Below are 57,671 nucleotides of genomic sequence, written 5' to 3' on the forward strand. Positions count from 1 at the left end.
GGGCCATAATGGAAGCAACGCTTCGTCCGTGAGCAATCGCCCGTTCTATCGAGCTTCGCGTTAATTGCCATACGGACATATAATCGTCACTCTTCCGCTCTGCCACAAGCTCCAGTTCCCATCGGATTCGGTAAGGACAGCCCGGAGGAACAAGCAGATCGCCGTTAGGTTCAAGCATAATGGGCTCAGGCCTTTCTGGCGGACGTTGCTTCTGATAAAGTAATTGCGGCATTATCGTCCACCGGAGCATTTTGTTCTCTCCTGCCCATGCGAGCTCCATCCATCCAAAGCCGCGCAGCAGCTTCAAACAGGCATTGCGGCTCTGGTCCCACTCCATGCCTTGCAAGTCAAGCTGGCAAAGCTGGTCCGAAAGAGCCGCATCCGAATACCAGATCCCCGGCTCAAGCCGGGTCAAAAGCGCCATGACATGCCACATGGCAGGCTTTTTATACAGAAGCTCATTCAGACACCACTGGAATAAAAAAGCCTCCCGAAAAAGCTCCTCCTTCGAGAACCATGCGGCAAGCGTCTGCGTTTCCCACCTTAGCAGCTTCTTTTCATTCACCAATACACCTAATTGTCCGCTAAGCTTCAGCATGAAAGATACGGCAGGATTATAAGGATCCGTCTCTTCCTGCTGCCAGCCGGCCTGAAGAAGATCCGAATCCGTAACGGACGCAGCCTGCATCAGCTTTGCGGTTGTTTTCTTCGGCAGGACTCCTTTCGCCGTCAGCCCTGAACCGTTGCGTGCAAGCTCCGCCCAAACGGCCAGCAGCTGCCTGCCTAGTGGCTGAAGAGCCATATCCTCCTGCCGCTGCTCCCATACGCTCACCCGATCAGCTTCCGGCAGCTGACCAATCGGAAACAAATAGGGATGCCACAGCATAAAACAATCGCTTGGCATCGCGTACAGCCGCTCCCCCCAGCCCTGACGAAGCGCAAACACCAAGCCCGCATTTTGCAATTGGATCAGGCCGTAACGGAACTCGGCACCCGAGAATCTTTGCCGCAATGAAAAAAACCGCTCCTCCGAGACGGGACCGGCACCAAAGCAATTATAAAATGCCCGCAGGACCGCGGCGCTTGCTTCGTCCATTTGGTCCACCGCTTCTTGAATGGATAACCTGTCCAGTACGGCCTCCTCCCATTTCAATCCACGGCCTGCCGCACCGGTCCAGAGGGGAGACATCATGAATTGCCGCTTCACGCGGCTCGTCAGTTTCTCCGACCATTCTTGTACAAACATGAGGAATTACTCCCTTTGCTAATGTTTTTCAAGCTCGTATTGGTAGCCTTGCTCAAGCAGGAACATTTGACGCCTTGCGGCATATTCCGTTTCGCTGGTATCATCGGTCACGATCGTATAAAACCAGGCTTCGTTCCGGCCTTCCTTCGGACGCAAAATCCGGCCAATCCGCTGCGCTTCCTCCTGCCTTGAGCCATAGCTTCCCGAAATTTGAATAGCCACGGCCGCATCCGGCAGGTCAACCGCAAAATTCGCCACCTTTGATACCGCCAGAACGGGCACATCCCCCGACTTAAACTGTTCGTATAGACTCCGGCGTTCATTCTGCGGCAATTCTCCGGTGATGACAGGCACGTCTAACGAGTCGGCAATGGAATGAAGCTGGTCAAGGTATTGACCGATAATAAGCGTAGGCGTCCCTACATGCCGTTCCAATAGCTCGCGCACAATTGGAACCTTGCCCGGGTTCTCCGCCGCAAGGCGCAGCTTCGAACGCTTCTCGGCGGAATGGTACAGCTCGGATATGCCTTGATCCATCGGCACGCGGATTTCCGTGCATTTTACGGATGCGATATGCCCCTCCGCTTCGACTGTCTTCCATTGCAGCTCGAACTGTTTAGGCCCAATCAGAGAAAAAACATCCTCTTCGCATCCATCCTCCCGAACCAGCGTTGCGGTTAATCCAAGCCTTCTGGTGGCCTGGATTTCGGCTGTCATTCGGAAAACCGGCGCAGGCAGCAAATGCACCTCGTCGTATATAATAAGCCCCCAGTCGCGCTCGGAAAACAGCTTCATGTGACGGAAGGAATCTTTTTTCGACTTCCGGTGGGTTAGAATTTGATACGTCGCAATCGTTACCGGACGGACCTCCTTCGAGGCGCCCGTATATTCGCCGACCTCCGAAGGCTGAAGGGTTGTCTTGTCCAGCAGCTCTTCTTTCCATTGCTGTACGCTGGTTGCGTTGGAGGTAAGAATAAGCGCAGCGCTGTTCAGTCTGGCCAAGGCTGCAATGCCAACGATCGTTTTACCCGCTCCGCATGGCAGAACGATAACGCCGCTGCCTCCTTGAATCGTTCCTTCCTTATAAAAAACATCAACCGCCTGCCGCTGATAATCCCTTAATCCGAAAGGTTTGCCATCCAGCGTTACAGGTCTAAGCGACACGGATAAAGCCTCGCCCGCATGATAGCCAGCCAAATCGATGACAGGGTATCCGAGCCGGATTAATTCCTGCTTAAGCTGGCCCCTGTATTCCGGATTAACCTCCCAAGAGCCGTCGCTTCCGCGCTCCTTCAGACATTCCAGAATGGCCGGGTGCCCCGCGAGCTCTGCCAGCAGCGATTCGTCCCCGTATAACAGGAGAAGGCGCTCGTTTAATTCCAGGCGAAGCTTGCCGTACCGCTCCATTAGTGTGCGGATATTCGTCTCCAATACTCCAGGCATCCCGTATCTGGCATATTTTCTTAGGGATTCGATGACCGTTGCCGCATCCATGCCGGTAGAAGCAGCGTTCCACAAGGATAAAGAGGACATTTTATACGTATGCCAATTTCCGGGACGTTTCACGAGCTCGGCGAACAAGATCAGCTTCCTGCGGGCTTCCTCCGATAAAGGATGCTCGTAATCGAGCAGCACCGTCATATCCGACTGAATAATTAAAGGTCCATCCTGTCGTTCCAACATATGATCCCCCCGTCGTTCATAGCGGTAAGCATTCACCTCCCAGTATGCAAAAATATCCATCTTTTTATACGAAAAACGGGACCCTTTCAAGGCATCCGCCCCGAAAGAATCCCGTTATTTCATCTAATGCACGTGCTCCGATATTTCATTGAGCGCAGCGCCCGCCTCATGAATAAAGGCATCCCGCACAGCCAGATCACCAATTGCGACAACGCCAATCAACCGACCGTTTTCTACGACGGGAAGACGGCGTATTTTATGCTTGGCCATCAGCTCTGCCGCTTCATCCATGGTTGTGTCCGGTTCAATGGTCAGCACATCGGTTGTCATGACTTTCTCGACGGCCGTCGAGCCGGAATGCTTATCCGCATAGCCGCGGACGACAAGATCGCGGTCCGTTACGGCGCCAATCAGCTTTGACCCCTCTACAATTGGAATAAATCCGATATCATGCTTTTTCATTAAAACGGCAAGCTCATATACGTTATCCTGTAAAGTTGCTGTAATGCACGGCGAAGACATAACCTCTTTGATCGTTTTATTCAAGACGGACTAACCTCCTAATCGAATTCTGCCATATTAGGATGACCAGCCGAAAGCCTTGTCATTCTGCCGCAAAATCTTCCGCCATTTGTATAAGCAGCTGGGCTGAATGGAGCATCGCACGTTCATCGATATCAAACCGCGGATGGTGATGGGCGTATACGACTCCCGTCTCCTCGTTTCCCGCTCCAACAAACATAAAGCATCCCGGAACCTTCTCCAAATAATACGAGAAGTCTTCCGCGACCATCATCGCTTCCGAGCGGAGGGTATTCTCGGCGCCAAACAGCTCGCCGGATACCCGGAAGAATCTTCCGGCCTCCTGCTCGTCATTGACGACGGGGGGATAGCCGATACGCATATGGTAGTCGTATTTCGCTCCGTACATGCTGCAGGTATGGTTAACAAGCTGCTCAAGTCTTTCATGCGTAAGCTTTCGGGATTCCTCGTCAAATGTACGGACCGTCCCTTTCATCGCGCAGCGCTCCGCAATGACGTTATTGGTCGTTCCGGCTTGGAAGGAGCCGATCGTAACGACCGCTGGCTTCAACGGATCAACGTTGCGGCCAACAATGGATTGAACCGCCTGCACAAGAGCGGAGCCGATAACGATTGTATCTACTGTCTTGTGCGGCATGCCGCCATGTCCGCCTAGTCCGATAATTTCCAAAGTGAATTCATCTGCCGCAGCCATAAAAGGTCCCGGCTTGGTTGCAGTCTGACCGAACGGAATCGGCGACCACAAGTGCACCCCGTATATGGCGTCTACGCCGTCCAAGGCCCCGTCTTCAATCATGCGGATCGCGCCGCCCGGCGTCTGCTCCTCGGCTGGCTGGAAAATCAGCCGGCGCTCGCCTGCCAGCTCTGTCTTATGCTGCTGGTAGTAACTCGCTACCGCAAGCAATGCCGACGTATGCCCGTCATGCCCGCAGGCATGCATCACGCCGGGAACCTTGGACCGGTATTCGCACTCCTTCTCGTCCTGGATCGGAAGTGCGTCGATATCCGCGCGAAGCGCGATAACCGGACCCGGCATTTCCCCTTTTATCGTAACCAGCAGACCATGTCCGCCAACGCCTTCGCGCACCTCGCAGCCGAACGATTTTAATTGCTCCGCAATCCAGCGGGATGTATGCACCTCTTGAAAAGACAGCTCCGGATTCTGGTGGAGATGTCTGCGCCACCGGACCATTTCCGGGTAAAGACGCTGCAGCTGCTCTTTTATATAGCTGCTAGTCTTCATTTGACACACCTCCTAAAAGTTTTGTTTATAAACTGAATGCAAAGCGATGTGAAACAAAACTTGCTTCGTAAGCATCACCTAAAGTTTTGTTGAACCATGACCTTGCAGACAAAACTTATTTCCATCTATTCTAACAGAACGGCGCGATGCGGCATAGAGAAAGCATAGTCATAGCGGAGAGTAAGTCTTGCGCTGACTGGGGAAACATACTATCATGGGAAAAGATGTACAAATAAGTTTTGCGCGTTTAGCAAAACTCGGCTTTGCCAGCATAAACCATACATTCCACAAGCAACTATAGGAGGAAATAACGATGATTATTGAAAACTCGGGTCTTAACGGCCTTCAAAGCGATCTGGCTCATCTGGACGAGTCTGCCGAGCAGCTTGGCTTTGTACGTTGGCAGTGGGAGTACTATCGCGCTACATACGATCTGAAGCTGGAAGATCAAGCAACAAATTCGGAATACTTCCTGCGCGTCAACACCCGCGCCGTTGAAGGCAAGCTGGAAAATCCCAATGCCGTGCTTGCAATTGAACACGTATATATCGGAAAAGCTACATTCCCTCATGGCCTTGAATACGAATCGCCGGTTCCGCAGCCGATCATGGCGATTGCGAATCAACGCCTCGAGAAGCTGAAACAGCTGCTTGCCTAATCTATGAAGAAGACACAGCAGAATGGCAGTCGTGGCAGACCGGACTTTCTGCTCCTTATTTTAACGCTGCTGCTGGTTGGATTCGGACTGGTCATGGTGTTCAGCGCAAGCTCGAACATTACGCTGACTTCGGCTAAATTCCACAATGATGCGTTGTATTTTACTAAGCGGCAGCTCATTTGGGCGGTTCTCGGGATTTTTGCTATGCTTTTCCTGATGAATCTCCCTTACCAGATCTTTAAACGGGGATTTATCTTCCTATTCATACCGGTCATAATCATGCTGATGATTGTACCAACCATTGGCTCGCTTAACGGCGCGAGCAGCTGGTTCCGAATCGGAACCATGGGGATCCAGCCGACGGAGATGGCCAAGCTTGCCATGATTCTCTATATAGGCGCTCTTATTACCAAGAAGGGCGAGAAGTTCCGGGATTTCAAGAAAGGCCTGCTTCCGGTATTGATCATCGTAGGCTTTATTTGCTTCCTAATCATGATGCAGCCGGATTTGGGATCCTGTCTCGTTCTTGCCTCTTGCGCGGGGATTATGATTATTGCAGGCGGGGCTAACCTGAAGCAGGTTGCCGTGTCAGGCGGCGTAATCGGTATCATCGCCGTTCTTTTCGCCGCAATCGGCATGGCTACAAATCCAGATGGTTGGGCTTACAGGATCGCTCGGTTTACAGCCTATTCCGATCCGCTGGCGGATCAACAGGGCTCGGGCTTCCAGCTGGTATCCTCCCTGCAGGCGCTTGGACACGGAGGTTTAACGGGAGCTGGGTTCGGGGAAAGCGTGCAAAAGCTGCATTACTTGGACTATCCTTATAATGACTTTATCTTTTCCGTCATTGCCGAGGAGCTGGGATTTATCGGCGCAAGCCTGTTCCTCTTGTTTTACTTGCTCTTTCTCTGGCGGGCGCTTATCGTTGCTCTTCGCTGCCCCGATCACTACGGGACTATTGTCGGAGTCGGGATTGTTGGCTTGTTCGGAATCCAGGCCTTCGTTAATGTGGGCGGCGTAACCGGCGCAATTCCGCTGACCGGCGTCACGCTTCCCTTCGTCAGCTACGGGGGCTCCTCCCTGCTAGTCTGTCTGATGTGTATCGGGGTGCTTCTCAGCATCTCGCGGGAGGCCAACAAGCAGGACAAGCCGGAACGAGCGAAACGTCATCATCACTGAACCAAAAAAGGCTGAACCCGTCAAAGTAACGGTTCAGCCTTTTTTATGTAAGCTCCGCATTTTATTTCAGACGTTGCTGCGGTTCTTCCGACGTTTCCTCTTCTTTAAAGGCGACGCCTTCTACTTTTACATTGACTTCAACAACGTTAAGACCGGTCATATTCTCAACCGATTCCCTTACGTTAAGCTGCAGCTGTCTGCAGACCTCCTGAATCGGAATGCCGTAATGAACGATAATGCGAAGATCGATTGCCGCTTCAAGCTGGCCTACTTCGACGGATACACCTTTTTGCACGTTTTTACCGCTAAGGCGCTTCGCCAGTCCTTCGGAGATCCCGCCTGACATTCCGGCAATGCCTGGAGTCTCAAGCGCAGCGAGTCCTGCAATCGTTGCCACTACATCGTCTGAAATACGGATAATGCCTGTTTGAAGGTCCTCGTTCATGTTATTCCACTCCTCAATTTGCCATATACCATCATTGTACTGGATGGCTCAATTTGAAGCAAGGAAGGAAGTCGTTCTATGTTAGGCCCTATGTAATATTTTTTTGGAAAAGTTTACATGGTTGCCTTTTTTCGTTATGATTAATAATGTTTTTTAGACTTACATAATTGAAGAGGTGGATTTGGTGAGACAGAAACTGTTTTTCGGCGGATTAATTGTTATGTTCCTCTTGAGCGCAATCGGACATTTCGCCCATTGGGACATGACGCTTCAATTTATCATTTCCGCTATCGCCGTCGTTTTTGTAGCGGGCTTTCTCGGCAAAGCGACGGAAAGTGTAGCCCATTACGCCGGACAAAGGCTTGGCGGGTTTCTTAATGCCACGTTTGGTAACGCGGCTGAGCTGATCATTGCGATCTTCCTCGTCAAAGAAGGCTTGTTTGATACGGTTAAAGCGAGTATCACCGGTTCCATTATTGGCAACCTGCTTCTCGTCCTTGGACTTAGCCTTCTTGCGGGCGGCATTAAATTCAAACAGCAGTTTTTCAATAACCAATTGGCCGAGCATAACGCAACGCTGATGATTATGGCTGTTATCGGTTTGTTTGTACCCGCTGTCTTCGTTGGCGCAGAGCACTTCACGATTAATAAGGACCATTTCCTCAGCATTACGGTTGCCTGCATTCTGATCGTATCTTACCTGCTGTGGCTTGTGTTTTCGATGATTACCCATAAAGATGTTCTCGCTGATAACGTCATGAATGCCGATCACGGCGAGGAGCCGATGTGGTCGAAAGGCGTTTCCGTTATCATGCTGATTGTAGCGACGATTATGGTGGCGTTCGTCAGCGAATGGCTCGTACATACTCTCGACAGCTTTACTGAAAAATTTGGCCTGTCCCAGCTGTTTGTCGGTGCGTTCGTTATTGCGATCATCGGTAATGCAGCCGAGCATAGCGCAGCGGTTATGCTGGCGCTCAAGAACAAAATCGGCGCAGCAGTCGAAATCGCCATCGGCAGCAGCTTACAGATCGCTCTGTTTGTCGCTCCGGTGCTGATTCTGGTTAGTGTATTTATGGGGAATACGATGGACATTATCTTCACCCCAATCGAATTAACGGCCATCGGCGTATCCGTCTTTATCGCGAAATCCGTATCCCGAGACGGCACAACCAACTGGTATGAAGGATTCCTGCTGCTTATGGTTTATGTCATACTAGGCGTTGCTTTCTATCTTGTTTGAGAAAACAAAAAAAGAGTAGGCTCCAAACGGAGTCTACTCTTTATTATTTAACGCTTCATACAACTGGGCCAAGTTGCGTTCCAAGCGGCTTAACATTTCTTTTCCGCTCTGCTCGGCAATCAATCCCGCGCGCACAGCAAAGTCAATCTCCCGCGAGAATCCATACATTTGCGTGTCCAAAACTTCCTCGTACAGCGGACATTGACGGGTCGTCAAGTTCTCCATCTGAACTTCGATAAGTTTTTCTATTTTACTCGCATCTTCCGTTAGGAGACGAAGCGCTTTCTCATGCAATTGAACCGTGACTTCCGGTGAAGACATCGTTTTCCCCCCTGTGCGTGTACCCGCCGTCGTCTATATCTTTTATATTAGACGAAAAAGAGCCAATACACAAGGACAAAACAAAAAAGCGCTTCTTCTTTTCAGAAGAAGAAACGCTTTGTTTGTGACCAATACGGTCCTATTCGCTAATTACAGATACATTCAAGTTATGTTTTGCGAAAATTTCTGCCATTTTTGCTTTCGCTTCTTCCGCATCAGGACCATGAACATGAAGCTCGTAAGCGTGGCCGCCTACCAACGTCGTAAACAGTCCAAGAATGCTCTTTACATCGATATATTTGTTGTCGGCTTGCAGAACGATTGAAGAGCGGAATTGGCTAGCCGCTTGAGAAATTTCTACGATGGCTGCATTGTTGGACATGGGGAATCCCTCCAGTTAATTAGTAAAGCTTTCCTTGACATCATGATAACCCGAAATATAGCATCCATCAAGAGAAAAGTTCAAAAACGCTTCATTTTCATTTATTTCAAATTTTCGGAATTTAATCCTTCCAGCTCAGGCAGCACGAAAACGCCGTCTTTGCGGATTAGTACATCATCGAAATAAATTTCTCCGCCGCCATATTCCGGACGTTGAATCAATACTAAATCCCAATGAATGGAAGAACGGTTGCCGTTATCGGTTTCCTCGTACGCCTGACCCGGCGTAAAGTGAAGGCTTCCCGCAATCTTCTCGTCGAATAAAATATCATTCATCGGATGCAAAATATACGGATTAAAGCCGATTGCGAATTCGCCGATATAACGCGCCCCTTCATCGCTGTCCAAAATCTCATTCAATTTCTTCGTATCGTTGCTGGTAGCGTTAACGATCTTGCCATTCTCGAACGTAAACGAGATATTCTGGAACGTCGTTCCGGAATATACGCTTGGCGAATTATACGTAATGACGCCATTAACCGAATCGCGGACAGGCGCGGAGAATACTTCGCCGTCAGGAATATTGCGCTGGCCGGAGCATTTTTTCGCACCGATGCCTTTAATAGAGAACGTTAAGTCCGTACCCGGCGATACGATCCGCACTTTGTCCGTACGTGCCATCAAGGCCTGGAGCGGATCTTGGGCGCGGTCCATTTTCGCATAATCCAGGTTGCATACGTCGAAATAAAAATCCTCGAACGCTTCCGTGCTCATGTTAGCCAGCTGCGCCATCGATGGAGTCGGGTAACGGAGCACGACCCATTTCGTCCGCTTAACGCGCTCCTCCATATGTACGGGATGGGTATATAATTGCTCATATAAACGCATTTTTTCCTTTGGCACATCGGACAGCTCGTTTACGTTCGAGCCTGAACGCACGCCGATATAGCCTTGCATTTGCTCCATGCGCTCAAGGTCGTGCTTCGCCCAAAGCTCGATTTGCTCCTTGGTTGCATGCGTCAGCATCGTCCGCAGGACCGAGCGGTCGCTCAGCTCCACAAACGGTCTCCCGCCGCGCTTCGTTACTTCTTCAATCAGGCATTTGCCCAGCTCCAGCTCAAGGCCGATCAAATCGATCAGGACATTATCGCCGGGTTGTACATCAATCGAGTAGCCGGCAAGGTTGGCCGCCAGCTTCTGTAATCTTGCATCACGCATCTTTCTCAAACCTCCATTACTTATGAGCGCTGTTTTAGGAAAAACAGCCTTCGAACATATTAGCATGTTGCATGCTTATTGAACAGTTCCTGTTCCGTTATAAGAACTAAAGGTAACGCTTGTATCGCGCTTTTCCTGCTTGTCTTGTCCGGAAAGCGAATAATTAAGGACGGAATGCTCCTCCAGCTTCGTCGGAACGAGACTGTTTCTGTCGATGAGCACCTCATATTGGGCCTTGACCTGCAGCGATTTCAGCATTTTGTCCATCTGTTTTCGGGATGCGTTAAATTCCTTCAGCCAGGCTTGCTTGTATGGCCCTTCTTCCAACGGTTCTTTGGCTGCCAGCGCGTTCATCTCGTCCTGAAGCTGCTCTATCCAGAGCTTGTTGGCGTCCTGATCGTTCAGCTCAATATGCAGGGCAACCTGGTTCGCCGTAGTTGCCGCGTCGATGAAGTTTACTTTTTTATGAGCGTTTTTCACTTTGTTCAGCACCTCAATCGGGCTCCATTCCAGATCTTGTCCGTCATCGCCTTGCGCATGCAGTTTGGTATGCTCCTCGATATGTCCTTGAAAGGTCCGGGGCGCGTAAGCCCAGCCTTCCGCCGAGTAGATGGTCGTCTGGCCGGAGAACGCGTATTGATCCTTGCCGGCAAGACCGGAGATCGACATGTTAAGCCATTCCTCAGGCGGACGGCTGGAGGTCGAGCATCCGGTTACGGCCAGGGCAAGCACCGCAAGCAGCGTGCTAATAAGTGTAGTATGTTTTAAGGTCTTCATTTAACACAACACCTTTCGTTAAATCGTTACACATACCCTTATCGTCCCCTGAACGGACAGCGACTTATTCGGTCCATACCCAAAAAGAAAAGGACACCCCCGGTGGTGTCCTTCGTAACAATCAATTGGCTTGTCCGATATAAATCCGGTTTCTGCCGTTGTTTTTTGCTTCATACAGCGCCATATCGGCTCGATAGAACAACGATTCCACGCTGATTTTCTCATTCTCAAACGTCCATTCGGAAACACCGCAGGATACCGTCACGACGGGCTGGGTCTCAGCCTCCACATGGGTCCGGATCCGTTCGGCAATCCGGTAAGCCTGTTCCGAACGGATACCCGGCAAATAGACGGCTAACTCCTCCCCGCCCCATCTCGCCGCAATATCCCCCTGCCTGATCGAGCTGCGGATAATGCTGCTGACCTGCACCAAAATCTGATCGCCAACCTGATGGCCAAACGTATCGTTGATTTGCTTGAAATGATCGATGTCAACAAGGATCAGCGCTCCAAGCGGATCCTTCCGTTGACGGCTTTGAATTTGCTCGTTCAGATAATGGCGGGCGTGCAGGCCCGTCAAATTATCCGTTATCACCATTCTCCGAACTTCGGCATGCAGCGATGCATTGGTAATGGCCAGCCCGATATGCGTAGACATAACCTGCAGCAGCTTGTAATTGTCATAGGAAAAGAAATTCGCGCTTTTATGGGCAACCATAATGACGCCAACGACTTCCGAATCGACAAGGATTGGCGTAGCGATAAGCGAGCGTGCACCCGTATTGTCCATCAGCTTGGAATTGACAACCCGCGTATGCCAATAATCCGAAATGATAAGCGGTTCCTTCGTCCGGTGCACGATGCCGCAGAACCCGTATTCGGGCGAGAAATGCTCGCTCGACATGGCGGGAATATTGCTTGCCATCACGACAAATTGATTCTTCTCTTTGTTAAGCTGAAGCACGCAGCAATAATCGGCATCAAATACGCTGAGCAGCTCCGACGAAGCAAATTTGAAAATTTCTTTCAGCTTGAGCGACTGGTTCAATCTTTTTGTAAGCTCATTAATCAGTCTTAGTTCATTAATAAGAAGATTCGACTGCTCGTACAGCTTCGCGTTCTCAAACGCCGTGCCCGCTGTATCGGCCAGCAAAACGAAAGCCGGCAGATCCGCATCATCCCAGCCGCTAGCGTCAACCGTTAAGCATAATACGCCGTAAGCAGCCTGCTTGCCCGTCATGGGTACCGCAAGTCGTTTCGTCCCATCCCTGTCTTGTTCGGTCACAAGCTTCCCTTCGAGAAAAGACTTCGCTACCAGATCATGCGCCGCATTCTTGAATACAAGCGGTTTGACGCGTGAATCGCCATTGACATGATCCTGCGATAAATACAATTGCGCAACCGAATTCGGATATAATTGCTCCAGACTGCTCAGCATTTCGGACAAGACCGAAGTGACGTCGAACTGGTCATACAGCCTTTTGGCCGCCAAAAACAAGGCATCCCGCCTGCTTGCTTCCTTGTCCGTCCGTTTTTGCTGCAGAAGCAGATCTTTGATGTACAGCTGCTCAAACCTCCGGTAAAAGCATGTCCGGAAGTGAAGCGCGCTTAGCTGCGCTACCGCCTTGGCCTGAGATCCGTTCGGAAAATCTGTTACATAAACCAGGACGCAAAAAGGACGACGATCCGATCGAGTAAGTACGGGAACGGCCGCAGCCTCCAGCGTCTGCTCATCTTCCGTCGCAGCTTCTGACGTCATGGTAACGGCGGCAGCAGCCTGCCGCGCGGCGGCAAGGATCTCCGCCTGATGATTTATCTCCATAGTTCCTGCGGAACCAATTACGTTGCCGTTTAAATCAAATAATACAAACTGTCCATCTACTTGCAGCTCTTGTTCTTCGGAATCCTTGCGCCAGCATGCGAAGCTCTCCTGCAGCAATGGCAGCAAGTACGGTTCATCCGCTGCTTGTATATCTTCATTCTCAAACCAAATTGTCCGCATATCCTCTTCAATCCGATGAGCTGGCGCGGCAGCTTCATCTATCGCCTGTGGATTATTATATAGATCCGCCATCGGCAACACCCAGCCCTTCCCTCTATATAAAGGAGACGAGTCTATCAAACTATTATTTCAATTTATAATATACTTTATTTTTGAGAATATTGCACTACTCAAAATTCCAACTTTTAGGTCTTTCGAACCGCATCCAGTGCCGTTAATGGCAAGCGCTGGTGCCTTGACAAAGGCAAGCATTTTCATATATTATCTATAAATGAATGCATGGGCGTACGGTTTTGTGTCACCCTCAGAAATACGTTCGCTGATATACCAGCGGCTGAACTGTTTATCAGGCTTCGAAGAATTCGGGCATAGAGCGTATTCGGCGAAACACAACCCCATCCTCAAAAATACAATTTTGAAGGAGTTACACAACTCATGTCCCGTTATACAGGTCCTAAATTTAAATTAAGCCGCCGTCTCGGTATTTCCCTGAGCGGTACTGGCAAAGAATTGAAACGTCCATTCCCTCCAGGCCAACACGGTCCTAACCAACGCAAAAAGCTTAGCGGTTATGGCGTTCAATTGCAAGAAAAACAAAAACTGCGTCACATGTACGGCTTGAACGAGAAGCAATTCCGCAACTTGTTCGACAAAGCGGCTAAACTGAAAGGTATCTCCGGTGAAAACTTCATGGTCCTTCTCGAAAGCCGCCTGGACAACCTCGTGTTCCGTCTTGGTTTCGCTAACTCCCGTGCAGGCGCACGTCAGTTGGTATCCCATGGTCACGTAACGGTTAACGGTAAAAAAGTCGACATCGCTTCCTACACCGTATCGACTGGCGACGTAATCGGTCTGCGCGAGCGCAGCCGTGGTCTGAAATCGATCAAAGAAGCGATCGAAGGCCGTCATCACCTGCCGAATTACCTGGAATTCAACGATACAGCTGTTGAAGGCAAATACGTTCGTCTTCCAGAACGCGCTGAGCTTTCCCAAGAGATCGACGAGAAACAAATCGTCGAGTTCTACAGCCGTTAATAGCTTGACGCGGAAACCCCGGGAGCTTACGCTCTCCGGGGTTTTTACTGTTTGTTTGATAGGCGAAACCTATAAAGAGAATAGATATTATATATTTCATTTATATGGCTAAAGAAGGTAAAACTAATGTATAACCGAACGGAGGCGATGAAACATGATCAAGCAAGGCACGCAGTCATGGAATCCCGGAACATACGATACGCAGCTCGGATTTGTATCAAAGCTTGGCAAAGGCATTCTGGATTGGCTGGATCCGCAGCCGGGGGAACATATTCTGGATCTGGGCTGCGGGACAGGTGATCTGGCGGTTGAGATCGCCGGTACCGGCTCGAAGGTAACCGGGATGGATCAGTCGGAAGCCATGATTGTATCGGCAAGAAGCAAATATCCCGATATAACCTTCATCGTTGGCGACGGTGAACAGTTCAGCTTTGAAGCTCCGTTTGATGCTATCTTCTCGAATGCAGCCTTGCACTGGATGAAAAATGCCAGAGGGGTAATCGAATCCGTGCGGGATTCCTTAAAAAGCGGAGGAAGATTTGTTGCCGAATTTGGCGGCAAGGGCAATGTAGATGGTTTTGTCCGGGCCTTTTACGAGGTGATGCCGCGGTACGGCATAGAGCCGGCTGAACGGAATCCTTGGTATTTCCCTTCCATTGGCGAATACACAAGCCTGCTCGAGCAATATGGATTCGAAGTAAGAATCGCCGAGCATTTCGATCGACCTACTCCTTTGCCTGAAGGAGATACTGGGGTTATGCATTGGCTGGACGGATTCGGGGATGCTTTCTTCAAAGGGCTGGAGGACGCGGCTAGACAGTCCGCCAAGCAAGAAGTATACGAGGCAGCCAAACAGAAGCTGCCGACCGCCAGCGGCGTCTATCTGGCCGATTACAGACGTATTCGTATCTCGGCCGTGAAATTATGACGTAACTTTTTCTATTGCCGGAAAAGAAATCCCGGAGAGGATCCTTGCGTCCTCTCCGGGATTTTTATGTTTCGTTTATTCTTTTCCCTGGGCAGGCTCCGCAGGCTGCGGGACTTGCACGGGTGCTTCGGCAGCAGCTGCCGTCTGGGACAACGTGCCCGATACCCGGGACGTTAAGCTTTTCATCAGCGAATTGACATCGATTCCGGATACGCTTTTCAGCATCTCCGGCGCTGTCGCCATCAAGCTGGTCACGTAATTGCTTACGCGGGCCGCTCCCTCGCCTTGTCCGGTATCCACAACCGTCAGCTTGTCGATGCTTTTAATCGGTTCTGCCACTTTTCCGGCCAGCTCAGGCAGCATTTTCACAATGATATCGAGAACCGCAGCTTCGCCAAAGCTTTCGAATGCTTGAGCAAGCTTTTCCTTCGCTTCCGCCTCGGCAAGACCGCGCAGACGGATAACCTCGGCTTCCGCCGTCCCTTTCGCGCGCTCTGCGTCGGCGATCGCAAGACCGTCCAGACGCTTTTGCTCGGCAAGCGCCTTCGCTTCCGATTCTATGCGGTATTGCACCGCGTCCGCTTCGCGGAGCTTTTTCGTTTTGTCCGCTTCGGCCGCTTGTTCCACCGCATAACGGTCGGCTTCGGCTTTTTTCTTCACTTCCGCATCGTACTGCTTCTCGCGGCGCAGAATTTCTTTCGCTTCCAGATCGATCTCGCGTTCCTTCCGGACGAGCTCAACCTTCATCTGCTCTTCTACTACGCTTTGCTTCGCGCGCGCTTCCTGAATCGAATAAGCCTGATCCGCTTCCGCCTTCGCCATATCCTGCTCGCGTTTGAAGGAAGCAACCTTCAGCTCCTTCTCTTTAGCGGCTTCGGCGATATTGGTATCGCGCAGAAGCTCGGCCTTTTGCCCTTCTTCCTCGGCAAGCGCCTTCTTGATTCGGGAATCTCTTACCGCTTCCGCCTCCGCAATGTCCGCATCGCGTTTTACGGCGGCAATACGCGGTTTGCCCAGAGCATCCAGGTATCCGTGCTTATCCCGTAAATCCTTGATGGTGAAGGAAACGATCTGAAGACCCATCTTTTTCAAATCCTTGGCTGCGACGCCCTGCACCTCTTGCGCGAATTTGTCGCGGTTCCGGTAAACCTCTTCTACTGTCATCGTACCGAGAATAGCCCTGAGATGACCCTCCAGCACCTCTTGCGCTTCGCTCTTCAGCGCTTCGGTTGGTTTGCCCATGAACTGCTCGGCTGCCGTGGCCACATCCTCGACGATACCTCCGATTTTGATAATCGCCACGCCATCAGCCATAACGGGTACGCCTTGTTCCGTATATACTTCCGGAGTAGAGACGTCCAGCTTGTGGGAGAGCAGCGACAGAAACTCTGCCTTCTGAAAAATCGGAAGGATAAAAGCGCCCCCGCCGCGGACGATTTTGATTTTGCGGCCGGATTCATCCGTGCTTACATTCCGGCTTCCCAAGAACGAACCCGTTACGATCATCGCTTCGTCCGGGCTTACGGTACGGTAGCGCGCCCAAAAGGCAATACCGAGAATAACGAATACGGCAACTACAATAGATGGAATAACAAAATACTCTGGCATGAACTTTCTCCTCTCAGTCTAGCACTTTTTAGTAAGGGTCAAGCTTGGAGACATACAACGTGTTTTCTTTTACTTCGACGATAACAACCCGTGAACCGCCTGGTATAGCGTCACCGTCGAAGCTTGCGGCAATCTGGTTGGTATGTCCCGCACCCGCCTTGACCAGAACTTCGCCATAGCCCTTGGAAGGGATCGCTGTAATCACCTCGGCGATTTTGCCGCTCAGATCCTTCTCCGAAAACGCAATCGAATTCTCGCTTTCGCTCATCGGTTTAACGTACAGGAAATAACCGCTGCCGCCGATAACCACGCCGCCGGCAAGAGCAAGAATGAATACGGCCGCAAGACCTAGCGCCGTGTAATGCGCGAGCAGCAGCCCCGCACCGCCGAATGCGGTAATTCCGCCAACCAAGGTTGTCGGATTAAGCCACGGATGGCCGTCCAGCGACAAGAAATCAAGAATGCCGCCCAGCGCGTGACCGATCAAATCCCCAAGCAGTGCGCTAATAATGGCATATAAAGCTCCGCCGATGAGACAACCCCAAAATACCGCCTCCAACTTCCTCCTCCTCTCACAGCAACCATATGCTGTTAATTCATACGCGAATACCCCCGCTTTTGTTTCGGAAAAATGGGGGATTTCTAATCGCAAGCTTTATTTTTTTAATGATTCCAAGCATTGGCGGCGCAATTATTCCCATTAACCATACAACTTTTCCTGACCTGCTACGTCTATATAGACGGCTAGGGGATGTCGCGCCTCGTCCCCGCAGAAAGTGCGCTGCCGAAACCAAACATTTGGGCAAGATAACAATGCATGAAAATGCGCGACGTTCAGAACGGGGTTGCCGGTGCAAAGAAGCCAATGATTGGCACCATTCGAGCTAACTCCACGCCTATTAACCATTTTGGGAGTCGCTACCACAGAGCTAAAGGGAAGTCAATCATGCTAGTGCTCCAAATAAACGTTCTGTGTTATAATAGGTTCTGGTCATTTAGAGGGGGAATTTGTACATATGCAAGAAGAAGATCGCAAATCGCCGCCCCGCAGGAGCGGATGGCGTACTTTCGGAATCATATCATTGATGACTGTCAAATGGCTCATTTATTTCGGCATTTTTATCGGTTTATTAACCGGCGGGGCCGTGACCGGCTATGTCGCCTCGCTAGTCAAGGACGAGGTTGTGCGTCCTCGCACATTAATTGAGGAAAAAGTAAACGAAAATTCGATTACAGGATATGTGTATTTCAACGACGATACGCTGGTTGGCCAGCTTCGGACCGAAGAGGACCGTACGCCGATCGAATACGACGATCTGCCTCAGCAGGTTATCGACGCCGTGCTTGCCATTGAAGACAATAATTTCATGCATCACAAAGGCGTCGACATCAGCGGCCTTGGACGGGCCGTCAAACAGAAGCTCTTAAATGAAGATACGCAAACCGGCGGCAGCACTCTGACGCAGCAGCTGGCGCGACGCGTATTCCTCAGCTTGGACAAGACGGACAGCCGCAAAGTCAAAGAGATGTTTCTTGCACTTCGGATGGAACGTTACTTGACCAAAGGCGAGATTCTCGCCGCTTACTTGAACAAAGTGCCATTTGGCAACGGATCCAGCGGTTATAATCTATACGGCATTAAGTCGGCGGCCCGGGGTCTGTTCAATATCACCGACCTTAACCAATTAAATATTGCGCAGGCGGCTTATCTGGCCGGACTGCCGCAGCGCCCTTCCGCTTATACCGCGTTCACCAGCAAAGGGCAATTCGATGAGGAAGGCTTCCAGCTAGCGGTGGAGCGCCAAGGCACTGTTTTGTCGCAAATGCTGAAGTTCGGACGGATTACGAAGCAGCAATATGATGAAGCGAAAGCTTTCGATATCCGCTCCTCCCTTGCGCCGCCATCGGAGAAGGCTTATACCACTTATCCATACCTGATGCTGGAGGCGGAACGCCAGGCAGCTGAAATCCTGGTACTTCAGGAAAACCCGAAGCTTACGCAGGCAGACTTGAAGAAGAAGGAAAACTCCGCGCTTGTAGAAGATGCCCGTCAGCGCCTGCTCAACGGCGGTTATCATGTCTATACGACGATTGATAAAGACATCTACAAGATCATGCACGATATCGCGGCGAACCCTAAGAACTTCTCGGCATTCAGCAAGGAGAAGGGTCTCGAGCAGACTGCGGCTGTCATGATCGACCACAAGACCGGCGCGATTCTAAGCATGCTGGAAGGCCGCGACTTCTATGAGGAGCAAATGAACTTTGCCACCCAGATGACGCGTCAGCCAGGCTCCGCGATGAAAACAATCGCTGCCTACCTGCCAGCCATCGATAAAGGACTCATACAGCCTGCGAGTATCGTCGATGATGCTCCCGTCGTGCTGAAGGATGGACAAAAAGGCTTCCACATCCCGAAAAACTCGACGAACCGATACCTTGGGCTGGTAACGGCGCGCGAAGCGTTAAACCGCTCGCTCAATCTGCCGGCTATCAAGATTTTCCTTGACGATGTTACGATCAAAGGCGCTTGGAGCTTCGCACGCGAGCTTGGCATTACAACCTTGCAGCCGCAGGACGACAATGCGCAGACCGGCGTAATCGGTGGCCTTAGCATCGGGGTTTCGGTTGAAGAGCTCACGAATGCCTATGGCGCTATACCGAACAAAGGCGTCTTTAACGATGCTTACATGATCTCGAAAATCACCGATTCGCAAGGAAAACCGGTTTACGAGCATAAAGCTGCTCCAAAACAGGTATTCTCGCCGCAAACGGCATTCCTCGTTACCGACATGCTGAAGACGGTCGTATCGAGCGGTCAAGGTACGGCACACTCCTTGACAAGTGATTTCAAGCAATACGGTAAAATTCCGATCGCGGGCAAAACCGGTACGACGCAAAGCTACGGCGACGTATGGTTTATGGGCTTCACCCCGGATGTAACCCTGGGCGTATGGGCGGGTTATGAAGAACAGATTCATACGTTGTCCGACCCCGGCAAGAAGCGGGCACGCTCCATCTGGGCGCTTATGATGAACGAAATTACGAAAGCCAAGCCCGAGCTCTTCCCGACGAAGGAATTCGAACGTCCTTCCGGTCTTGTAAAAGCTACGGTATCCAGCGCAAGCGGCAAGCTTCCAAGCCAGTTGACGAAGGAAGCGGGCATGCTTGTTACAGACTGGTTCAATCAGAAGTATTTGCCGAAGGAAACCGACGACGCTTTAGTGAAAATGGCGTATATTCCTTTCAACGGCGTTAACTATGTACCTAATCCTGCCACACCGCAGGATATGGTCCGCGAACGAATCGTGATCAAACGGAAGAAACCGCTTGACGAATTAATGGAAGAAATCAAGGCAGCGCAAGAGAAGCTTCCGGCAAGCAGCAGAAAGTCGCTTGAATCTTATCTGCCTGCAGACGCGGATTCCAACGCGCCTTCCAAAGTAGATCCTCGGGTCGATGACGGTAATGCGCCAAATGCTCCAAGCAATGTGAAACTGCAATCCATTGGCTCCGGAGTCGTTATGCTGACCTTCACGGGCGGCACCGAGAAGGACATCGTAGGCTACCGGGTCTATCAGTCGGTTAACGGACAGCCAGTCCAGAAGATTGGGGAATCCATTCTCGTTGGCGACGAGCTCAAGGCAAAAATTACGGTATCCGGCAATCAAGGCTACAGCTTCTACGTCACTGCGGTTGACGTAGCAGGCAAAGAATCGGCAGCAAGTCAAGTAGTTACCTTCGGAAAAGGAGCAGTCGAGCTTCCGGGCCTTCCTGGATTGCCTGGCGATAACACCGATAACGGCAGTAACCAAGGGTCGGAGCATCCGGATTTGGCCCCTCCTTCCTCGCCGAGCGGCTTGGCAGCGGCCCCTACCGATTTGAGCGTGCTGCTGACATGGAACGCTAACGCGGATGCCGAATACGTTACGACCTATCATGTATTTTTTAGCGCAAATAACGACGGTAAATACGTTGAGGTAGGAAAAACGTAAAATCCAAGCTTTGAATATGCTTCGCCTTTAACGACCGGTACCTTCTACGTCATTGCGGAAAATGACACCGGCAAATCCCCTCCTTCGCAGCAAGTTAAAGTGGGGAAATAAATACTCGGATTCCTTGAACAAGTTTACAATGGGGGGAATCCGTGTACAAAGGCGAGTCTCCAGAATCATTCAATCTGCTCCTTTAAGAAAAAGAACAGAAAAAAGCGCCACGGACTAATTCCGTGGCGCTTTTTAAATACTGTCAATATATTAGTCCTCGATTGTTGACAAGTCGCCTGTTGGAAGGTTAAGCTCCCAAGCTTTAAGGACGCGGCGCATGATTTTGCCGCTGCGCGTCTTCGGCAATTTATCTTTGAACTCGATTTCGCGCGGCGCGGCATGAGCCGATAATCCGACCTTTACGAATTGCGCAATCTCGGCCTTCAGCTCATCCGAAGCCGTATAGCCCTCACGAAGCGCGATAAACGCTTTAATAATCTCGCCGCGCATAGGGTCCGGCTTGCCGATTACGCCGGCTTCGGCGACCGCTGGATGCTCTACAAGCTTGCTTTCAACTTCAAACGGACCTACTCGTTCCCCGGCTGTGTTGATGACATCATCGATTCGGCCCTGGAACCAGAAGTAACCGTCTTCATCCATGTAAGCAGAGTCTCCGGAAATGTACCAGCCTTGAATACGGAAATATTCTTCGTACTTCGAAGGATTGTTCCAAATTTTGCGCATCATCGATGGCCATGGAGTCTGCACGGCGAGGTTACCCATGCGATACGGCGGAAGTTCGTTGCCCTGATCGTCGATAATCGCCGCTTTGACGCCTGGCAGCGGTTTACCCATCGACCCCGGCTTAATATCCATTGACGGATAATTGCAGATCAGCTGAGCGCCCGTTTCCGTCATCCACCAGGTATCATGGATACGTTGTTTGTACACTTTCATTCCCCAGCGCACAACCTCCGGGTTAAGCGGTTCGCCAACGCTGAGCACGTGACGCAGGCTCGACAGGTCAAACGAGCTGGAAAGGTCATCTCCTGCTCCCATCAGCATACGGAACGCGGTAGGAGCACTATACCATACCGTTACGCCGTATTTTTGAATCGTGCCGTACCAATCGCTTGGGCTAAAGCGTCCGCCGCGAATAACGTTAGTCGCTCCGTTCAGCCATGGCGCGAAGACACCGTAAGAGGTTCCCGTTACCCAGCCCGGGTCGGCCGTACACCAGTAAATATCGCCTTCCTTCAGATCGAGTACGATTTTACCCGTGTAGTAATGCTGAATCATGGCGTTCTGTACGTGGAAGACCCCTTTAGGCTTGCCGGTCGAACCGGAAGTATAATGGAGAATCAGGCCATCCTCGCGGTCGAGCCATTCGATCTCGGCTTCTTCCGAAGCTTGCGCCATCTCCGCGCTGAAATCGACAATAACATCATCAGTCGCTACGTTCTCGCCAAATACAAAAATATGTTTCAAGTTAGGCAGCTCGTCGCGTTTAATACGCGGAAGAAGAGCCGGTGTTGTAATAATCGCCGTTGCTTCGCTGTCCTGCAGGCGGTCTTTGACAGCCGTCTCCATAAACGCTTCGAATAACGGTCCAACCACGGCACCTACCTTCAATACGCCAAGTACGCCAAAATACAATTCCGGTGTGCGCGGCATAAAGATAAATACGCGTTCGCCTTTTCCGATACCGTACTTCCGCAGCACGTTCGCGAACCGGTTCGACTGCTTGCTCATTTGTTCGTACGTATAAGATTCGTCTCGTGTGTTGTCACTATAATAAAGGGCAATATTCGACCCTTTGCCAGACTCCACATGACGGTCAATGGCTTCGTACGCCATGTTAACTTTCCCTGTTTCATGCCAGCTGAATTGGCTTTCAATCTCTTCCCATTTGAAATCATTCGCTGCTTGCTCGTAATTCTTAAGATTCGGATTTGTTGCCACTGCTGGAATTCGTTCTTGATGCAAGTTGATCATTCTATCACTCTCCCATCAAATCTGTTAAACCTTAACCGTAAAGAATACGCTTACAAATGCTAGCCGGATCTCGCAGGCAAACAAGCCGTCTATCGTTCGCGTCTTTTCCGGTTACTCAACCGCCACAACAATTATAGCATAATGAGTTTCCATTCGACTATGCTTTTCATTTTCCCCGATGTTTGCTATAACCTTAAATATAAGGGAGCTCACGGCCTCGGAAAGGAGATACCGTTATTGGAGCATCGCAAAATGTATCAAAGGCAGCAGATTGATTTGCGGGACGGCCGAATTTGCATTATTGAAGGCCCCGTTCCGCCGGAATCCTTGCGAACTCTCGCCATGCATGCGGACCTGGACGCGTTTCGGCGGCCAAGGGACCAGCATGAAGCGCTGGTAGAGATTGCCGGTCTAGAAGAAGGACGCATTATTCTAGCCCGCGTAGACGAGCTGATTGTTGGTTACGTTACCTTTCATTACCCGGATGAATTGGAACGCTGGTACGAAGCCGGCATGCCGGATTTAGTAGAGCTGGGGGCGATCGAGGTAGCCGATCAATATCGTTCCTATGGGCTCGGCAAAAAAATGATTCAATTGGCTTTTGCAGAGGATCAGCTTGAAAATATGATCGTCTTTACCACAGAGTATTACTGGCATTGGGATTTGGAAGGAACCAAGCTGAGCGTATGGGAGTATCGGGGCATTATGGAGAAGCTGATGAAATCCGTCGGCATGGTCTGGTACGCAACCGATGATCCGGAGATTTGCTCGCATCCTGCCAACTGCTTGATGGTTCGCATCGGCAAGGAAGTACCGCAGGAGTCAGAAGAGCAATTCGATCGAATCCGCTTCCGGCAGCGTTTCATGTATTAGCGTGTTTTTTATTTGGGAGGTTAAGAAGTGACTAACGCTATATTCGTTCATCATTCTGACAGTACCCGTTATCAATTTGGGGAGCAGCATCCTTTCAGCCCGTTTCGCATCGCTCTTACGCTTGATTTGCTGCAGGCTGCGGGAGCGCTTCGCCAAGAACAGATTAACTCCCCTTCTGCTACGGCAGACGAGGAGCTGCTTGCGCTCGTTCACCGGGCGGATTACATAAATGCCGTTCAGCAGCTAAGCATGGACATCCCTGCTCAGACTGCGGCGTCGGCTGCCGGAAAATACGGCCTGGATACGGAGGATACCCCCTTTTTTCCCGGTATGCACAACGCAGCGGCTACCATAACCGCCGGCTCCGTTCACGCTGCCGAACTCGTCATGAGCGGCCAAGCCTTACATGCTTATCACATGGCCGGCGGACTCCACCACGCCTTTCCTGACCGCGGAGCAGGCTTCTGCGTCTATAACGATGCCGCCGTTGCCATTCAATACATACGCCAGACCTACGGGGCGCGAGTTCTCTATATCGATACCGATGTCCATCACGGGGACGGCGTGCAATGGAGCTTTTACCATGACCCGGATGTTTGCACCTACTCCATTCATGAAACAGGCAAATTCCTCTTCCCCGGAACCGGATTTGTCCATGAGAAAGGAGCGGACGCTGGTTACGGAGCCTGCTATAACGTTCCGATGGAGCCGTATACAGAGGATGATTCCTGGCTGGAGTGCTTTCGCGCCTCGGTAACGAAAATCGCGGAAGCCTTTAAACCCGACATTATCGTCAGCCAGCATGGCTGCGACGCGCATGCCTATGACCCTTTATCGCATATTCATTGCAGCATGCGGATCTATCAGGAAATGCCTATGATCATCCATGAGCTTGCCCACAAGCATGCCGAGGGGCGTTGGGTGGCTTTAGGTGGCGGCGGTTATGACTGGTGGCGGGTTGTGCCGAGAGCATGGTCCCTTGTCTGGCTGACGATGACGGATAATCCGATCATCGACCGGCTCAACCGTCAAGAGGACGTTCCTCTGCCTCAAGCCTGGCTGGATAAATGGTCCGCCTCAAGCCCCGATCCCTTGCCTGTCAGCTGGCTGGATGATATGAGCGAGGTCCTGCCTATTCCCCGGAGAGCCGAGATTGAGAGTAAAAACCGACAGACTGTTGCTATTGCCATCCAAGATCTATAAGAGGCCTTTATCGGAGATTAAAAAACGTCCGTACCTTTAGGTACGGACGTTCCTATTTGCATTAAATATGCTGGATCATGTCATCAATAATCGCATAAGAATTGTTCGCTGCCGTTACCGTAAACTCCGCGTAATTCACATGCGCCGAACCGTCGGCTTTATCCGACATCGAGCGGATAACAACAAACGGTACTTCATTCAAATCGCACACATGCGCCACCGAAGCGCCTTCCATCTCCGCGCACGCGCCCTGCATGTTCTCGTACAGCTCGCGAACCGTATCGCGGCTTGCGATGAACTGATCGCCGGACAGTACTTTGCCAACCAGGCTGCGCCCTTCAAACAAACGCTCGCTTGCTTCCGTTGCAAGCTTGACCAGCCGTTCGTCGGCCGCGAACTCCGAACGCTCCTGATAAGGAATAACCCCTTTGGCGAATCCGAGCGGCGTTACGTCCATATCATGCTGTACGCAGCTGGACGAAACCACGATATCGCCGATATTCAGACGCGGATCAAGCGCGCCTGCTACGCCGGTAAACAACACGCTGTCAACACCCAGATCAATCAGAATCTGCGTGCAGACAGCTGCGTTAACTTTCCCTACACCGGATTTGCAGAACACAACCGTCTTACCATGAAGCTGGCCTTCATAATAGGTAATGCCAGCCTTCGTTACACTGTTTGTTACATTCACGTTTTGGTGCAGCAGCTCGATCTCTTCGACCATTGCACCGATAATACCGATTTTATTAAAAGCCATTATGCTTGCAAACCTCCAACGGATTGCCGAACAACAATTTCATGCGGCAAAATGACTTTCGCGTGTTCGACAACTTCCTTCTTCATCAGCTTGGTGAGCAGACGCATCGATACCGCACCGATATCATACATCGGCTGAGCGACGGCGGTCAGCTGCGGACGAACCATCGAAGCCATACGCGTATTGTCAACGCTGATAACCGAGACATCGTCAGGCACTTTCAGACCGGAGTCTTGAATGCAATGAATGGCGCCGATCGCCATTTCATCCGTTGCGGCAAACACGGCAGTAGGACGCACAGACAAGTCGATGAAATATTTCATGGCTTCAACACCGGATTCGTAACGGTAATTACCCGTGCGAACCAGCGTTTCATCATAAGGAATGCCGGAGTCTTCAAGCGCACGCTTGTACCCTTGGAAACGGGCATAACCATTAGCCGGGTCCTGCAGCGTACCGCTGATCATCGCAATACGCTTGTGGCCTTCCTGGACCAGCTTGCGCACGGCGTCGTAAGCGGCTTCTTCGTGGTTAATGTCAACAGACGGAATTTGACCGTTCTCGTCCGTTGTCGCGCAAAGGACGATTGGCACGTTAGCGGTCTTAAATGCCTGCATATGTTCTTCCGTCACAGCGCCGCCCATAAAGAGCAGCCCGTCCACTTGCTTCTCCAGAAGCGTGTTGATAACGCGGATCTCTTTGTCCTTCTTCTTGTCCGCATTACACAAAATAATATTATAATGGTACATATTCGCAATATCTTCGATTCCACGCGCAACCTCGGCGAAATTGGCATTCGAAATATCCGGAATGACAACGCCGACGGTAGTCGTTTTCTTGCTGGCCAAGCCCCGAGCAACCGCATTTGGACGATACCCAAGTCGTTCAATAGCCTCGTATACCTTTTTGCGCGTTGCCGGCTTCACGTTCGGATTGTTGTTCACAACCCGGGAAACCGTAGCCATCGATACTCCTGCTTCTCTTGCTACATCATAAATGGTAACCGTCACGGTACTTCTCTCCAATATCTCAAATTTTATTTACGTTCGCTGCATATTAACGTAATCATACGACAAAATATTACTTTTCGCAATGTTAGCGCATGCACTGGCGTCAATCCGTGCTTCATCCTGCAGCGAAATGGAGAGTGATATTCCCGTATGGCTTATGTATGCATGGACCGTCTGCTAAGTTGAGATAGCCTTTTGTTAATATCAGCAATCCATTCCTCATCATGAAGCGATTGCGCAATCAGATGCAGGTCGAGCAGGTTGTTGATGCGCTCCTGCGTCAGCCGTTCAATCTGATACGGATCCGGCTGACTTTTGTCCTCGCTTGCTTCTACGAGCAAATCTGCCCATTCGTTGCATTCATTAAACAAAAACGTTTGCTTCGGAGGCTCTTGGCCCAGTTTTGCGATGAGTCCGGTCAGATCCGGCTTCACATCGGGAAGTACTTCGCTGCGGCTGCATACCGAGCATGAATAAATCGGAACATTGTCAATTTCGACTTTCCCCGAATAAATCACTGTACGCAGTTTCATCTTCATGATGTCACCGCAATGACACCTTTTCTGCACTTTGGTCAACTCCCTTTACGCGCTTCTCTTCCGTTCCTTTTTTTCTATTTCGAGATGCGTAAAAGATTCGACCTTTTCTGCATAAAATCCTGCTTATCCGCACTATGTAATTTTTACTATGGGGCAACTTTCCGCCAACGCTTCTTCAAGAATGGAATCGATACCAGGATGACCCAAACGGCCGCACCGATCATATCGTTGCGGATATCCATCACATCGGGCATCCTGCCGCCAACAAAGGATTGATGGTATTCATCCGTCACCCCGTACAGACCGCATCCGATAATAATCGACAGCTTACTGAGAAAGCGGTCGCCCTTTTTTCCAGCGCCGTAATCGAAGGCGGCAGCCAATATAAAGTAAGCGAGGAAATGCCCCCAGTCGAAGCTCGCCATATGCGGGAAAAACTTCCGGAAAAACGGCAGCATCGTATTCATCTCATCGCCTGTGCGGGAGGAAAATCCGAAAATAACCGCCATCCAAATCACTGCCGGCGCAAAACGGAGAATCCGGCGTCTGTTCGTTTGATTCATGTGTTCTCCTTCGTTACAATGAATATGAAATAATAAATACGGGAGGAAATCAATCATGTCGTTACATAATAAAACCGTTATTTGTCTGCTTGACGACGAATTCGAGGATCTCGAGCTTTGGTATCCGGTGTACCGCGTCCGCGAAGCCGGAGCCACCGTCCTGTATGCCGGCCCTGAAAAGGGCAAGAAGCATATCGGAAAATACGGCGTTCCCGCTGTAGCCGACCTCTCCTTCGACGAGGTCAACAGCGCCGATATTGCCGGCCTGCTCGTTCCCGGCGGCTGGGCACCGGACAAGCTGCGACGTTATCCAAAGGTGCTGCAGCTTGTCCGGGAGCTTGACGCGGCCGGCAAACCGATCGGCCAAATCTGTCATGCCGGCTGGGTTCTCATTTCCGCCAAGATCCTGCAAGGACGCAAAGTCACTTCCACGCCGGGCATTCGCGACGATATGGAAAACGCCGGCGCCGAATGGTTCGATGAAGCGGTTGTGGTCGACGGCAACCTGATCTCCGCACGCCGTCCGCCGGATTTGCCGCCTTATGCTAAGGCGTTTGTCGATGCTCTGGAGCAGCAAGCTTAAGCTCCATACGGCATGAAGACAAAAGGAGCCGCCCGCTAAATCGCGGAGGCTGCCCCTTTTTCGTCAACCGAATCCATAAACTGCTTCAGCTTCTTATGAATCTCCGCGCTCATGCGGCATTCCAGCAGCTGCGGCAGCAGCGAGCGGCTGTCTTCCTGCGTTGTGCAGAGCAGCCGCTCTTTCACTTGCAGAATGGAATGGGAGGACATGCTGATTTCATCCACATCAAGCCCCAGCCAGATCGGCAGGGCACGCAGATCGCCGGCAAGCTCGCCGCAAACTCCTACCTTGATTCCATGCCGCTTGGCCGCTTCAACCGTCTGCTTCAGCATGCGAAGCACCGCGGGGTGAAACGGTTCGTACATATAACTGATTTCATCGTTCATCCGGTCGACCGCCAGAGTGAACTGGACAAGATCGTTTGTACCGATGCTGAAGAAATCAACCTCCTGCGCAAGCAAATCCGCCAGCATTACCGCAGCGGGCACTTCAACCATAATGCCCACCTGGATGCCCGGATCGTAAGAGATCCCTTCTCTTTCCAGCTCCTGCTTGGCTTCCGCCAGCACCTGGTTAGCTCCTCTTACTTCCTCTACCGACGAAATCAGAGGATACATCACCTTTACCTGTCCAAAGCTGCTTGCGCGCAAAATGGCTCTCAGCTGCGTCTTGAACAGGTCCTTGCGATCCAGCGAGATCCGAATGGCCCGGTATCCAAGGAACGGATTATCCTCTTCCGGAATATTGAAGTAATCGAGCTGCTTATCTCCGCCGATATCCAGCGTCCGGATAATAAGCGGCTCGCCGCCCAGCTTCTCGGCGACGCTTTTGTAAACCTCGAACTGCTCCTCCTCCTTGGGAAAACGGTTCCGGTCCATATACAGAAACTCCGTGCGGAACAATCCAACGCCATGCGCCCCGCTCGACAACGCGACCTCCAGCTCCTTCAGAGAGCTGATATTGGCCGCCAGACCAAGCACCTTGCCGTCCGGGGTCACCGACTGATGACCGGCAATGCTGCTTAGGCGATGTCTCGCTTCCGCCTGTCTGGTTTGAAGCTCGGAGTAATGCCGGACTAACGAGTCATCGGGTTCAATAAACAGCAGACCTTCCGTACCGTCAATAATAAGAGATTGGCCGGTCTGGATCGGCTCCTCCAGCTTTGCCTCCACCCCTACGACTAGCGGAACGCCGAGAGCGCGGGCCATTATGGCGGAATGAGAGGTCGAGCTTCCGGCAAGCGTAACAATGCCAAGCACGTTGTTCGGGTTAATGTGGGCCAGCTGGGATGGAGACAGCTCCCGCGCGATCAGAATAAAAGGCTGCGTATCGGATGGGAGAGTAATCTCCGGAGCGCCAAGCAGATGCTTGAGCAGACGGTTCCCGACATCTTTAATATCGAGGGCGCGTTCCTTCATGTACTCGTCATCGAGCAGATCAAACATCGTTACAAAGTGATCGATGGCTTCCTTCACCGCAACTTCCGCAGCTTTGTATTGACGCTGGATGATCCCCTGAATCTCGTTCATAAACACCGGATCGTCCAAAATCGCCAGATGCGCGTCGAAAATTTGCGTCTCGTCGGAGCCTACCACTTCCCTTAGCTCATCCTTGATCTGTTCGATCTCATGCTTGGATGTGCGTATTCCCTCGTAGACCCTCTCGAACTCCCGCGCAAAATCAGCAACATCGACACGCTGCTCGGGAAATTCCCATTCCCAGTTCGGCAGTACAAACGACTTCCCGATCGCAATGCCGGCCGAAGCGCCTATTCCTTGTATCATGGTTTTTCCCCTCCACCATTTCTCTCTTTAAGGACAACGGACAAAACCGAAGACTGCCCCTTCTTCACTGCTTTAAACGGCGCGAAGCGCCAGGAATGAACAAGATCCGAATTGGTAATAACCATCGGCGTAGCAAGAGATTTGCTTTCCTTGCGGACACGCTGCAGATCAAAGCGCACGAGCATATCGCCCGGCATAACTTCCTGTCCTTCTTCGACGACCGCTTTGAAATACGATTTTCCGGTGAGCTTGGAAGTATCGATGCCGATATGAAGCAGAACCTCAAGCCCTTCCTGCGTGCGAATGCCTACGGCATGCATCGTTGGGTACACGATTATAACGGTGCCCTTTACAGGCGATACAAGCTCGCCCTTCTCGGGAATGAAGGCAACGCCTTGTCCAACCAGCTTGCCTGCGAATATCGGATCGGGAACATCCTCAAGCGGAATCATGCGTCCTTGGACAGGCGAACTGAACAACACCTGCTCCTGGTCGCGTTGAATGGCTTTTAGCATCTCTGCCCGAATCAATTCCGAATACGTGCCGAATACAACCTGGACGTTGCCTCCGCCAAGTCTAAGCACCCCAGCCGCACCCAGGTTTCTCAAGGCGTTATTGTCAAGCAGCTTCTCGTTGGAAACCTTGAGGCGAAGCCTTGTGATACAGGACTCCATCTGCACAATATTGTCCTTGCCGCCGATTGCTTGCAGGATCAGGGGAGCGCGGTATGGAATGTCGCCAGCCCATTCGTCGAGCTGCGAACCTTCCTCGCGTCCCGGGGTAGGAATCCGGAACCGGTTGATTGCCCAGCGGAACACCACGTAATACACAAGTCCAACAACAATCCCGATGGGGATCAGCAGCCAGCCTCTCGTAGCCAGATGTTCGTTAATAATGTAATCGATAACGCCGCCGGAGAAAGAAAACCCGTGCCGGATGCCCAATTCATAGGTGACCCACATAATGACGCCAGACAATATCGCATGCACCACGAACAAATAAGGCGCTACAAACAAGAAGGCAAACTCAACCGGCTCCGTGACTCCTGTCAGAAAAGAAGCCAATGACGCATAGAGGAACGTCTTGCGGATCTTCGGCTTCAAATCTTCCCTGGCCTCGTGAATGATGGCGAACGCTATTGCCGGCAAAGCAAACATGACAATCGGATACATGCCGGCCATAAATGCCCCCGCTGTCGGATCGCCGGCGAAAAACCGCGGCAAATCGCCGTATACCATCGATCCGTCCGCCGTCTCGTACCCCCCCACCTGGAACCAGAACACATGGCTGAGCAGGTGATGCAGGCCAAACACGACAAGAATGCGGTACAGAAATCCAAACAAAAACACGCCAAAGCCGCCGCCGGAAGCGACGATATCGCCCAGCCCCTCCAGCATGCGCTGAATTAACGGCGCGACGCCGATCATGGCCATGGACAGGATAACGGTTACAACACTGACGAATAAAGGCACAAACCGGGGTCCGCCGAAAAACTGTATGTATTCCGGCAAGCGCAGGTTCTTAAAACGTTCGTAACTGAAGCCGGATATCATACCGATGATGGAGCCTACGAACACGGTAGGTTCAATCTGCGGATCCGCGGTACCGGTTACGCCGACATAGATTACCATCCCCGCGAGCGCAGCCATACCGGCTGCCAGAGCGTTGCCCGTTAAACCAAGCGAGACGCCAAGGGCGAACATATAAGGAAGAAACGTAAAAATCGCGTGGCCTGCCGCCTTTAGATAATCGGCGGCATTGGGAATTCCAAGAAGATCCCATGGCAGCTGGCTTAAAAATAAAAAGATTGCGGCGGCGGGAAGAACGATCATAGGCAGCATGAAAGCCCGTCCAAGCTGCTGAAACCTTCCTAGAAAATTCACTTTGTCACCTCCTAAAAAGAATTGCGAAGCAATTCTTACTTCGTAAGCATGGACTTAAAGAATTGCGAAGCAATTCTTACTTCGTAAGCATGTGCTTAAGAATTATTGCGTACTTTGCGGTCATTCTTTGACCTAATCCTTATCTCTATAACGATGGTACGGCGTTGAAGCTTTTTTGTCAAAGCAAAGACGGGCCCTGATGGCCCGCCAAAAGTAAGGTATAGCTTAAAAGGCATTGTTTAGGTTGTCTGCTTCCCATGCGGCAGAAGAATCGAGTCCTCCACCTTGATGCAGCGGTCCATAATGACCTGAAGTCCGCCTTCGGAAGCAATTCTCGCCGTTTCGTCATTCGCGATGCCAAGCTGCAGCCAAAGGGTCTTGGCTCCGATGGCAACCGCTTCTTCCGCAATTGGAGGCGTATGCTCCGGGCGGCGGAAGACGTTCACGATATCCACCGGCTCCGGAATATCCTTGAGGGAAGCGTAGCTCTTCTCGCCCAGAATGTTCTCGGCAGCGGGATTTACCGGAATGATGCGGTAGCCCTTCTTTTGCAGCGCCTCCGATACCATGTAAGATACGCGGTCCGGCTTGTCGGACAATCCGACAACGGCAATGGTGTTGCTCGCTTGCAGAATGCCCTTGATTTCTTCTCGGGTCGGATTTTCAAATGCCATAATCAGCGCCTCGCTTTCATCCTTTTTCCTTTATTCTACCCATTCTACGTTAGCGCCTAACGCTTTCAAATGATCGAAATAAATCGGATAGGACTTGGCAACATGGTGAGCGTCGCGAATCCGGATCGGATTTTTGGCGCGCAGGCCAACGACGGTAAGCGCCATAATCACGCGATGGTCATAATGGGCATTGATTTCCACGCCGCCTTCTACGCCTTCCGGACGTCCGTGCACGATAATCTCGGCTTGGCGTTCTTCTACGTTTGCGCCGGCTTTGCGCAGCTCGTTCAGATAGTCCGTAATACGGTCGCATTCTTTGTAACGAAGATTCTCAACGTCGTAGAAGCGGGAAGTTCCTTCGGCAAAGACAGCCGCGGCAACCATCGCGAGCACCGCATCGGTTGCTTTATCGCCGTCGAACTCGACAGCCTTCAGCTTGCCGTTGCCTTTAACATGAACGATGCCGTTCTCGTGCGTAAGAGGTACTTCCATCATGCGAAGCACGTCAACAACCGCGCGTTCGCCTTGCTTGCTGTTCTCGGCCAGACGGTGAACGATGACGTCCGAATTCGTTACCGCAGCCGCGGCAAGAATCGCCGCCGAACCCGGGTAATCGCCTTGAACGACGTATTTCTTTGCTTCGTATTTCTGGTTGCCAGGTACGCGATAGTGCATGAGATCTTCGCTTGCATGGATCACGATGCCTGCCTGCTCAAGCACTTCAAGCGTCTGACCCACAACAACCTTCGATTTCAGATCATGCAGCACTTCGATCTCGCTGTCTTCCGGGAGAAGCGGTGTAAGGAACAAAAGCGCGCTCAAAAATTGCGAGCTGACATTGCCGGACACCTGGATTTTGCCGCCTTTTGGCGCTCCGCCTTGGATGCGGATCGGCAGCTTGCCTTCGTTATGTTCAATCTTTACGCCCATTTGGCCCAGCGCCTCGATCAGATCGTTATGCGGGCGTTTGCCCAAGGAATCCGGATAGCGGTTAATGAAAGTAACATCCGGGCACAGCGAAGCAATAGCCATCAGGAAACGCAGAACCGCGCCGGCATTGCCTACATCCAGTTGATCCACGGCCTTCGGAGTTTTGCCAAAGCCCGTAATGACGATTTTCTCGTCGTCCTCTTCCACGATCGCGCCCAAATCGCGGATGCAACGGCGCATCGCGTCGCTGTCTTCGCTGTGGGCCGGATAGTAGATCGTGCTTGTCCCATCCGCAAGCGCAGCGACAAGCAGGTAGCGAGTCGTATAGTTTTTTGAGGAAAGCGCTTGAATTTCCCCTTGGAGTGTTGGAGTAGGTGTAACAATTACGTCCATTATGCAGCAATTCTCCTTTTTATTAGAGTCGTTCGTTATTTCTCCTGCCATGCCTTCAATATCATTTCGGCCGCTTCCTGCGGCGTTAATGACGTTGTATCCAAACGGAGATGCGCAAAATCGTAAGCGTTCTTACGCTGCTCCATAATCCGGTGAACGTTAGCTGCAATGTCGCCCTGCAGCAGCGGACGGGCCGTATCGGACTTCACCCGGTCGATAATATGCTCCGCGTCTGCCGTAAGCGCGACTACGAAGCCGTGCTTCAGCATGGCTTCCCGGTTCCGCTCCATCAGCACGCAGCCGCCGCCGGTCGCTATAACGGCGCTTTCCTCCGCTTCCAATAGCGATGCGAGCACGTTGCTTTCGATATCGCGGAAGCCTGCTTCGCCGAGGGTCTCGAACAGCTTCGAGATTGTCCCTTCGCGCTCCACGATCACTTCATCCGAATCGTAACGGGACCAGCCAAGCTGCTCTGCAAGCAAACGGCTGACGGTGGATTTGCCCGTTCCCATAAAGCCTACCAATACAATTTTGCTTGTGCGTTGCTTCAATGCAAGAACTCCCCTATCTTCTTTTCCCCTACATGCATGCTTTTCCACAACATCATATCATTTTTTATCTGGAATAGGGTATAAAAAAGTTGCATATGCCGTATGGATGATAATGATGCATATTTCATAAATAGGAGTGAAAAGGCATGACCAATGAATCGCATTTGCCCGACAGCCGCCTGACCAGCGAAAGAATCGACCGAATACTGAGTCCCGATCACCCGCTTTGCCGCGAGGACGTCGTCTGGATGCTTGAATATATTAAAAAAAAGGTGGCTGACGGGGACCCTGCACTCAGGGACCTTTCGCAGCCACGCTTATTGAAAAACTTTCATTATTTCGCCGAAGCTTCCATGCTGCTGATCCGCCGCAAGCATTACTCCGAGCAGGAGGCTACCCGCCTGCGGAATTGCCTCATCGAAGCTTCATACGGGCTAAAATAATCAAACCGGATTAGGAATTCATCCAGTTGAAATGGAACGTGCCTTCTTTGTCCAGACGTTTGAAGGTATGCGCACCGAAGTAGTCGCGTTGCGCTTGCAAGAGGTTAGCAGGCAGACGCTCTGAACGGTAGCTGTCGAAGTACGACAAAGCGCTTGCGAATGCAGGCACCGGTACGCCGTTAGCTACGGCTGTGCCAACCACTTCGCGCCACGCGCCTTGGTACGAATCAACGACACCTTGGAAGTAAGGGTCAAGAAGCAGGTTGCTCAGGTTAGGATCGCGGTCATAAGCGTCCATGATGTTTTGCAGGAAGCGCGCGCGGATGATGCAGCCTGCGCGGAAGATCTTAGCGATGTCGCCATAGCGAAGGTTCCAGTCGTATTCTTCGGATGCTGCGCGCATTTGCGCGAAGCCTTGTGCGTACGAGCAGATTTTCGAAGCGAAGAGCGCTTTGCGAACGGATTCGATGAATGCTACTTTGTCGCCTTCAAAAGGTTTTTTCTCAGGACCGTTCAGTACTTTGCTAGCTGCGATGCGCTCGTCTTTCATAGCGGACAGGAAGCGGGTAAATACGGATTCCGTGATGATCGACAGCGGCACGCCAAGGTCGAGGGAGCTTTGGCTTGTCCATTTGCCGGTACCTTTTTGGCCGGCGGAGTCAAGGATAACGTCAACCATAGGCTTGCCAGTCTCTGGGTCGTATTTGGAGAAGATGTCGGCCGTAATCTCGATCAGGTAGGAGTCGAGCTCGCCTTTGTTCCACTCCGTGAAGATGCTGTGAAGCTCTTCAGCGTTAAGGTCCAGCGTGTTTTTCAGCAGGTCGTAAGCTTCGCAGATGAGCTGCATGTCGCCGTACTCAATGCCGTTGTGAACCATTTTTACATAGTGGCCCGCACCGTCCGGACCGATATATGTGCAGCAAGCGTCGTCGCCGACTTTTGCCGAGATAGCTGTAAGGATAGGCTCAACCAGCTTGTATGCCGATTCTTGGCCGCCCGGCATGATCGAAGGACCTTTCAGGGCGCCTTCTTCGCCGCCGGATACGCCGGTACCGATGAAGCGGATGCCTTGCTCTTCAAGAGCTTTGCTGCGGCGAACCGTGTCAGGGAAATAAGCGTTGCCGCCGTCGATGATAATGTCGCCTTTGTCCAGATGCGGAACAAGAGCGTCGATGGTTGCGTCAGTACCTGCGCCGGCTTGTACCATGATCAGAATTTTGCGAGGAGATTCGAGCGATTGCACGAACTCTTCAATTGTGTATGCAGGAACAAGGTTTTTGCCTGCGGATTCTTTGATCAATTCATCTGTTTTCTCACGGGAACGGTTGTACACCGATACCGTGAAACCTCTGCTCTCAATGTTCAGGGCAAGGTTTTTACCCATAACTGCGAGGCCGATAACGCCGATTTGCTGTTTAGCCATTTGGTTCTTCCATCCTTTTCTTTATAATATGGTGGTCTTCAATAGTCTTATATTACTCCTTTTGCAAGGAGATGAAAACCATTTGCGCGGAATTTGTCGGCATTCGTCCATTAGTTTTCCTGACCGCTTTAGAAAGTTTACCTTATATTGCGAAGAAATGCTAACCAGAATATGAGAAATCCGGCGCGCACAAAAAAACGAATCAATCAAATGATTCTCCAGGAACCATCCGTTGATTCGTTTTCCGAAAAAAATCTATCAATGAGATCTCAAAGCTCCAGCTGCAGCATCTCCGAACGAAGCAGCGCCAGCTTTTCCTTCGACTCGGCGATAACCTCCTCGTTGTTCTCCTGGAGAGCGTCGAACAGCACCGTCAGCTCGTAATCCAGTTCATAACGGAGCACCGCCGCGCGTTCCTCGGCACGCTTGGATTGGAAAGCTTTAATCATTTCCTCTATAGTTACGAATGGCTTCTTTTGATAAATAATCCGATGTTCCATTCCGGACACCTCCACAAGTCGTATTATTTCACCAAACATGATGTTCTCAATGACGATCTGACGATCTTTGATCCGCTTGACTATCGCATGTCCACGTGTGTCATTAATAAGCTTTTCAAGCAACTCCGACAGCTTCTCGTCTTTAATGGTGTAATCCCCAACGATCTTGTAACGGTTCTTCATCCGCTGAAACCTTAACTTCACGAGCTTACGACCTGTTCGAATTGAAATGAGGAACTGCCCCTCCGTCTCGCTCCAATACAAGGAGTACCCTTCCTGAATGAGATCACGGATGAGGTTCTGGATTTGCCGGCGGTCAAAACGCAGCTCCAAATTGCAATATTCGACTTCGTAGCTCTTATTCACGGCAATCCCTCCTTTCAAGCATTTGACGAAATAGTCTGACAATTTGTTCTTACTTCTATCTTATACTCCATCTTATGATCTGGCAACTTGGATTATTGACTAATTTTAAAGGATTGGACGTCCAAATCGAAAAAAGGGCAGTCAAGCCGTCCAATCGGTATGCCTAACCGCCTATTCTCGTTTATTATGAACCGAAATAGCCCCTGACAAGCGCCAACGCTTCCTCGGTTGATACCAGCTGGGCTTCTCCTCCGTTCCTGTACCTCAGTTCGACCACTCCGTCAGCCGCTTGTCTTCCGACAACGATCCGGATCGGAACGCCGATCAGATCGGAGTCCTTGAACTTCACGCCAGGGCGCTCGTCTCTGTCGTCCAGCAGCACTTCGAAACCGGCAGATTTAAGGTCGCCGTACAGTTTGCCGGCTATATCCATCTGCAGCCCGTCCTTGGCGGACACAGGCACGACATGGACCTGGTAAGGCGCCAGCTCAAGCGGCCAGCGAATTCCCTGCTCATCGTGATGCTGTTCTACTACCGCGGACATAACGCGGGATATCCCGATTCCGTAGCATCCCATAATGACGGGCTTCTCCGATCCCGCAGCGTCAAGATAATTAGCCTGCATGGCCTCGCTGTACTTGGTCCCAAGCTTGAATACTTGCCCAACCTCAATCCCCCGGAACATCCGGAGCTTCCCTTCCGCGCAATTCGGGCAACCATCCCCGATTGCGGCATTTCGCACGTCCCCCAGCATCGTAATCTCAAAATGTACGCCTGGACGGACATTTTTCCAGTGGTAATCCGTTACATTTGCGCCGGCAATGGCTGAACCGATAGCCGCGGCGGAGTAATCGAGGATAACAGGAACGCTTAATCCGATTGGTCCGGCAAAGCCAATGGCTGCGCCAGTCAGACTCTCCGTCGTTTCTTGGTCGGCAAGCTCCAGCTTATCCGCCTGCAGCAAGCCCGCAAGCTTGATCTCGTTGACTTCATGATCGCCTCGGACGATTACCGCAACAGGCTTGCCGTCCGCAAGGAACAGCAGCGTCTTCAGCATCTTATCCGCGGAGGCCCCCAGCGCTTGAACAAGCTCATCGATTTTTCTGACATTCGGAGTATGGATTTTCGCAGGCTCAGGGTAAGCGGCAGAGTCACCTGTACTACGGATATCCCCTTCAGGGATCCTGTATCCGGCTTTCTCGAGATTAGCCGCGTACTGGCAGCGGTCGCAGGCTGCGATCGTATCTTCGCCGATATCCGCAAGCGCCATAAATTCGTGGGTGCCGCCTTCTCCGCCGATGGTCCCCGCATCCGCTTCCACCGGACGGAAATGAAGCCCGCATCGGGAGAATATCCGGTGATAGGCGTCATACATCCTTTGGTAGCTTGCATGAAGGCCATCCCAGTCTGCATCGAAGGAGTAGGCATCCTTCATCATAAATTCCCTGCCGCGAAGCAAGCCGTAACGCGGTCTCTTCTCATCCCGGAATTTGGTCTGGATCTGATATAACGTAACCGGCAGCTGCCGGTACGAGTTTATTTCCCCGCGAACCAGATCCGTTATGACTTCCTCATGGGTTGGACCAAGCGCGAACTCGCGGTCGTGCCTGTCCTTCAGCCGCATCAGCTCGGGACCGTATTTCTCGTAACGGCCGGACTGCCGCCATAGATCGGCGGGCTGCATCGCGGGCATAAATACTTCCTGGCAGCCGGCATGGTCCATCTCCTCCCTAATAATCGCCTCGAGCTTGCGCAGCACCCTGCGGCCCGTTGGCAAATACGTATAAATTCCGGCAGCAAGCTGCCTGATCAAGCCCGCGCGCAGCATTAGCCGGTGGCTGACCGATTCCGCTTCGGAAGGCGCTTCGCGCAAGGTTGGCAATAACAGTTGGCTTTGACGCATCGATCCTCACTCCTACTGGTTGATGGAAAAACAAAAAGAGCACATTCGCAAGGGACGAATGTGCTCGTGGTACCACCCTTTGTTAACCGGGGCAGCAGCGCTGCCGGCTCTCTAATAGATAACGGGATTGTCATCCCGGCAAAGACTTAAATGGAATCGGCAGCCTTTGCAGCTCACAAGGCAGGATGAGTCTTAAGCGTTCATGGAAGCCTCGCAGCGGTGGACTTCCTCTCTGAAATGAACAATCGCTTAAGCTCGACCTTGATCAAAGCTGTTGGAATATTTAGATAAATTTACAACAAGTGTTCTTCCGCGTCAAGATGTCCAAGATGCGCATATAGGAACAAACGTGCTATAATCAAGCTTAATTATCGGTTTTTATCGCGAGGAGAGATCAAATAGATGACTATAACACCAACAACCGGTACCTTTACGGGCTTTGAACAAAAGGATTTTGACACGTTTCTGATCGATGGCTTGGAGCAGCGCATGGCTGCCATTGAGGAACGGATTCGCCCGAAGTTCCGTTATCTGGGCGAAAGGCTTGCCGGCGACATTGCCGCGCAGGCAGGCGACGAAATGTTCCTGCATATCGCGAGGCATGCCCGCCGGACCGTAAATCCGCCTAAGGATACCTGGCTAGCCATCTGCAACAACAAACGCGGCTACAAAGCGCATCCGCATTTCCAGCTTGGCTTGTTCGACGACCATCTGTTCCTGTGGTTTGCCCTTATTTACGAAGCGCCGGATAAGTCCAAGATCGCTTCCGTTTATCTGAACCATCTGGATGAGGTGATTGGAGCGGTTCCTTCGGATTACGTGATTTCGCTTGACCATATGAAGAAGGAGTCCAAGGCCGTAAGCGAGATGGGCAAACAGGATTGGATCAACGCCCTTACCCGGCTTCGCGACGTGCAAAAAGCCGAGTTTCTGATCGGCCGCCATCTTCCCGCCGGAGACCCGCTTCTGCGCGATGGGGATGCGCTGTACAAGCTGGCTCAGGACACCTATGAAACGTTGATGCCTTTGTATCGTTTGGCCGCTTCGGTTTAAGAGGATCAGGTTACTATTTGCACACTGCGCATGAAATGTTCTTCCGATCGCCATTGCTCGTGGATTCCTTCGATTAGATTGTACAAGGTTGGAATCCCCGAGCAAAAGCGACCACTACGTTTCTCCAGAATCATTTCATGCTTCGTTTGCTCGTAACCTGAACAACAAAAGCAAAAACCGAAACAAAGGCTGGGGGAAGAAGAAAAAGCTGTGCGGAATGAACTCCGCACAGCTTTTTTGATTTTATAGATTATACTGCTGTAACCGCTTTGGCAGCCTGCGCTTTGGCACGGCGCTGCTTGCGGGAAGCGCGGAAGAACAGCAATTCGTACATGCAAGGAACAACGATCAGCGTCAGAAGCGTTGCCGCCGCCAGACCGCCGATCACGACGATCGCCAAGCTTTGCGATACGATACTGCCCGATTCGCTTGCCCCGAATACGAGAGGAAGCATAGCACAGATCGTTGCAACGGCCGTCATGATGATCGGACGCATCCGGGTTGTCGCCGCTTCAACCAGCGCATCGCGGATCGACATCGTTTCTTCGTTTTGCTTCACTCTGTCGATGAGAACGATTGCGTTCGTCACCACGATGCCTATCAGCATCAACGCGCCGAACATTGCCGTAAAGTCGGGCGTAACGCCGGAGATCAAGAGTCCTACGACTGCGCCAATCGCCGCAAGCGGCAGCGAGAACATAATGGCGAGCGGAGCGCGCAGCGTTTTGAACGTCAGCACCATAATCAAGTACACGATGCCAATCGATATAAGAGCGGTCATGCCAATGTCTGCGAAATCGCTTGCCTGGTCTGCCGATGCGCCGCCAACCTTCAGTTCGACGCCATCCGGAAGCTTGAGCTTATCCGCGGCCTTCTGAATATCCTTGCCAACGACCGAAAGCTTCTCGGGATCGGCTTCAGCGGTAATCCGTACATAGACCTTGCCTTCTTTGTGGTAATACAAGCTTGGTTCTTCCGTACGGACCAGCTTCGCCACGCTTGATACCGGAACCGCGCCGGATTCCGTTGCAATGGTTAGATCCTTAAGCGCCGCTTCGGTATCCGGGTTAACAACCGGCTGCACAACGACAGAGGTGTCGCGTCCGTCTACCTTGATGCTGCCTACCGGTACCGGATTCAGAATGCTTTGCAGCTGCATCGAAACTTCCTGGCCTTTTGCTTTTTCCGGGTTCACTTGGAAGGTATACACCGGCTTTTTCTCTTCCTGGTTGCTTTGAACTTTGAGCACGCCTTTAACCGGCTTGATTGCGGCAATCAATTGATCCGCGGTTTGCGTCAGTTTTTCCGGATCATCGCCCGTCACGTCAATGAAGACCTGGGAACCTCCTCCGCCCATCATCAGATCGGTCGCGTTGACGGACAGCTCGGCATCGCTGAAGTTCGTTTTTTGCTTCTTCACTTCATCCATGAATACTTCGGCGTCTACGCCTTTCTTCAGATCCACCATATACGTAACCAGCGTTGGCGAGGACACCGAACCGTATTGCGCATTCTCGGAGCTGTTGCCTAGCTGCATAATTACCCATTCCACGCTTTTACTGTCCTTGAGGAAACTCTCCAGCTGCGTACCGCCCTGCTCAACCTTATCCGACGGCGTATCGCTCGGATACTGCAGGGAAATGTTCAGGTTCTCCGCACTGGAGGAATCAAGCGCGCCTTTCGGCATCATCGCGTAAGAACCGATGGAGCCTACGAACAGCAGCAAGGCGATAAGAAGCGTCACCCATTTGTGCTGCAGATTCCAGCGGATAAACGATGCGAATTTATCCGAGCCCTTATGCGGCTTTTCCTTTGTGCCGCGGAGCAGAATCGCGCTAAGCAGCGGCACGACCGTTAAGGCAACCAGCAGCGAGGACAAAAGCGAATAAGCTACGGTCAGCGCAAACGGCAGCAGGAAGGCCTGCAGGGAGCCGCGGAGCAGACCCATCGGCAGGAATACCGCTACGGTAACCAGTGTCGAAGAGGTAATCGCCGTTGCGACTTCCTTGGTTGCATCGGTAATGACGGTAACCGAGAACGGCTCCTTTTGCAGCCTGCGGTAGATGTTCTCGATTACTACGATGCTGTCGTCCACGAGACGCCCAACCGCTACGGCCACACCGCCAAGCGTTATGATATTAAGAGTGACGCCGGACAAATCGAGCAAGTACAGCGTGATGCCAAGCGACAACGGAATCGATACGATCGTAACGATCGTTGCGCGGAGGTTGCGCATGAAGAGCAGAATGATAATGGTTGCAAACAAAGCACCCATCAGCACCTCGCGAAGCATGCTGTTTACCGAGTGGGTTACCGATTCGGCCGTGCTGAGCAGAACAATCGCTTCCACGCCTTTTACATCCTTGTTCAGACGCTCGACCGTCTTCTCCACGTTTTTGCCCGTTGATACGGCATTGGCATTCGCCGACTTCGATACCGTGAACAAAATCGCGTCCTTGCCGTTCATCCGGCTGATGCTCTCCTGCTCTTTCGCCTGCTCCACCTTTGCGACATCGGACAGCTTCACGCCAGGCGCAACCGGAAGATTGCGAAGCGTATCGAGGCTTGTTACTTCGTCATATACATTAATGTTGCCGGCAGCGCCGTCTACATTGCGCTCGCCGATCGAAGCGGAAACGCCGCGTCCTTGGAGCACGCCAAGAAGGGATTGAACCGGAAGTCCCTTTTGCGCAAGCTTACCGGTATCGGGAGTAATGTGGATCGATGGCGTAGACTTGCCGTTTACGCTGATCTGACCCGCTCCTTCGGACTTTTGCAATTCCGTGTTGACCAGCTTGAGCTTCGCGTCCTTCTCCTGCTCGCTAAGACCTTCGTCAAAGGTAACAACGATCCAGGAGATCGGAATCATCGACGTATTAAACTGGACGACAAAAGGCTTCATGACGCCTTGCGGAAGCTGAACTTGATCAACCGAACGTTCGATTTCGGCTTTTGCTTCCTTCATATTCGTATTGGAATCGAAATTAACGTTAACCTGGGCGTAACCGTTCCCCGAGGTCGAGAACATATCGGTTTTGCCTTTCGTGAACATGACCGCTTCTTCGAGCGGATTGGTCACTTGCTGCTCCATCGATTTGGCGTCCATGCCAGGCCCGATTACAGTAACCATGACTTGCGGGTTATCCGCTTCCGGCAGGAACTCCATCGGCAGCTTCAAATAACTGATGACCCCAACCGTCAATGCCATAACGACGATCAGGATAACGGCCGCCTTGTTGCGGAACGACCATTCGGTTAACTTGTTCATTACAACTACTCCTTCTCCCTATTCGGAATTCTCTTTTTTGTGTTTTTGACATTTCTAAGCATACCTGCATTGAAAATAATGTAAAAACGTCTCCAGACGGTATTTTACTCTCGCCCCGGGTCGGAGAGCGTCTACGACTTAGGTCCAGTATGATATAACCTCTATCGAAGCTTCCCCAAAATGATCGACCGCGTTTAGAGGTGGTTTATCGTCAATTGGAATTGTATTTTCGACTGACTCTAACTTGTTAATTCAAGTACGGAGTCAAAAATGAGCAAGTACTCACTTTACAGTTGATCCGACCGTACTTATACTGAAAGTGAGTATTCACTCACTCCACTCAAAGAGGTGTTTCTATTGACGAAATCAGCGGAAAAGCCTGCTATTGCCCTCTCCGGAATCATGAGGAGGTTTGGGGATCGGAAGATATTGGACGACATTACCCTTAACGTCAATCGCGGAGAACTGTTTGGACTCCTTGGTCCTTCAGGCTCCGGGAAAACAACGCTTATCAAGCTCGTGACAGGCATCGACAGGGCAGACGGCGGTCAGGTTGAATTGTTCGGCGAACCGATGCCTCAGCTCAAGATGCTGCAGACCTTCGGTTATATGGCACAGTCCGATGCCCTCTATCAGGAGCTGACCGGCAAGGAAAACATGGCCTTTTACGGCTCCCTCTACGGGCTGTCCGGCAAAGCGCTTGCTTCCCGTATCCAGTCCGCTGCCGCGTTGGTAAATTTGACCGACCATCTGGATAAACCGGCAAACGCTTATTCCGGCGGCATGAAGCGCCGTTTATCGCTTGCTATTGCTCTGTTGCACGAGCCTCAGCTGCTTGTGCTTGACGAGCCGACGGTTGGCATCGATCCCGTTCTCCGGCAAGCTATCTGGAATGAGCTGCGTGCCTTGACGCAGCAAGGCGTAACGATTATCGTCACTACTCACGTCATGGACGAAGCCGAGAAATGCGACCGCCTGGCCTTGATCCGGGACGGGAAATTAATCGCGCTCGATACGCCCGAAGCCATTATCAGGCATGCCGGTGTCCACACGATTGAAGAAGCGTTTATCGCCCTTGGCAGCCGGAAGGAGGAGCAAGCATGAGAATACGAGCGCTGGTTGTGCGCATTATCCGGCAATTCGTCCGGGACAAAAGGACGTTGGCCTTGCTGTTCCTCGCCCCTCTGCTCATTCTTAGCTTAACGAAGCTTGTATTCGACGGAAGAACCGTATCGCCGGAGATAGGATTAACCGGTCCCTCAGCCGCATTCGCTGAAAAGCTGGAGGAACAGAATGCCAGCATTACCGTCTACGATACCGTCGAAGCAGCAGATAAAGCCCTTCATAGCGGAGAGCTGGACGCTTATGTGCAGATCAAAGACGGCAAACCGGATATTACGCTGGAAGGCAGCGATCCGTCGGTAAGCCGCAGTACGCAGTTAATCATGCAAAAAGCGCTTCAGGGCAATGTTAAGGAGCTTGCTCCCGCGGTTCACTATCTGTACGGCGGACCGGATATGGCCTCCTTTGATTCATTTGGCCCCGTGCTGATCGGCTTCTTTTCTTTCTTTTTTGTCTTCCTGCTCGCGGGAGTATCCTTCCTTCGCGAACGAACAAGCGGCACGCTGGAAAGATTGCTGGCGACCCCAATCCGCAGATCGGAGATTGTATTGGGCTACTTGGCTGGTTTTGGCATCTTCACGCTGCTCCAGGCTTCGCTGATCGCCTGGTTCTCCGTTCAGGTGCTTGGCATGTCGATGGCCGGCCATATCGTCCATATGCTGCTGATTAATCTGCTGCTGTCCTTAACCGCATTAACGCTTGGCACCCTGCTGTCCTCGTTTGCGAGCAGCGAATTTCAGATTATCCAATTCATTCCGATTATTATCGTGCCTCAGGCATTCTTCTCCGGATTGTTTAATCTCGATGCCATGAATCCGGCATTGCAAAAGCTCAGCTTCATCATGCCGCTCTACTACGGAGCGGATGCCATGCGGGGGATTATGATCCGCGGGGACGGCCTTGCCGATATCCAGCTGGACATTTACGTGCTGGCCGGCTTGTCGGTCCTGTTCGCGCTTTTGAACGTAATGGCGTTGAAGAAGCACCGCCGCATGTAGGATTCCTTCTTTTTCTGCTATAATGACGGGAATGGGCAAAAAGGGAGTGTCTGGCATGAGCGAGCCGATTGAAGAATGGCTGGATGAGCTGAATAAGCTTGGCGACGAGAAATCGATGACCGATAAGCAGCTGAAAATCGTCAGGGCTGCTTCCGAGATATTCGCGGAGAAAGGCTTTGCCGCTTCGTCCACGAGCGAAATCGCGCAACGTGCAGGGGTTGCGGAAGGCACGATTTTCCGGCATTACAAAACAAAAAAAGAATTGCTCGTCTCCATCGTGGCACCGGTGATGGCAAAGCTTGTCGCGCCGTTTGTCATGAGGGAATTTTATAAAGTGCTGGACGGCAAATACGACAGCTACGACCAGATGCTGCGCGCGATTCTCGAGAACCGGCTGGCTTTTCTTGAGAAGCATTTAAACGTGCTGAAAATTTTTATCCAAGAGATTCCGTTTCATCCCGAGCTGCAGGAGCAATTCGAGAAGCTGATTCTCGCGAAGGTATTCGAGAAGGTCACGCCGAATATCCGCAGGTTCCAGGAAGAAGGAAGTCTTGTGGACTGGTCCCCTTACACGATAATCAGACTTACCGTCTCCTCCCTTATCGGTTATGCCGCGGTCCGGACGTTATACGGCAAACGGGAAGGCAGCAGCTGGAATGACGAGCAGGAACGCGAAGCGACGATCGCTTTTATCATGAAGGGGTTAACTCCGTAAAGAAATCGAATGAAAAAGCCGAAGGCATGGCAGGAAACTCCCCTCTTCCAAGAGAGCGGCTTCCCGCGATGACTTCGGCTTTTTTAATGATGCTTGAACTGATGATTATGCGGCAAATTCCACGTGCAAAGGCTTGTCGCCACTCCCCCTGCCGCAACCGTGATGAGGGATAGCACAAACGTATCCTCGGGCAGAAGAAGAGCCCCCGTCCCGATGATCATGAAATCGGTCAAAAAAATAATCACCCCAACGTTTAGCGGAATATAACGGGACAAAAAATGGGCCAGCAGGTCCGTCCCTCCGGTGGATGTACCGTTCCTAAGCATGATTCCAAGGCCTGTCCCGATGCAAAAGCCGCCAAGCACCGCGCGCGTAAAAGGTGTCCATTCAATGTAATAGAGAAAATGGAAGCGGTAAGGGCTGAGCAAATCGATGACGTAGCTGGATAACAGCAGGCCGTTCAGGCTCTGGTAGATCATACTCCGGTTTTGAAACCAGACCAGGGCAAAAATCGGGATACTGCATATCAGCATGGTCAGCCCTACTTGCATGTGAAGCAGATAATTGACGATGAGAGCGATCCCAATAAGTCCACCATCCAAAATCATCAATGGTACAAGAAAAAAATTAATCCCGACCGATATCAGCAGGCTCCCCAATATGATTGCCGCCCACCTGCGCCAAGACAGTATCCCCATTCTTCCTTTCACCTCTTTTTGCTCTACCTCATTTATATGCAGGCTTGGTACATGCCATTCTCTGGAAAAAACAAAAAAGCCTGCTTCTCATGTATTCTTGAGAAGCAGGCTAAGCCCCATTCCTTATTCCTGCGCTGCAGTTGTACCTGCCGAGCTGTCCATTCTGCGGAATTGCACGAGCAGGATCAGTGCCAAGAGACACAGAATGCCGCCGGAAACGTACGGCAGGCGCAAATCGACCGTAAACAAGAATGAACCAACAAGCGGTCCGAGAATACGTCCAAGACTGTCCATCGAAGAGCTGAGGCCGGATGCAACGCCTTGTCCCACCTGCGTCTTCTGGGTAATTAACGAGGTTACGCACGGACGGATCAACGAGTTGCCGATGCCGAATACGGCAAGCGACAAGGTAGCCCACCATAAGGAATGGGCCGCCAGCAGCAGGAAGAAGCCTATCGCCGAGATGATCAGCCCAAGCGCGATGTATTGAGGCTCCTGTCCGCGCTTGATTCTGCGCCGCACCACTCCGCCTTGCACAAGCGCGCCGACAAAGCCGCATACGAAGAACAGCATGCCTACCTGAACCGGCGTTACGTCAAAGCGCTGAATGCCGAAGAACTGCAGCGTTGCCTCCATGCCCGCGAGCGTAAACGTAACGAAGAACGCAAGAACGTAAAGAAACTTAAGCGGCCCGGTAAAGGCGGACCAGCGCGATTCCCGCTTCTCGCCCGCGGCTCTTCGTTTCTCGGGCGGCAGCGATTCCTTCAGCTTGGTTATCGCAAAAAACAAAGTAATTAACGCCATGATCGAGGCGGCGTAAAAAGGCGCTTCGAGCGAAACCTGACTGAGCAGACCGCCTACGCCGGGACCAATCGTAAAGCCGAAGCCAATCGACATGCCGACAAGCCCCATTCCTTTCGTACGCTGCTCAGGCGGCGTAATATCCGCTACGTAAGCAACAATAACCGACGTGACCGCTCCGGAGAACAAGCCCCCGAGAATACGGGAAAGATACATCATGGTCAAATTGTCGGAGGATAAGCCAAACAAGAAAAAGCTGATTGCGAAACCGGTCACGCCAATGATAATAATCGGCCTCCGGCCAATCCGGTCGGATAAGCCTCCCCAATATGGAGAGAGTATGAACGACACGGCCGAGTAGAGCGCGAGCATTAAACCCGTATGATGCTCGGCGTTACCCGGGCTTACGGCTTTAATCATTTCAGGCATAACAGGAATAATAATCCCGAACCCAATGAAGGTGGTCATTAGAATAGCCATTACTATTAGAAGTCGTTTATCTCGCATTTTGTCTTCACCCCATCCCTTATCGTAACATATCAAGCTGGCCATAGTTATGAACAAATGGAGAACAATACTAGTCCAGCTTCGGAATGCCCGTCTTCATCAGTAAAATTGTTGCTTGCATTCCGACTTGTTTTTGCTATACTCAACTTTGTTTGTACAATAGACATTTGACGACAGTCGAAAGGCAGGGACGAAAGCGATGGATCATAACAAAACCCCGCTCTTCAGCGCACTCCGCCGCCATGCGGAGAACGATCCGGTACAATTTCATATTCCGGGGCATAAGAAAGGTCTCGGCAGCGATACTGAGTTTCGCGAATTTATCGGCGACAACGCCTTGTCGATCGATCTTATAAATATAGCTCCGCTTGATGACTTGCATCAGCCAACCGGCGTTATTGAAGAAGCGCAAAAGCTTGCCGCCGATGCGTTTGGCGCAGATTACACGTACTTCTCCGTACAAGGCACGAGCGGCGCGATTATTACGATGATTCTGACCGTCTGCAGCCCGGGCGACAAAATTATCGTGCCGCGCAACATCCATAAGTCGGTCATGGCCGCTATTATTTTCGCCGGCGCGCGTCCCGTATTCATCTCGCCCGCGCGCGATTCGAATCTGGGGATCGACCACGGCATAACGACCCGTTCGGTGAAGCGCGCGCTTGACCGCCATCCGGATGCCAAAGCCGTTCTGGTCATTAATCCGACCTACTTCGGCATTTGCGCGAACCTGAAGGAAATCGTGGATCTCGTTCACAGCTACGACATTCCGGTTCTTGTAGACGAAGCGCATGGCGTACTGATTCATTTCCACGAGAAGCTTCCGATGTCCGCCATGCAGGCCGGTGCCGACATGGCAGCCACAAGCGTGCATAAGCTTGGCGGCTCCATGACGCAAAGCTCGGTGTTGAACGTACGCAAAGGCCGGATCAACCCGTTCCGCATCCAGACGATTCTGAGTATGCTGACGACAACTTCGACATCCTATATTTTGCTCGCATCGCTGGACACTTCGCGGCGCAATCTGGCGATGAACGGCCACGAAATCGCGGAGCGCGCGATTGAACTTGCCCAATATGCCCGTGAACAGATCAATCAGATCCCCGGCCTTTATTGCTTTGGCGAAGAGATTCTGGGCGACGAAGCAACCTACGATTACGATCCGACCAAAGTTACGGTCCATGTCCGCCATCTTGGCGTAACCGGCTACGAGGTTGAGAACTGGCTCCGCGATCACTACAACGTAGAGATCGAGATGAGCGACATGTATAACATTCTTTGCCTTGTGACGCCTGGAGATACCTCGGAGTCGGTCGATAAATTGCTGCATGCGCTCCGCGGTTTGTCCGAGACCTACCATGAAGGCGCGGAAGCCCGCGAGCTTGTCGTAAAAATCCCGGAAATCCCGCAGCTTTCCCTGACGCCGCGCGACGCTTTCTACGGCGAGACCGAGATCGTGCCGTTCAAGGAATCCGCGGGACGGATTATCGCCGAATTTATTTACGTCTACCCGCCGGGCATTCCGATTCTACTGCCGGGCGAAGTCATCTCGCAGAAGAACATCGACTATATCGTGGACCATGTTGAGGTTGGCCTGCCCGTTAAAGGGCCGGAGGACCGCAGCATTCAATTCGTTAAGGTCATTGTGGAAGAAAACGCGATCTTCTAAACGAAAAGCCAACAGCAGAGCTTTAAAGCGATGCCGTTGGCTTTTTTCGCATGATTCCACTTATTGTAAATCCACAGAGCGCCATGCTATGATGAGATGGGGGTGGGACGAATGAGTCAAAGCGCATTTATTAAGCTTGTTCAAGGATCTGCCGTTAGTGAACTTCCGCTTGACGAACTGAAGGAAAAGCTATTGCGTTACCGGGAGCAGACCGCTTTAACCGGCTCGCAGCTCGAATGGGATTATGCGGGAGCGGCTTTTCCGTATACAATCGAAACGAAGCAGGATGACCGATGGTTTTACTTGCAAGGCACCAATCCCGGATACAAATATATTGTGTTTGGCAATGGAGCGGAAGGCCCTTCCACGATTCAAGTCGTCCTTCCCGACGGGTCCACTCATGGCGACAAGGCAAAGGCTAACGAGCTATGCAAGTATTTAGCGAAGCAGCTGCTTGCCGAGCTTACGATGTTTAACGGCCGTACGATTTATTATAATCCTCGCAAATAAAAAACACCCGTCGATCCGGGCTGAAAGCCGTTTGGATCAGACGGGTGTTTTCGGACATTAACCTTCTTTGTTCTCGTTCTCGGTACGCGCGATTTCCTCGTAGATCGCCGTTACGCGATCCCATTCCGCATCGTCTTCGATACCAACAAGGAATGCTTCGTCGTTCTCTTCTTCAATACGGAAGATCACGCCGTCAGCCTCCGGATCGTTGCGATCCAGCAATACAGCATAAACGTTATTCTCCGATTCAAATGTATAGACCATGACCATTTCACGCTCTTGGCCTTCGTCGTCTGTCACGATGAACACATGCTCATCATGTTCATGATCATGTCCGCAGCCGCAGTCTTCGCCGTGCTGATGTTGATGCTCGCTCATGGAATTACCCCATTTCAGTTATTTATACATACTTACGTATCGTACCATGCGGAGGAACGCCGGTCAAACAAAAGACGCCCTGCCGCAGCACAGAGCGTCCTCCTATCGATCCTTGTTTACTGGGAGGTGATCAGCTTCTCCGATACAACCGTCCAGTCATCCGAGGCCGATGTTTTTAAATAGAACCGAACCGCGTATTTGCCGGCGTACTCGAAGTTATACTTGATATCCTCCGTCCGGTACCAGAAGTTATCCTTCGTGATGCTTACATTCTGGGATTGAATGACCTTCTCTGTGCCATAGGGGTCCGTAATCGACACTTTTACAGCAGAGATGTCTGTCTTAAGGTTGTCGATTTGGGAGAAGACATTAAACGTATATTTGTTGCCTTTGTCCACATTGCCAAAGATCACCTTATCCTGGAACAAGATCATATGGACGTTAGGCTTGTTAATTGTCGCTTTCTTGCTCTGATTATCCCAGTCAACTAACGCATTCAGGCTGTTTACCATCTGTCGAAGAGGCAAGTAGGTTTTGCCGTCCACAATAATGCCGCCGTCATCCAGCTCACTGCCGTTTACGATAACGCGTACTTTCTGGGATGCTGAATCGGCAAAAATGAGTGTACCTCCGAATACCGACAAAATAGCGAGCAGAATAGCTACTTTTTTGAATCCGACTTTCATTGCTGTTAACCCCCCCTCCATCCGGTTTGTCTGGATGTTTGGTTATACTCGGGTTTTGGCCCAAAGTTGCGCCCGGCAATAAAAGTTTTTAAGCACAGCCGTTCTAGGCTGAACTTGTCAAAAGCTGTTGAATCATGCGCTTGCCCAGGAAATACTAACGTATTTGCCCGCGGTTAGCTGTAAGTGCGGGTCAAGACGCAAGGCACGCCCTTCCCTACCGCTCCGGGCTCCTGCATTCGCTTCCAATAGCGCATCCCACGCTCGCACGGCGTTTTGCACACCGCGCAAGTGTCAGACAATACGAGCTTGTAATGGTATTGCTTCCTCTCACTGGACGACTTTTTCTTCTTCGCAACTTTGCCTTTGCCCTTTGCCGCTGCTGCACTCATCTTCGTTCAATCCCCCCGCCGTTTTTGCTTCTGCATTATATGTAGGCTGAGGGCATTATGCATCTGTTGTTTGTCAACATCTTGCTTTATTTGGTAAAGTGGAGACAACCATGTAAGGGGAGGCGATCTAAGCTTGCGCATTCAAATGCTTGGCACCGGCGGTGCTTTCGCGAAAAAATATTCGAACAATAATGGATTGATTGAGGTTGATGGCTTCAAACTGCTTGTCGACTGCGGGATCACGCTGCCCCGGTCGCTTCACGATGCCGGCTACTCGTTTGACGATCTCGATGCGGTGCTGATCAGCCATATGCATGGCGACCATGTCGGAGGGCTGGAGGAATACGCGTTTCAAATGATGTTCCGTTACGGCAAAAAGCCCGTCCTGTATATCGCCGACACGCTGGTTGAGCCATTATGGGAGCAGACGCTTCGCGGGGGACTGACACAAGAGCCGCTTAACGCGCTTTCCGATTTCTTTGACGTTTGTCCTATAAAGGAAGGCGAGTCCCGCGAAATCCACCCCGGGATTCGCGTGAAGCTGATCCGGACGGAGCATATTGCGGGCAAGCTGAGCTACTCTTTCCTCTTTAACGAGACCTTTTTCTATTCCGCGGATATGAAGTTTGACGGCGGACTGCTGAAGGAATTAATCGCAAACGGGGTAACAACGATCTTTCATGACTGCCAGCTGATCTCCCCGGGAGTCGTTCATGCGAGTCTGGACGAGCTGCTGACGCTGCCTGAGGACATCCAGGAGAAGGTGTGGCTGATGCACTATAACGACAATATGGAGGAGTTCGTCGGCCATACGGGGAAAATGCGCTTCGTCGAACAGCTTGCCGTATACGAGATTAAAACCTAACAAGCAGATATCCACCGCGCTACTGGCGCTGCAGACATCCGCTCTAGGTATAGCTTATGCAGGTGGGCGGAGTCCGGTCAAAAATTTAATGCTTAAGCCAACAGGCGTATGCATGTATTCGTCCAGTTTGATCCATACTATCATCGGGAGGATGATAATATGGATCAAACACAAGAAGAAGTAGTAGCCGTACGCAAGAACGGAGACGGCGATATCGTGGAGCTGCAATTAACCTCTGGCCGGGTCGTCGATTATAAAACCGCTCAATCGATGGTTAAAAATAATGAAATTGCGGGATTAAACGTTTTTAAAGGCCGTGACCACGAAGAGCATCTTCGTTCAAACGCGGATGGCCGCAAGGACAATAATCTCGACAATCTGCCAACCTTCTAAAACCAGAAAATCGGCTGCCGCAATCGCGGACAGCCGATTTTTTCTTATTCTTTTTTCTTCGTTTCGGGAGGCAGTTTTCTACGCCATACATGCGTTTGATCATAAGATAAGGAATCTTTAACGACAAACTTTGCCACACAAGCGATTACCGTACCCACGATGCCAAACAAGCCCAGAAGCCATACGGCCATATAGGCATACTCCTGTGCCAAACGATACCGCCTCCTAGTAGTGATGCAAATGCTTTCTATACAGGTATGTACGGCCGGAATCAAATATGCTAATTTTGTCACAAGTTCGCATCATAATTGCCGATCCGGATCATACTAACTGGCGGACAATCGTAACTACCATACAGAGGGAGAGTGATTACAGCCATGACTACAGATTTGAACAGCAGCTATGATTGCGCGAATGCTTCTTCCGATTTGCCGAATCTTATCGCTCAGCTTGACTCGTTAAGAAACGGATCCGCATCCACAGCCGAGCAGCAGGAAGAAATGAACCGGCTCGAGAATCAGATCCGGTTCATTCAGAACAAATGCGATATTCCGCATAGCAACCATTAATAACGAGATACGAAGGGTCCATGTCCACTCGCATGGACCTTCCCTTTTTCATAACCCCCGAAAAAAAATTTCAAATTCCCTCAAACCGCTATTTCATTTCCTTCGTTACCTCCTATAAGAAACCATTATTCTTTAAGGAGGATGATTCATGACTACCAAAAAATTAACGATGTTTATGTTTGCCGCCGTACTTTTAACGGGTCTGCTGTCTTCTGTCATTGGAGCATCGGCTGCGGAGCCGCAGCCCGCTTCCGTAACAACCGATGCGGAATCCGCTGCGAAGCTGGGACTCTTGCTGGGCGACGGCAGCGGCGTTAACGAAGCTTACCTCGCCAAACGAACGACGCGCATGCAAGCGGCCATCATTTCCTTGCGCCTGAACGGCCATTTAAAGGAAGCCATGGCGAGCATGGGCACATCTTCTTTTAGAGACGCAGACAAAGCAGGCCAATCCAACGCTCCCATCCTTGCTTACTTGAAACAGCATCCTGAACTGGGCTGGGCCGGCAATCCGGACGGCACCTTCCATCCGAACGATCCCGTCAGCTCCCAACAGCTGTACAAGGTGCTTCTCGAAAATATCGGCTTCCGTTCCGGATCCGAATTCGCTTACGCGGATACGTTAACCTTTGCCGCATCCAAAGGCATGGCATCCATTGCGGCAGCAAGCCCGTTAACCAACGCTCATCTTGCGACAGCGCTTATCGAGGCCTTAAGCGTGCAAACACCGAAGGGGCAATCCTTCTTTGCGAGCCTCCGGGAGACAGGCGTGCTCCCGCAAACCGCGGCGCTACCACACGGGAAAAGGATTGAGCTGCGAAGCTCCCAAGAGCTGGGTACTTATCTGGCCGACAATAACGGCATGACCTTGTACTATTTCACCAAAGATGCCGAGAATATCAATGCATGCGGAGGACAATGCCTCGTCAACTGGCCTGTGTTCACTTCCGATGAGCTGCAAATTCCCGCCTTCCTGAATAAAGCCGATTTCTCGAGCATTACCCGTGCCGACGGCACGAAGCAATGGACTTACAAAGGCTACCCGCTCTACTACTTTATCAAGGATACGCAAGCGGGTGATGTGCTTGGCCAAAGCGTAAATCAGGTATGGTTTGTTATTAATCCGTCTACCTTCAAAGGCATAACCCCGGAAGCCAAAACCTACCGGATTGACATAAAACAATTCTCTTTCGGCACCGAGCCTCTTACCGTTGAAGCCGGCTCCAAAATCACCTTTACCAACTATGACGAGATGGAGCATAACGCGGTAGCCGTTGACGGCAGCTTTAAGGTTCCCGTGCTCAAAACAGGCGAGTCCTACACGATTACCCTTGATAAACCGGGCACCTACAATTATTTTTGCGAGCTGCACAAATCGTTTATGACCGGTCAGATTATTGTGAAATGAGGGATATGCCATGAAGTTCTTAGCCGGGAGAAGTCTGCTGCTCCTGCTGTCCGGACTACTTTTTGTCTTTCTGCTTGCGGCATGCGGCAGCTCATCCGACAAGGCAGCCTCCGCTCCCCCTCCGTCGCAAGAGGCAGCGACGGTGACGCCAAGCCCTTCACCTGAAGCTTCCATGACAAGCGAAGAGCATGAGCATATGGAGCATGAAACAGCCGCGCCTTCGGAATCATCGTCGCCGTCCGTCGCTCCGGAAGCATCGGCAACAGCCACACCTCAACCAACGGCAATGGCGACGGCAACGCCAAAACCTTCGCCAGCTCCCTCCCATGATGATCATCATGGCGGGCGTGCTAACGATGATGATGAGTCGAAGACATCTCCTGCTGCCAGCGAGGATTATCCAAAAAGCCCGCCTGCCGCTGCAGCATCGGGCGCAGACGATGGCGGCAAGGAATATGTGGTTGAGATTTCGAATTTCGCCTTCTCCCCCGCCAAGCTCGAAATAAAGCCGGGAGACAGCGTCAAATTTATTAATAAGGATGAAATCAAGCATAGCGCAACCGCCGACGACAGTTCTTTCGACACCGGGCTGCTGGCGGAGAATGAAGCTAAAACCGTTACCTTTGATAAAGCAGGCGAGTTCGCCTATCACTGTATGCCGCATCCGGGCATGCAAGCCGCGATTAGCGTCTCGGATAATTAAAATAAATGAAGGGATAACCGAAATCGGTTATCCCTGTTCTACTTTATTATTGCGCGGCTTTAAACACTTGGTAGAATAGAATTACATTATCCTTGGAGGTACCATTGTATGCGGGAGCTTACGGATCATCAATTGATGCTGCTCATTCAGAGCAAGCAGAGCGAGGCGCTTTCCGTTTTATATGACCGTTACTCGTCTCTCGTGTATTCCTTCGCCTGGAAGACGCTGAAGGACGAGAATGTCGCGAAAGAAATCGTCCAGGCCGTATTTATGCGATTATGGACAACCAAATCCGTCTATGATCCCGAGCAAGGCAGATTCTCCAGCTGGCTGCTGACCATTACCCGCAATATTACGACCGACTGGCTGCGCAAAAGACGGAGAGACACGGCCCCTCTCGTGCAGGTCGAACCGGAGCAGCTGGCTAAAATCCCGGACGAAGCTTCCGCCACGCCGGAAACGGCTGCCGTTCACAGCGAAATGAAGGACCAGATCCGCAGCGCTTACCGCGATTTGTCCGCCCAGCAGATCCATTTGCTAGAGCATTTCTATTGGCAAGGCTACAGCATCAGCGAGCTTGCGGCGATATATAACCAGCCAATCGGAACGGTTAAGAACCGTCTGCATCAGACGTTAAAAATATTACGCAGGCATCTCGTGGCCGAAGGAGAGCAATCATGAAGCAGCAAAATGTGACGGTTTGCCATAATGCCCTTGACTATATTTCGGGTGCTTGTTCCGATAAAGAAAAAAAAGCTTTCGAACGGCATCTTCCAGGCTGTCCGGCCTGCCAGTCCGAGCTTGAAGAGCTTCGGCTCGTGTGGGACTCTCTCCCTTCCGATATGGAGCTGATCGAACCGCCGGCAGATTTGAAGCAGCAGGTCATGAACGCCGCGCTCGTCTCCGTTCAACCGCGACCGGCAGCGCGTTCCTCCTTCCGGAAGCTGACCTGGGGAGCTGCTGCCGCGGCCGTACTTGCCGTATTGGTTGCGGGCACGGCATGGAATGTGGAGCTGTACCGCAGCCGAAGCGCTCCGGCCGTTATCCCTATCGAACAAGCGTTGTCCGTTTCCGCCTCCCAGATCAATCAGCTAATATCCTTAAAGCCGGTATCCGATGACGTCGCTTCGTCCTATGCCGTTGCGTGTATTGTCGATAACGGAAGCAACAAGCAATTTGTCGTCTACGTCTTTGGCGCGCCGGCCTCGAAGGACAGCTCCGTCTACCAGGTATGGCTGAACCATGCCGGACAAAAGGACAGCGCAGGCACCTTCCGGGTTGACGATAAAGGTATCGGTGTACTTGCCATGCCTATATCCGAAAATTCGTTTGCTTTTGACTCCATCGGCATCACGCTTGAACCGGACGAACATGGCGACCAGCCTCGGGGAACCAGAATGTACAGCTCGATCTCCTGATGAAGCAAAACCGCCATCCGTACGGTCAGGTACGAATGGCGGTTTATTTACACGATTAGGAAGGATATCTGTCTCCCCTGGTTGTAGGCTCCGAGATGACGAGAAACTGAATGTCTCGATCCGATTGGTTGAACATCTGATGCGGAGTATGCGGGGCAACGCGGATCCCTTCATGCGCTTCCAGCTTAAAGGTCTCTCCCGCAATCTCTATCGTCGCCGTCCCCTCAAGCACAAAGAAGAACTGCTGGGACTTCTCGTGGTAATGGCGCGTTTCTGCCGTATGCGGCGGCATTTTCTCATGGATGATGCTCAAATCCTGCTGCTTCAGCAGATGCCAGCCGTCGCATCGGTCCCCCCATATGTAATGTTCCGCATTGCTTGTGCTTACCTTCATCGCATCTGCTCCTTGCCGTCAGCTTAACCCGTAATGTGATAAATATCGTAGCAGTTTTCCGGGTTTATGAAAAGGCAATAATTGTGTTGACATTCAATTTGGATGCTGATATATTAATATTCATCACTTACACGATCTGTTAGCTCAGCTGGGAGAGCACTATCTTGACAGGGTAGGGGTCAGTGGTTCGAGCCCACTACAGATCATACGAACAGAAGCCCGCTAAGCCTTGTGCTTTGCGGGTTTTCTTATAGC

The 57,671-nt window shown here is 51.4% G+C and carries 56 protein-coding genes and 1 tRNA gene (1 of these 57 only partly in view); 24 read left to right on the forward strand and 33 right to left on the reverse strand.

Going from position 1 to position 57,671, the window contains the following annotated elements; genetic code table 11:
- The 4 genes from EV294_RS09340 to EV294_RS09355 all read right to left on the reverse strand — a co-directional run.
- Window positions 1-1,246, reverse strand: the 5' portion of a protein-coding gene (locus EV294_RS09340; RefSeq protein WP_132306105.1) for a helicase-associated domain-containing protein. Its footprint begins 518 nt before the window's first position; the window shows 1,246 of its 1,764 coding nt (coding positions 1-1,246); the start codon lies at window positions 1,244-1,246; its stop codon lies off the left edge, out of view.
- A gap of 18 nt (window positions 1,247-1,264) precedes the next feature.
- Window positions 1,265-2,929 carry a DNA repair helicase XPB gene (locus EV294_RS09345; protein WP_132306107.1) on the reverse strand — a complete coding sequence of 555 codons (1,665 nt, stop codon included), beginning with the start codon at window positions 2,927-2,929 and terminating at the stop codon, window positions 1,265-1,267.
- Window positions 2,930-3,052: 123 nt separating this feature from the next.
- Window positions 3,053-3,475, reverse strand: a complete 423-nt coding sequence (locus EV294_RS09350; protein WP_207918120.1) for a CBS domain-containing protein — start codon at window positions 3,473-3,475, stop codon at window positions 3,053-3,055.
- 58 nt (window positions 3,476-3,533) lie between these two features.
- A complete protein-coding gene (locus tag EV294_RS09355) occupies window positions 3,534-4,715 on the reverse strand; it encodes a M20 metallopeptidase family protein (protein ID WP_132306109.1) in 1,182 nt (393 codons plus the stop codon).
- A gap of 313 nt (window positions 4,716-5,028) precedes the next feature.
- Between EV294_RS09355 and EV294_RS09360 the strand changes: the two genes are divergently transcribed.
- A complete protein-coding gene (locus EV294_RS09360) occupies window positions 5,029-5,373 on the forward strand; it encodes a YugN family protein (protein WP_132306111.1) in 345 nt (114 codons plus the stop codon).
- 3 nt (window positions 5,374-5,376) lie between these two features.
- Window positions 5,377-6,552 carry a putative lipid II flippase FtsW gene (ftsW, locus tag EV294_RS09365; RefSeq protein WP_132306113.1) on the forward strand — a complete coding sequence of 392 codons (1,176 nt, stop codon included), beginning with the start codon at window positions 5,377-5,379 and terminating at the stop codon, window positions 6,550-6,552.
- Window positions 6,553-6,613: 61 nt separating this feature from the next.
- Here the strand turns inward: ftsW and EV294_RS09370 are convergent, their stop codons facing one another.
- A complete protein-coding gene (locus tag EV294_RS09370) occupies window positions 6,614-6,997 on the reverse strand; it encodes an Asp23/Gls24 family envelope stress response protein (RefSeq protein WP_132306115.1) in 384 nt (127 codons plus the stop codon).
- A gap of 184 nt (window positions 6,998-7,181) precedes the next feature.
- Here EV294_RS09370 and cax point away from each other — a divergent pair, with 184 nt between their 5' ends.
- Entirely contained in the window at window positions 7,182-8,240 is a 1,059-nt protein-coding gene (cax, locus tag EV294_RS09375) for a calcium/proton exchanger (protein WP_132306117.1), read from the forward strand.
- A gap of 33 nt (window positions 8,241-8,273) precedes the next feature.
- On the opposite strand, the gene EV294_RS09380 is transcribed toward cax, so the two are convergent.
- The 5 genes from EV294_RS09380 to EV294_RS09400 form a co-directional block, all read right to left on the reverse strand.
- Window positions 8,274-8,561 carry an Fpa/YlaN family protein gene (locus tag EV294_RS09380; protein WP_127493480.1) on the reverse strand — a complete coding sequence of 96 codons (288 nt, stop codon included), beginning with the start codon at window positions 8,559-8,561 and terminating at the stop codon, window positions 8,274-8,276.
- A 139-nt stretch (window positions 8,562-8,700) separates the two neighbouring features.
- The gene (locus tag EV294_RS09385; RefSeq protein ID WP_015845356.1) at window positions 8,701-8,943 is read right to left on the reverse strand and encodes an HPr family phosphocarrier protein; all 243 of its coding nucleotides are present in this window, start codon (window positions 8,941-8,943) and stop codon (window positions 8,701-8,703) included.
- Window positions 8,944-9,044: 101 nt separating this feature from the next.
- Window positions 9,045-10,160 (reverse strand): aminopeptidase, encoded by a 1,116-nt coding sequence (locus EV294_RS09390; RefSeq protein ID WP_132306119.1) that lies wholly within the window; start codon window positions 10,158-10,160, stop codon window positions 9,045-9,047.
- 75 nt (window positions 10,161-10,235) lie between these two features.
- The gene (locus EV294_RS09395) at window positions 10,236-10,937 is read right to left on the reverse strand and encodes a hypothetical protein (protein WP_132306121.1); all 702 of its coding nucleotides are present in this window, start codon (window positions 10,935-10,937) and stop codon (window positions 10,236-10,238) included.
- 121 nt (window positions 10,938-11,058) lie between these two features.
- On the reverse strand, window positions 11,059-13,011 hold the full coding sequence (locus EV294_RS09400; RefSeq protein WP_208403208.1) for a diguanylate cyclase: 1,953 nt from the start codon (window positions 13,009-13,011) through the stop codon (window positions 11,059-11,061).
- Between the two features lie 363 nt (window positions 13,012-13,374).
- Between EV294_RS09400 and rpsD the strand changes: the two genes are divergently transcribed.
- Together rpsD and EV294_RS09410 are read left to right on the forward strand one after the other, a co-directional pair.
- Window positions 13,375-13,974: a 30S ribosomal protein S4 gene (gene rpsD / locus EV294_RS09405; RefSeq protein ID WP_132306125.1), complete on the forward strand. Its 600-nt coding sequence runs from the start codon at window positions 13,375-13,377 to the stop codon at window positions 13,972-13,974.
- 154 nt (window positions 13,975-14,128) lie between these two features.
- Entirely contained in the window at window positions 14,129-14,902 is a 774-nt protein-coding gene (locus EV294_RS09410; protein ID WP_132306127.1) for a class I SAM-dependent methyltransferase, read from the forward strand.
- A 75-nt stretch (window positions 14,903-14,977) separates the two neighbouring features.
- On the opposite strand, the gene EV294_RS09415 is transcribed toward EV294_RS09410, so the two are convergent.
- Window positions 14,978-16,510, reverse strand: a complete 1,533-nt coding sequence (locus EV294_RS09415) for a flotillin family protein (protein ID WP_132306129.1) — start codon at window positions 16,508-16,510, stop codon at window positions 14,978-14,980.
- Window positions 16,511-16,538: 28 nt separating this feature from the next.
- Complete coding sequence (locus EV294_RS09420) at window positions 16,539-17,069, reverse strand: NfeD family protein (RefSeq protein ID WP_132306131.1); 531 nt, start codon at window positions 17,067-17,069, stop codon at window positions 16,539-16,541.
- 457 nt (window positions 17,070-17,526) lie between these two features.
- Here EV294_RS09420 and EV294_RS09425 point away from each other — a divergent pair, with 457 nt between their 5' ends.
- Window positions 17,527-20,505 carry a penicillin-binding protein 1A gene (locus tag EV294_RS09425; protein ID WP_243711606.1) on the forward strand — a complete coding sequence of 993 codons (2,979 nt, stop codon included), beginning with the start codon at window positions 17,527-17,529 and terminating at the stop codon, window positions 20,503-20,505.
- A 261-nt stretch (window positions 20,506-20,766) separates the two neighbouring features.
- Here EV294_RS09425 and acsA read toward each other — a convergent pair whose 3' ends face one another.
- Window positions 20,767-22,491, reverse strand: coding sequence for an acetate--CoA ligase (gene acsA, locus EV294_RS09430; protein ID WP_132306133.1), 1,725 nt, complete (start codon window positions 22,489-22,491; stop codon window positions 20,767-20,769).
- Window positions 22,492-22,728: 237 nt separating this feature from the next.
- On the opposite strand from acsA, the gene EV294_RS09435 reads away from it, so the two are divergent.
- Window positions 22,729-23,364 (forward strand): GNAT family N-acetyltransferase, encoded by a 636-nt coding sequence (locus EV294_RS09435; protein ID WP_132306135.1) that lies wholly within the window; start codon window positions 22,729-22,731, stop codon window positions 23,362-23,364.
- Window positions 23,365-23,391: 27 nt separating this feature from the next.
- The gene (locus EV294_RS09440) at window positions 23,392-24,567 is read left to right on the forward strand and encodes an acetoin utilization protein AcuC (protein WP_132306137.1); all 1,176 of its coding nucleotides are present in this window, start codon (window positions 23,392-23,394) and stop codon (window positions 24,565-24,567) included.
- A gap of 61 nt (window positions 24,568-24,628) precedes the next feature.
- Here the strand turns inward: EV294_RS09440 and EV294_RS09445 are convergent, their stop codons facing one another.
- The 4 genes from EV294_RS09445 to EV294_RS09460 all read right to left on the reverse strand — a co-directional run bounded on the left by EV294_RS09445 (window position 24,629) and on the right by EV294_RS09460 (window position 27,439).
- Complete coding sequence (locus tag EV294_RS09445) at window positions 24,629-25,327, reverse strand: 5'-methylthioadenosine/adenosylhomocysteine nucleosidase (protein WP_132306139.1); 699 nt, start codon at window positions 25,325-25,327, stop codon at window positions 24,629-24,631.
- Entirely contained in the window at window positions 25,327-26,337 is a 1,011-nt protein-coding gene (gene ccpA, locus EV294_RS09450) for a catabolite control protein A (protein ID WP_132306141.1), read from the reverse strand. Before ccpA ends, EV294_RS09445 begins: the two co-directional genes overlap by 1 nt.
- Before the next feature lie 155 nt (window positions 26,338-26,492).
- Entirely contained in the window at window positions 26,493-26,906 is a 414-nt protein-coding gene (locus tag EV294_RS09455; protein WP_132306143.1) for a hypothetical protein, read from the reverse strand.
- Window positions 26,907-27,022: 116 nt separating this feature from the next.
- Window positions 27,023-27,439 (reverse strand): VanZ family protein, encoded by a 417-nt coding sequence (locus tag EV294_RS09460; RefSeq protein ID WP_132306145.1) that lies wholly within the window; start codon window positions 27,437-27,439, stop codon window positions 27,023-27,025.
- A 55-nt stretch (window positions 27,440-27,494) separates the two neighbouring features.
- On the opposite strand from EV294_RS09460, the gene EV294_RS09465 reads away from it, so the two are divergent.
- Window positions 27,495-28,022: a type 1 glutamine amidotransferase domain-containing protein gene (locus EV294_RS09465; RefSeq protein WP_132306147.1), complete on the forward strand. Its 528-nt coding sequence runs from the start codon at window positions 27,495-27,497 to the stop codon at window positions 28,020-28,022.
- A gap of 35 nt (window positions 28,023-28,057) precedes the next feature.
- Here EV294_RS09465 and ptsP read toward each other — a convergent pair whose 3' ends face one another.
- From ptsP to EV294_RS09490, 5 genes are all read right to left on the reverse strand, one after another.
- Window positions 28,058-29,806: a phosphoenolpyruvate--protein phosphotransferase gene (ptsP, locus tag EV294_RS09470; RefSeq protein WP_132306149.1), complete on the reverse strand. Its 1,749-nt coding sequence runs from the start codon at window positions 29,804-29,806 to the stop codon at window positions 28,058-28,060.
- Window positions 29,803-31,689 carry a glucose PTS transporter subunit IIA gene (locus EV294_RS09475; protein ID WP_132306151.1) on the reverse strand — a complete coding sequence of 629 codons (1,887 nt, stop codon included), beginning with the start codon at window positions 31,687-31,689 and terminating at the stop codon, window positions 29,803-29,805. Before EV294_RS09475 ends, ptsP begins: the two co-directional genes overlap by 4 nt.
- A gap of 239 nt (window positions 31,690-31,928) precedes the next feature.
- Window positions 31,929-32,363, reverse strand: coding sequence for a CoA-binding protein (locus EV294_RS09480; RefSeq protein WP_132306153.1), 435 nt, complete (start codon window positions 32,361-32,363; stop codon window positions 31,929-31,931).
- Between the two features lie 30 nt (window positions 32,364-32,393).
- A complete protein-coding gene (gene aroA, locus EV294_RS09485) occupies window positions 32,394-33,686 on the reverse strand; it encodes a 3-phosphoshikimate 1-carboxyvinyltransferase (protein ID WP_132306155.1) in 1,293 nt (430 codons plus the stop codon).
- A 35-nt stretch (window positions 33,687-33,721) separates the two neighbouring features.
- Window positions 33,722-34,237 (reverse strand): shikimate kinase, encoded by a 516-nt coding sequence (locus EV294_RS09490; protein ID WP_132306157.1) that lies wholly within the window; start codon window positions 34,235-34,237, stop codon window positions 33,722-33,724.
- A gap of 146 nt (window positions 34,238-34,383) precedes the next feature.
- Here EV294_RS09490 and EV294_RS09495 point away from each other — a divergent pair, with 146 nt between their 5' ends.
- Window positions 34,384-34,680 (forward strand): hypothetical protein, encoded by a 297-nt coding sequence (locus tag EV294_RS09495; protein ID WP_132306159.1) that lies wholly within the window; start codon window positions 34,384-34,386, stop codon window positions 34,678-34,680.
- 10 nt (window positions 34,681-34,690) lie between these two features.
- Here the strand turns inward: EV294_RS09495 and gndA are convergent, their stop codons facing one another.
- The 3 genes from gndA to EV294_RS09510 form a co-directional block, all read right to left on the reverse strand.
- Window positions 34,691-36,103, reverse strand: coding sequence for an NADP-dependent phosphogluconate dehydrogenase (gene gndA, locus EV294_RS09500; protein ID WP_132306161.1), 1,413 nt, complete (start codon window positions 36,101-36,103; stop codon window positions 34,691-34,693).
- Window positions 36,104-36,372: 269 nt separating this feature from the next.
- Complete coding sequence (locus EV294_RS09505) at window positions 36,373-36,969, reverse strand: hypothetical protein (protein ID WP_132306163.1); 597 nt, start codon at window positions 36,967-36,969, stop codon at window positions 36,373-36,375.
- A gap of 184 nt (window positions 36,970-37,153) precedes the next feature.
- A complete protein-coding gene (locus EV294_RS09510; protein WP_132306165.1) occupies window positions 37,154-38,872 on the reverse strand; it encodes a proline--tRNA ligase in 1,719 nt (572 codons plus the stop codon).
- Between the two features lie 402 nt (window positions 38,873-39,274).
- On the opposite strand from EV294_RS09510, the gene EV294_RS09515 reads away from it, so the two are divergent.
- On the forward strand, window positions 39,275-39,925 hold the full coding sequence (locus tag EV294_RS09515; protein ID WP_132306167.1) for a DUF1054 domain-containing protein: 651 nt from the start codon (window positions 39,275-39,277) through the stop codon (window positions 39,923-39,925).
- A 250-nt stretch (window positions 39,926-40,175) separates the two neighbouring features.
- Here EV294_RS09515 and EV294_RS09520 read toward each other — a convergent pair whose 3' ends face one another.
- Window positions 40,176-43,193, reverse strand: a complete 3,018-nt coding sequence (locus tag EV294_RS09520) for an efflux RND transporter permease subunit (protein WP_132306169.1) — start codon at window positions 43,191-43,193, stop codon at window positions 40,176-40,178.
- A 402-nt stretch (window positions 43,194-43,595) separates the two neighbouring features.
- On the opposite strand from EV294_RS09520, the gene EV294_RS09525 reads away from it, so the two are divergent.
- The 3 genes from EV294_RS09525 to EV294_RS09535 are packed head-to-tail and all read left to right on the forward strand — an operon-like array spanning window position 43,596 to window position 46,028.
- On the forward strand, window positions 43,596-44,297 hold the full coding sequence (locus EV294_RS09525) for an ABC transporter ATP-binding protein (RefSeq protein WP_132307152.1): 702 nt from the start codon (window positions 43,596-43,598) through the stop codon (window positions 44,295-44,297).
- Entirely contained in the window at window positions 44,294-45,313 is a 1,020-nt protein-coding gene (locus EV294_RS09530; RefSeq protein WP_132306171.1) for an ABC transporter permease, read from the forward strand. The genes EV294_RS09525 and EV294_RS09530 overlap by 4 nt, the downstream gene beginning before the upstream one ends.
- 55 nt (window positions 45,314-45,368) lie before the next feature.
- A complete protein-coding gene (locus EV294_RS09535; RefSeq protein WP_132306173.1) occupies window positions 45,369-46,028 on the forward strand; it encodes a TetR/AcrR family transcriptional regulator in 660 nt (219 codons plus the stop codon).
- 83 nt (window positions 46,029-46,111) lie between these two features.
- Here the strand turns inward: EV294_RS09535 and EV294_RS09540 are convergent, their stop codons facing one another.
- Entirely contained in the window at window positions 46,112-46,726 is a 615-nt protein-coding gene (locus tag EV294_RS09540; protein ID WP_132306175.1) for a YitT family protein, read from the reverse strand.
- A gap of 123 nt (window positions 46,727-46,849) precedes the next feature.
- The gene (locus tag EV294_RS09545) at window positions 46,850-48,034 is read right to left on the reverse strand and encodes an MFS transporter (RefSeq protein ID WP_165930629.1); all 1,185 of its coding nucleotides are present in this window, start codon (window positions 48,032-48,034) and stop codon (window positions 46,850-46,852) included.
- Between the two features lie 199 nt (window positions 48,035-48,233).
- On the opposite strand from EV294_RS09545, the gene EV294_RS09550 reads away from it, so the two are divergent.
- Window positions 48,234-49,703, forward strand: coding sequence for an aminotransferase class I/II-fold pyridoxal phosphate-dependent enzyme (locus EV294_RS09550; protein ID WP_132306179.1), 1,470 nt, complete (start codon window positions 48,234-48,236; stop codon window positions 49,701-49,703).
- A 111-nt stretch (window positions 49,704-49,814) separates the two neighbouring features.
- Window positions 49,815-50,213: a DUF1885 family protein gene (locus tag EV294_RS09555; protein WP_132306181.1), complete on the forward strand. Its 399-nt coding sequence runs from the start codon at window positions 49,815-49,817 to the stop codon at window positions 50,211-50,213.
- A gap of 57 nt (window positions 50,214-50,270) precedes the next feature.
- On the opposite strand, the gene EV294_RS09560 is transcribed toward EV294_RS09555, so the two are convergent.
- The 3 genes from EV294_RS09560 to EV294_RS09570 form a co-directional block, all read right to left on the reverse strand.
- The gene (locus EV294_RS09560; RefSeq protein WP_127493555.1) at window positions 50,271-50,591 is read right to left on the reverse strand and encodes a DUF1292 domain-containing protein; all 321 of its coding nucleotides are present in this window, start codon (window positions 50,589-50,591) and stop codon (window positions 50,271-50,273) included.
- Between the two features lie 116 nt (window positions 50,592-50,707).
- Window positions 50,708-51,277 carry a stalk domain-containing protein gene (locus EV294_RS09565; protein ID WP_132306183.1) on the reverse strand — a complete coding sequence of 190 codons (570 nt, stop codon included), beginning with the start codon at window positions 51,275-51,277 and terminating at the stop codon, window positions 50,708-50,710.
- A 173-nt stretch (window positions 51,278-51,450) separates the two neighbouring features.
- The gene (locus EV294_RS09570; protein ID WP_132306185.1) at window positions 51,451-51,666 is read right to left on the reverse strand and encodes a hypothetical protein; all 216 of its coding nucleotides are present in this window, start codon (window positions 51,664-51,666) and stop codon (window positions 51,451-51,453) included.
- A gap of 145 nt (window positions 51,667-51,811) precedes the next feature.
- On the opposite strand from EV294_RS09570, the gene EV294_RS09575 reads away from it, so the two are divergent.
- Window positions 51,812-52,531 (forward strand): MBL fold metallo-hydrolase, encoded by a 720-nt coding sequence (locus EV294_RS09575; RefSeq protein ID WP_132307153.1) that lies wholly within the window; start codon window positions 51,812-51,814, stop codon window positions 52,529-52,531.
- 159 nt (window positions 52,532-52,690) lie between these two features.
- Window positions 52,691-52,924 carry a DUF3892 domain-containing protein gene (locus EV294_RS09580; RefSeq protein ID WP_132306187.1) on the forward strand — a complete coding sequence of 78 codons (234 nt, stop codon included), beginning with the start codon at window positions 52,691-52,693 and terminating at the stop codon, window positions 52,922-52,924.
- Between the two features lie 44 nt (window positions 52,925-52,968).
- Here EV294_RS09580 and EV294_RS30265 read toward each other — a convergent pair whose 3' ends face one another.
- Window positions 52,969-53,136: a hypothetical protein gene (locus tag EV294_RS30265; protein ID WP_165930630.1), complete on the reverse strand. Its 168-nt coding sequence runs from the start codon at window positions 53,134-53,136 to the stop codon at window positions 52,969-52,971.
- Window positions 53,137-53,301: 165 nt separating this feature from the next.
- Between EV294_RS30265 and EV294_RS09585 the strand changes: the two genes are divergently transcribed.
- From EV294_RS09585 to EV294_RS09605, 5 genes are all read left to right on the forward strand, one after another.
- Window positions 53,302-53,493 carry a DUF2524 domain-containing protein gene (locus tag EV294_RS09585; RefSeq protein ID WP_132306189.1) on the forward strand — a complete coding sequence of 64 codons (192 nt, stop codon included), beginning with the start codon at window positions 53,302-53,304 and terminating at the stop codon, window positions 53,491-53,493.
- Window positions 53,494-53,641: 148 nt separating this feature from the next.
- Window positions 53,642-54,901 (forward strand): plastocyanin/azurin family copper-binding protein, encoded by a 1,260-nt coding sequence (locus tag EV294_RS09590; protein WP_132306191.1) that lies wholly within the window; start codon window positions 53,642-53,644, stop codon window positions 54,899-54,901.
- A gap of 10 nt (window positions 54,902-54,911) precedes the next feature.
- A complete protein-coding gene (locus EV294_RS09595) occupies window positions 54,912-55,604 on the forward strand; it encodes a cupredoxin domain-containing protein (protein WP_132306193.1) in 693 nt (230 codons plus the stop codon).
- Window positions 55,605-55,712: 108 nt separating this feature from the next.
- Window positions 55,713-56,285 carry an RNA polymerase sigma factor gene (locus EV294_RS09600; protein WP_132306195.1) on the forward strand — a complete coding sequence of 191 codons (573 nt, stop codon included), beginning with the start codon at window positions 55,713-55,715 and terminating at the stop codon, window positions 56,283-56,285.
- Window positions 56,282-57,022: an anti-sigma factor gene (locus EV294_RS09605; protein ID WP_132307154.1), complete on the forward strand. Its 741-nt coding sequence runs from the start codon at window positions 56,282-56,284 to the stop codon at window positions 57,020-57,022. The genes EV294_RS09600 and EV294_RS09605 overlap by 4 nt, the downstream gene beginning before the upstream one ends.
- 55 nt (window positions 57,023-57,077) lie before the next feature.
- Here the strand turns inward: EV294_RS09605 and EV294_RS09610 are convergent, their stop codons facing one another.
- The gene (locus EV294_RS09610; protein WP_132306197.1) at window positions 57,078-57,416 is read right to left on the reverse strand and encodes a cupin domain-containing protein; all 339 of its coding nucleotides are present in this window, start codon (window positions 57,414-57,416) and stop codon (window positions 57,078-57,080) included.
- 133 nt (window positions 57,417-57,549) lie between these two features.
- On the opposite strand from EV294_RS09610, the gene EV294_RS09615 reads away from it, so the two are divergent.
- A tRNA-Val gene (locus EV294_RS09615) sits at window positions 57,550-57,622 on the forward strand.
- The last annotated feature ends 49 nt before the right edge of the window (window positions 57,623-57,671 follow it).

The organism is Paenibacillus sp. BK033 (genome assembly GCF_004345425.1).
Taxonomy (GTDB): domain Bacteria; phylum Bacillota; class Bacilli; order Paenibacillales; family Paenibacillaceae; genus Pristimantibacillus.

Excerpts from the sequence above, each read along its gene's own strand:
- EV294_RS09445 (WP_132306139.1), bottom strand. The coding sequence starts at position 25,327 with ATGGCTTTTAATAAAATCGGTATTATCGGTGCAATGGTCGAAGAGATC.
- EV294_RS09460 (WP_132306145.1), bottom strand. The coding sequence starts at position 27,439 with ATGAATCAAACGAACAGACGCCGGATTCTCCGTTTTGCGCCGGCAGTG.
- EV294_RS09345 (WP_132306107.1), bottom strand. The coding sequence starts at position 2,929 with ATGTTGGAACGACAGGATGGACCTTTAATTATTCAGTCGGATATGACG.
- EV294_RS09465 (WP_132306147.1), top strand. The coding sequence starts at position 27,495 with ATGTCGTTACATAATAAAACCGTTATTTGTCTGCTTGACGACGAATTC.
- ptsP (WP_132306149.1), bottom strand. The coding sequence starts at position 29,806 with ATGATACAAGGAATAGGCGCTTCGGCCGGCATTGCGATCGGGAAGTCG.
- EV294_RS09540 (WP_132306175.1), bottom strand. The coding sequence starts at position 46,726 with ATGGGGATACTGTCTTGGCGCAGGTGGGCGGCAATCATATTGGGGAGC.
- EV294_RS09360 (WP_132306111.1), top strand. The coding sequence starts at position 5,029 with ATGATTATTGAAAACTCGGGTCTTAACGGCCTTCAAAGCGATCTGGCT.
- EV294_RS09390 (WP_132306119.1), bottom strand. The coding sequence starts at position 10,160 with ATGCGTGATGCAAGATTACAGAAGCTGGCGGCCAACCTTGCCGGCTAC.
- EV294_RS09380 (WP_127493480.1), bottom strand. The coding sequence starts at position 8,561 with ATGTCTTCACCGGAAGTCACGGTTCAATTGCATGAGAAAGCGCTTCGT.
- EV294_RS09565 (WP_132306183.1), bottom strand. The coding sequence starts at position 51,277 with ATGAAAGTCGGATTCAAAAAAGTAGCTATTCTGCTCGCTATTTTGTCG.
- EV294_RS09585 (WP_132306189.1), top strand. The coding sequence starts at position 53,302 with ATGACTACAGATTTGAACAGCAGCTATGATTGCGCGAATGCTTCTTCC.
- EV294_RS09395 (WP_132306121.1), bottom strand. The coding sequence starts at position 10,937 with ATGAAGACCTTAAAACATACTACACTTATTAGCACGCTGCTTGCGGTG.
- ftsW (WP_132306113.1), top strand. The coding sequence starts at position 5,377 with ATGAAGAAGACACAGCAGAATGGCAGTCGTGGCAGACCGGACTTTCTG.
- EV294_RS09495 (WP_132306159.1), top strand. The coding sequence starts at position 34,384 with ATGACCAATGAATCGCATTTGCCCGACAGCCGCCTGACCAGCGAAAGA.
- EV294_RS09520 (WP_132306169.1), bottom strand. The coding sequence starts at position 43,193 with ATGAACAAGTTAACCGAATGGTCGTTCCGCAACAAGGCGGCCGTTATC.
- EV294_RS09575 (WP_132307153.1), top strand. The coding sequence starts at position 51,812 with ATGCTTGGCACCGGCGGTGCTTTCGCGAAAAAATATTCGAACAATAAT.
- acsA (WP_132306133.1), bottom strand. The coding sequence starts at position 22,491 with ATGATCAACTTGCATCAAGAACGAATTCCAGCAGTGGCAACAAATCCG.
- EV294_RS09600 (WP_132306195.1), top strand. The coding sequence starts at position 55,713 with ATGCGGGAGCTTACGGATCATCAATTGATGCTGCTCATTCAGAGCAAG.
- rpsD (WP_132306125.1), top strand. The coding sequence starts at position 13,375 with ATGTCCCGTTATACAGGTCCTAAATTTAAATTAAGCCGCCGTCTCGGT.
- EV294_RS09595 (WP_132306193.1), top strand. The coding sequence starts at position 54,912 with ATGAAGTTCTTAGCCGGGAGAAGTCTGCTGCTCCTGCTGTCCGGACTA.
- EV294_RS09410 (WP_132306127.1), top strand. The coding sequence starts at position 14,129 with ATGATCAAGCAAGGCACGCAGTCATGGAATCCCGGAACATACGATACG.
- EV294_RS09610 (WP_132306197.1), bottom strand. The coding sequence starts at position 57,416 with ATGAAGGTAAGCACAAGCAATGCGGAACATTACATATGGGGGGACCGA.
- EV294_RS09355 (WP_132306109.1), bottom strand. The coding sequence starts at position 4,715 with ATGAAGACTAGCAGCTATATAAAAGAGCAGCTGCAGCGTCTTTACCCG.
- EV294_RS09605 (WP_132307154.1), top strand. The coding sequence starts at position 56,282 with ATGAAGCAGCAAAATGTGACGGTTTGCCATAATGCCCTTGACTATATT.
- EV294_RS09580 (WP_132306187.1), top strand. The coding sequence starts at position 52,691 with ATGGATCAAACACAAGAAGAAGTAGTAGCCGTACGCAAGAACGGAGAC.
- EV294_RS09425 (WP_243711606.1), top strand. The coding sequence starts at position 17,527 with ATGCAAGAAGAAGATCGCAAATCGCCGCCCCGCAGGAGCGGATGGCGT.
- EV294_RS09525 (WP_132307152.1), top strand. The coding sequence starts at position 43,596 with ATGAGGAGGTTTGGGGATCGGAAGATATTGGACGACATTACCCTTAAC.
- EV294_RS09535 (WP_132306173.1), top strand. The coding sequence starts at position 45,369 with ATGAGCGAGCCGATTGAAGAATGGCTGGATGAGCTGAATAAGCTTGGC.
- aroA (WP_132306155.1), bottom strand. The coding sequence starts at position 33,686 with ATGGACGTAATTGTTACACCTACTCCAACACTCCAAGGGGAAATTCAA.
- EV294_RS09590 (WP_132306191.1), top strand. The coding sequence starts at position 53,642 with ATGACTACCAAAAAATTAACGATGTTTATGTTTGCCGCCGTACTTTTA.
- EV294_RS09415 (WP_132306129.1), bottom strand. The coding sequence starts at position 16,510 with ATGCCAGAGTATTTTGTTATTCCATCTATTGTAGTTGCCGTATTCGTT.
- EV294_RS09385 (WP_015845356.1), bottom strand. The coding sequence starts at position 8,943 with ATGTCCAACAATGCAGCCATCGTAGAAATTTCTCAAGCGGCTAGCCAA.
- EV294_RS09480 (WP_132306153.1), bottom strand. The coding sequence starts at position 32,363 with ATGGCATTTGAAAATCCGACCCGAGAAGAAATCAAGGGCATTCTGCAA.
- EV294_RS09510 (WP_132306165.1), bottom strand. The coding sequence starts at position 38,872 with ATGCGTCAAAGCCAACTGTTATTGCCAACCTTGCGCGAAGCGCCTTCC.
- EV294_RS09550 (WP_132306179.1), top strand. The coding sequence starts at position 48,234 with ATGGATCATAACAAAACCCCGCTCTTCAGCGCACTCCGCCGCCATGCG.
- EV294_RS09370 (WP_132306115.1), bottom strand. The coding sequence starts at position 6,997 with ATGAACGAGGACCTTCAAACAGGCATTATCCGTATTTCAGACGATGTA.
- EV294_RS09530 (WP_132306171.1), top strand. The coding sequence starts at position 44,294 with ATGAGAATACGAGCGCTGGTTGTGCGCATTATCCGGCAATTCGTCCGG.
- EV294_RS09515 (WP_132306167.1), top strand. The coding sequence starts at position 39,275 with ATGACTATAACACCAACAACCGGTACCTTTACGGGCTTTGAACAAAAG.
- EV294_RS09545 (WP_165930629.1), bottom strand. The coding sequence starts at position 48,034 with ATGCGAGATAAACGACTTCTAATAGTAATGGCTATTCTAATGACCACC.
- EV294_RS09560 (WP_127493555.1), bottom strand. The coding sequence starts at position 50,591 with ATGAGCGAGCATCAACATCAGCACGGCGAAGACTGCGGCTGCGGACAT.
- EV294_RS09555 (WP_132306181.1), top strand. The coding sequence starts at position 49,815 with ATGAGTCAAAGCGCATTTATTAAGCTTGTTCAAGGATCTGCCGTTAGT.
- EV294_RS09400 (WP_208403208.1), bottom strand. The coding sequence starts at position 13,011 with ATGGCGGATCTATATAATAATCCACAGGCGATAGATGAAGCTGCCGCG.
- gndA (WP_132306161.1), bottom strand. The coding sequence starts at position 36,103 with ATGGCTAAACAGCAAATCGGCGTTATCGGCCTCGCAGTTATGGGTAAA.
- EV294_RS09570 (WP_132306185.1), bottom strand. The coding sequence starts at position 51,666 with ATGAGTGCAGCAGCGGCAAAGGGCAAAGGCAAAGTTGCGAAGAAGAAA.